Here is a 56631-nt window from a genome sequence, read left to right as displayed (position 1 = left end):
CGACGAGCGCGAGTGTGAACAGTCCAACGCCGACGTAGAGATACAACTCGCTCAACTGCGCCGCGCCAGCACACTCGAATGCCTGGCACCAATCTGCCCCCTCCATCTGCGGACTGCGTGTGTAGACCGCGCTTGCGGTCGCCCCCATCGAAACCATGTTGATGTATGTCACGGTCTACGAGTGCATAATGATTATGTCAGCGGCGTCTCTTGTCGGCGTGCTCAGCCGACACCGGTTCTGTCACTCTGTGTGATCAGTTAATCCCCACTCTTCTGCGCGGGCGGTGGCCTCTGCACGTGCCTGTTGCTGGATAGCCTCGATTTTCGCCTTGTCTGCGAGAAACGCCTCCACGGCACCCGGTTCGTCTGCTTCCTCCGACGACGCAGTGAGACGGGCCTGCGGCGCAGCGGCTCTCGTTCTCGCCGCGAGATCTGCGTCGCCTGCGAGACGCTCTGCGGGCATCCCCGGTGGGACGGTCAGCGCCTCGTTATCGTGGACGGCTGTAAGCGTCTCGCTGCTGAGCGAAAACAGCGAGACGCTGTAGGGGCCCCGGGACGGTGAGGTCGGCAAGCGCCGCCGGGCCGCCGCGGTCTGTCCCCTTGTGGTAGGCAAGCATTGGAATGCCTGCCTCGAAGGTCACCACGCCGCGGCAGTCCTCGTTGAGCAACAGCGAGTCCTGTGGGACGAGGACGGCGTAGCCGGTGAGTTCGCGGGAGAGCGCCGTCTCGAACGTGGCTCCAGGGCTTGGGACGACGCGCGATTTTTCGAGGGTGCCTCGGGGCAGTTTCATGGCGATTTTGGAATCACCGCACTGCGAAAGCGGTCTGCCACCGCGCCCGACTCGCCCGCCCGCACGTCGATGGTTGCTGCGGCGGTGCGGTAGGCGTCGGCCGCCGTTGACTCCGGCGCGTGGGCGAGCAGTGGTTTTCCGGCGCGTCGCGCGGCGCGGGCGTGTTCGCTCGCGGGGACGGTGGCGAGCGTCGGCCCGTCGAAGTAGCGTTCTGCCTGCTCGGTGATGCGGTCGATGCCCGCTTCGTCGCGCACCTTGTTGAACAGGACGCCTGCCGTGCCCGTGCTGTACGACCGAGCGTACTCTTGGACCTTGAGGGCGTCAGAGAGCGCCGGAATCGTCGGTTCGAGTACGACGATGATGCGGTCTGCGAGCACGATTGGCAGGACGGCGCTCTTGCTGTCGAGGGCAGCAGGTGAGTCGAGCAAGAGCACGTCCGTGTCAGCGGCGAGTTCCGCGACGGCGTGTCTGAGGCGGGCGGGGTCTGCGGCCTTGAAATCAGTGAGGCTCGTGCCACAGGGGACGACCTTCATCCCGAACTGTTCGTAGACGGCAGCAGAGACGGGCGCGGGGTCGTCGCTCAACAACACGTCGTGAAGCGTGGTGTCGACATCCGCGAGTCCGGCGTGGAACAAGAGATTCGCCATCCCCGTGTCTGCGGCAACAACCGTGACGTCGTACTCGGTGGCAAGCGCCATCCCGAGGGCCAACGTACTCGTCGTCTTTCCCATCCCGCCTTTTCCGCTTGCGATGGCAAACGCCATCCCGAGGGCCAACGTACTCGTCGTCTTTCCCGTCCCGCCTTTTCCGCTTGCGATGACAAACGCCTCGACCATTAGCCCTACTTGTGACGGTATGGTGAATAAAAGTTCACAGTTTGCGGACAGGTCGAGACAGCGTTCGACTGGCGTGGCGAGTTCGCGTGGCTCACCGAAGCAACTGTTTGAGCGGCGGAATTCCGCTTCGGTTGACCGCTTGGAAGCGTTCGCGCGCAGACGAGCGTGCTTCGCGGAGTTCGCGCGAGGACACCGCGCCACCTTTTGCGCGCGCGCGACACAGCGTGTAGAGTTCGTCTACGGCGCGTTGATAGTCGATGACGCGTTTGGCACAAGCGAAAGCAGCGCGCACGGCCTCGGGGTCGTGTGGCTGTGAAAGGACGGCACTGAACTCATCGCGTGGGGTGTCGTCGTTGGCAATTGCAATGAGCGGGATGTCCACTGTGGACGCAAACGCCGTGACACCCGGAATCGAAAGCGAGGCGAAAAACACGTCCGGGGCGGCCACGTTGCTGGCTGCATCGACCGACGAAACGCGGTGGACGGTGTGGTCAGCGAGTGCCTCGGCTACGGCATTACTGACCGAAGCTTCAGCAAGAATGACCACGTTCACAACACTACCACTCTCTGAAGTATCATAGATGTTTTGGGAATGATATTCGAGTTATAACAACGCAGTTATATTACTGAGATAAGCAAACTGCGAGGCGATTTTCGAGAGAGACACGTGGTGAAAGAACCTCCACAAAGCTCGAAAAAGTGGTGCGCACCTCGAACGGATAAACCACATAGTACGATAGTAAATACACCGTGATCTTCGCGTGGCACGCGGAAACGTCGGTTAGGACAGCTGACCAGAACATTTTTACAGCCAGACTATATGTATTAGTTATAGAACTTTTCTGAGGTGACAGACCACCGATGGGTTTTGCCCGTGACGCGAACGCTGGCAGCCCGCGCCAGAAAACGTGCTACCGGCCGCTCGACGGCCGAAATGGGTATTTGAAACCGCCTCCCATTCGCAACCACCACCCTCCTCTGCCAACCATGACGCATGATTCAGACCCTGGCCCACAGAAGAACCGCACGCACGCAACAGAACGCATTTCGACCGGCATAGAGCGCCTCGACCACATCCTCAACGGCGGGCTCATCACGGAGCGAAGCTATCTCGTTCGCGGTGACCCGGGAACGGGAAAAACAATCCTTGGCCTCCACTTCCTCACACAGGGCGTCGAAAACGATGAAACCACACTGTTCATCAATCTTGAGGAGACGACCGAAGACATCGCCCAGAACGCAGCCGGGCTTGGCTTCGATGTAGAGGGCATCAACTTTCTCGATTTAAGCCCGAACTCAAAGTTCTTCGCAGACGACCAAGGCTACGATATTTTCGAGTCGAACGAAGTCGAGCGTGACCCGATGGTCGAGGCGATAACAGACCGCGTCGAAGAACTCGAACCAGACCGTGTGTTCGTCGACCCGATTACCCAGCTTCGCTACCTCTCGACCGACGAGTACCAGTTCCGGAAACAGGCACTGTCGTTCATGCGCCTTCTCAGTGAGTACGGCGCAACCGTCCTGTTTACGACACAAGCGACGGAGAATGCACCCGACGAAGACCTCCAGTTCATGAGCGATGGAACCATCGAACTCGGCTACACCTCGACTGGACGCCGAATTAGCGTCCCGAAGTTTCGCGGGTCGTCCGTCAGAAATGGGAATCACTCGGTGCGACTGGATTCAGACGGACTCACCGTCTACCCCGAGATCAACCCGGAGAGCCACGACAAGTCGTTCGTCGATGAGAAGATTTCGGCGGGGATTCCCGAAGTGGACGAACTGCTCTACGGCGGGTTGAATCGCGGCACAGTCACCGTGATTAGCGGCCCGACGGGTGTCGGGAAAACAACGACGGGCACGCAGTTCATGAAAGAGGCCGCAGGCCGGGGCGAACGGTCGGTCATCTACCTCTTTGAAGAATCAGAAGCGACGTTCAAACAGCGCTCTGAAGCCATCAACACACCAGTCACGAAGATGTGTGAGCGGGGGTCGCTCAAAGTCGAAGAGATAGAGCCGCTCAAAGTCTCGCCACAGGAGTTCGCAGAACGAGTTCGTCACGAGGTCGAAGTCGAGGGCACGGATATCGTCATGATAGACGGGGTGGCTGGCTACAAACTCAGCCTTCAGGGCGAGGAAGACGAACTCATCACGCACCTGCACTCGCTCAACAAGTACCTGAAAAACATGGGCGTGACCGTCATCCTCATCGATGAGGTGGCGAGCGTGACCGGAGAGTTCCAGGCGACGAACGTCGGCATCAGCTATCTCGCAGATAACATCGTCTTCTTCCGACACCTCGAGTTCGAAGGGGAGATGCGGAAGGTCATCGGCGTGTTGAAGATGCGCACCAGTAACTTCGAGCGAACGCTTCGCGAATTCGAGATTACGAAGTACGGTATCACCGTTGGAGACCCGCTCACAGACTTGCGCGGCATCCTCAGCGGTTCTCCGGAATGGGACGTCAGACCGGAGCACCGGAGCAATGACTGAACAACGAGTGGCGTCTATAGCCAGCGACGTCATCTCGACGCCGACGCTGTTGTTGCTCGTAGAGAGCGACCGGAATCGAGAGCTCCTCGCAAACCAGTTTTCTGACGTTGCTATCCAAACGCACGCAGACGACCCATTTTCCGACCCGACGTTTGATCTCTGTCTGGTAGATCTGCGGTCGTTTCGACGGTATCGCGAGCAGCTCGAAGCACACAAGGAAGCGACTGAACCGACCTTTCTGCCGTACTTGCTGCTCACCGGTACGCACTCGCCAGACGACCTCTCCTCTGCAGTCACAGACGTTGTAGACGAGGTGATACAGCGCCCAGTGAGCAAAACCGCACTCACCGCTCGTGTCGAGAATCTCCTCGAACGGCGCGCGCTTTCGCTCGAACTCACGCGGCAGAAAAAACAGAGCGAACAGCGGTTCAAAACGTTGTTCCACGCCTCACCAGACCCCATTATCGTCGGGACGGCCGATGGAATCGTAACGGAGGTGAACAACGCGTTCACCACCACCTTCGACGTCGAGGCGTCAGCAGTCAGGGGCGCGCCAATCTCAGCGCTCCACCTCTCGCCTCCCGCGTCTGTCGAACGATTCCACCGACAGATGACTGGCGAGGAGTCAGATACGATGACGGTCGAGTGGGAACCCGAAAGCGGCGCGCGACTCGTGACGGAGGTGCGCACCGACAGCATCACCGACCTCGGCACGGAAACAGAGCGGATTGGTATCTTCAGAGATATCACGGAGCGAATCGAGAAACAGGAGAACCTCGAACGCCAGAACGAACGGCTCGAAACGTTCGCTGATACGATTGCCCACGACCTGCGAAACCCACTCGCCATCGCTATGGGACAGCTCTCGCTCGCCCGGGAGGTCGGCGGCGAGGAGCATCTCGATTCGGTCGAGAGTGCCCACCTGCGAATGAAGCAGTTGATAGACGAGTTGCTCACGCTTGCAAAACAGGGACGAACCGTGCTCGACCCGGACGAGGTCGCGCTTCGACGGGCGGTCGAAACGGCGTGGTCGCACGTCGAGTCACACGAGGCGACGCTGACCGTGGACGTAGACCACTTCACGACGCTGTTGGCTGATGAGGGTCGGCTGTACGAACTGTTCGAGAACCTCTTTCGAAACGCCATCGAACACGGCGGTGAGACGGTGGCAGTTCGCGTCGGCTCACTCGTAGACGAGGCCGGGTTTTACGTCGAAGACAACGGACCGGGAATCCCCCTAAATCGCAGAGACGAAGTGTTCGAAGCCGGGTACACCGACGGCGCTGACGGAACCGGACTCGGGTTGTCAATCGTACAGCAAATCGTTGAGGGGCACGACTGGGATATTTCGATTCGAGAGGGGGCGTCTGGGGGGGCGCGATTCGAAATCACGGGGATACAGTCTGCGTAATTTCATCGGCTGGTTCTCGCAGCATCGATTGAGACAGATAATTGGGGAAATATGTGTCAATGAAACACGTATTCGGCCATTAGGGATAAGAAGGGCTACGTGATACTGTGTAGTAATGCACGACCTGACTGGTTTCCAGCGTGACCTGTTGTACGTGATTGCAGGCAAAGACGAACCGCATGGCCTCGCCATCAAAGAAGAACTCGAATCCTACTACGAAAAGGAGATTCACCACGGGCGACTCTACCCGAATCTCGACACCCTCGTCGACAAGGGCCTCGTCGAAAAGGGCGAACTCGACCGCCGGACGAACTTCTACACGCTCACGCGTCGCGGTCGCCGCGAAATCGAAGCGCGCAAAGAGTGGGAAAAGCAGTACTTAGACGACGTCCTCAAGGCGACGGCGTAACACCACCACCTTCCTCCCGTTTTTCAGCCAACAGTACTACTGAGACACGTCTTTTTACATCTTGTCCAAGTCTTGATTAAACAACCAACATATAGAATAATATATAATAACGTGTGAGAACAGTAAGGTGTATGGTAAACAACTCTCGTCGTCGTTTTCTCAAAGCGAGTGGCCTTCTCGTGGGTGGGATTGCCGCCAGTCCAACCGTTTCCGCTACGGAGTCAGCCAACCGGTTTATCGTCGAAACAAAACACCTGCGCGACCAGCAGCTCGCCGCGTCGGCTGTAAGCGTCGTCCACGACCTAGGCGACCTTGACTACGCCGTTGTCTCGGGAACGAAGTCGGCGGTCGCTGCCCTCGGAGTCTCCTTTGCACCCGACCTCGTTTACGAACTCGACATTCCCGCGAGCGCGACCGAAACCGTAGACGAACCCGGCTACGCAATTCAGTGGGACAAGCACGTACAGAACATCCCCGCCGTCCACGACGTGACGCGCGGTGAGGGCACGCGCGTTGCGGTCATCGACTCTGGCGTCTCTGCAGACCACCCTGACCTCCAACATGCGGTCAACACCGACCTCTCGCGGAACTTCACTGGCGACGGCTACGGCGCAGGTCGCGCCATCGGTGGCGGTCACGGCACGCACGTCGCGGGCATCATCGCCGCGAACGACCAGAACGACGAAGGCGTGACCGGCAGCGCCCCAGCCACCGAAATCATCGACTGTCGCGTGTTCTCGACCGGCCCCTCCGCGAGTTTCGGCGACATCCTCGCCGCGCTCGTGTACGCGGGACAGATTGGCTGTGACGCGGCGAACATGAGCCTCGGCGCGTACCCAGTTTCTCGAAGCGCAAACGGCCAATTCTACGGCAAAGTGCTCAACCGAACCACCGCCTACGTGAGCAACCAACTCGGCACGCTCATCGTGGCGTCGTCGGGCAACGACGGCGCAGACCTCCAACACGACAGCAACGCCATCAGCCTGCCAAACGAGGCGGCAAACGTCATGAGCATCAGCGCGACCGGCCCCGTTGGCTACCTGTGGGGTGACGACGGCCTGCGAGAAGCGTTCGATTCGCCTGCGTTCTACACCAACTACGGTACGAACGCGGTCGACCTCGGCGCACCCGGCGGCGACGCGGACGTAGACGCCATCGACACCGGCGTCCCGTGGTTCTACGACCTCGTGTACAACACCTACGCCATCCCGACCTACGACGAAGCCACGGACTCCTTTAACATCCAAAACACCTACTCGTGGCTCGCCGGGACGAGCATGGCCGCCCCGCAGGTCGCTGCCGCCGCCGCACTCGTCAAAAGCGTGAATCCAGACTACTCTGCCGGTCAGGTTCGAAACGTCCTCGAACGCACCGCAAGCGTTCCAGAGGGCTACGGCAAGGAGTACTACGGCGCAGGGTTCGTCGACCCGCTCGCTGCGGTGTTGGACTGAACAAGAACTACTAACTGCGTTTTTGACCGTCCGTTGGGTGTGTCTCTCAACGATGTTGGTCTGTTCGTCGTCACTTTCGACCCGAGCGCGGAGTGTCTACTGGGAGGTGGCGAGAACAGGAATTCGCGCTCCCCGATTTGAACGAAGTGAGACGGTCTCGTTCGCTTCGCTCACGAGCTGCGACTCACAGGCACAAAATCGGTCGGGTGCACTTTTCACTGCTCACGTTGTTCGCAGGAAAGGTTCGCGCTCCCCGATTTGAAGCCAGTCGCTCCCTGCAGTCGCTCCTTTTTCAAATCGGGTCGAGAAGTCCCTCACATTCAACACCGATTCGCTGCGCTCACGGGTGTTGAAGTTCAGTCCGCTCTCCCCGATTTGAACGGGGGACCAGTCGATCTACAGTCGACTGCTCTACCAGGCTGAGCTAAGAGCGGATACAATACAACGTAGGACGATTGTGCGACTTAAGAATTATTATTCGCACCCGGCGTGCGGATGCCGGGCAGACGACAGTCGTCAGACTGGTAGGAAAGTTAATATGCGTGGGAGACAACCCGTAAGACGATTGCAGAGATGAGCAAAATCACGTTTCGGGCAGACGATGACCTCGTGCGACGCTTAGAGGAGTTCGACTCCTCGAAGAGCGAGGTCATGCGCGAGGCGCTCAGGCAGTACCTCGACGCGAGTCCGACGCCCGAACCCGAGGCGTCTGCCGACAGCCTCGACGCGCTCGTCGCAGAGCGCGTGGACGCGCTCATCTCAGAACGACTCGACACGCTCATTGACGCCCGCCTTGGCGCGCACGGTCAGCGTGCACAGGACGTAAACGTCACCATCTCGCTCGAAGGCGACGGGGTACGCGCTCGCGAGACGGTACGTAAGACATCGGAGTCAGCGCCCCGCGAACAGCCGGAGAACGCGTGTGTCCAATGTGGTGAATCGCTCAACGGCGACCACGTGTATTGTCCAAACTGCGGTGAAAAAGCGACCCATCGCGTGTTCTGTGAGTGCGGCGATGAGGTGCGTTCAGACTGGGCGTTCTGCCCGAGCTGTGGCCGTCGGACACCGGCAGCGGACGTACTTGACCGACCGTAAACGCCGGACGAAAGCAAATTTTTGGGCGAGTGTCTTACAATCGCCACAACATTTATAACCCTTCAATTAGTGCATACTTCTGCGTAAGACGGTTGTCTTACAGACCGCCAAAGTAGGGGTGGAACGGTGCGACCTCTCTCGGTTTTGGTGTGTAAGACAAGTATGCGGGTGACCTGCATACGTACATCTTACAAAGGGGATATACCATGGAGCGTGTGACACTACGGATTCCAAAGCAGCAGATCGAGGAAGTTGAGCGAATGGTCGAAACGGGAGAGTTCCCGAATCGCAGTGAGGCCATTCGGTCGGCAGTCCGCGAAATGCTCAACGAACAGACAGAGGGCCGCGAGCCCACGAGCAAAAAGCGCAACTGGGCGAGGGTCTAACAATGCAAGACATCGTTCAATCAGCGCTTGAAAACTCGGAAGCAGAACAGCGAAAGATGTCCGACGCCTCGTCCACTGGTGACGAGTTTGGCGACCCACGAATCGTCATCGTCGGCGCGGGTGGTGCCGGTAACAACACCATCAACCGTCTGTACAACATCGGTGTCGAGGGCGCAGACACAATCGCCATCAACACCGACAAACAACACCTCAAGATGATTGAGGCGGACACCAAGATTCTCGTCGGCAAGTCGCTGACCCAAGGGCTTGGTGCCGGTGGCGACCCATCGATGGGCGAACGCGCAACCGAGATGGCCCAGGGGACCATCAAGGAAGTGCTCGGCGAGGCAGACCTCGTGTTCGTCACGGCAGGGATGGGTGGCGGGACGGGGACCGGTGCGGCACCCGTCGTCGCCAAAATCGCAAAAGAGCAAGGCGCAATCGTCGTCGGCATGGTCTCGACACCGTTCAACGTCGAGCGTGCCCGCACGGTGAAAGCAGAAGAGGGCCTCGAAAAGCTCCGCAACGCCGCGGACTCCATCATCGTCCTCGACAACAACCGCCTGCTCGACTACGTCCCGAACCTCCCAATCGGCAAGGCGTTCTCGGTCATGGACCAGATCATCGCCGAAACCGTAAAGGGCATCTCGGAGACGATTACCCAGCCGTCGCTCATCAACCTTGACTACGCCGACATGACCGCCATCATGAACCAAGGCGGCGTCGCCGTGATGCTCGTTGGTGAGACCCAAGACAAGAACAAGACCGAAGAAGTGGTGCGCGACGCGATGAACCACCCGCTGCTCGACGTGGACTACCGCGGCGCATCGGGTGGCCTCGTCCACATCACTGGCGGCCCAGACCTCACACTCAAAGAGGCAGAGGGCATCGCCCAGAACATCACCGAACGGCTCGACGCCTCAGCGAACGTCATCTGGGGCGCGCGCATCCAAGAGGAGTACAAGGGCAAGGTTCGCGTCATGGCAATCATGACCGGCGTCCAGAGCGCCCAAATCCTCGGCCCATCGACGCAGAAACAGGCCAACCGCTCGCGCGCCAAACTCAACGAAGGTGGCGACGACAACGACGGCAACGGCATCAAGACGTTCGGTGCGCAGTCAGACGGCGGCCAGAACGAAGTCGAGAACAACAACGGCCTCGACGTCATCCGGTAAGACGTCGGACCCCATTCCAAGAACACCAGTTTTCATTTTTTTTTCGAACGACGAGCGACCCGCAATGTGACTCCGTTAGGAGTGCTCTCGTCGTGTCACCACAAACAGCATTGCGGTGACGACAGACACGGCGCTTCCGACCACGAGCGGCCAGAGCGGAATCGGCGGACCAGCACGAGGTGCCTCTCCGGGAACGAATGCGTCATTTCTGTACAGCGTAAGCCCCGGTGAAGCGACCGCAACGGAGAAATCCTCGTGGTCTGTGAGTGCGTCGTACCGTCGATAGTCCACCTCGTGAGCGAGAATTACGTACTCGACGCCGACCGCCGCGAGGCGTTCGCCAACGTCCTCGTCTGCGGGGTGTTCAAGGATGGCCGCCACCTCCCGGTGGGTTGGGTCGGTCGCCCGCGAGCGAACGTCACCGACTTCGAGATTCTCAGAGGCAACCACCGGTGTTTCGAAAAACAGGGGTGCGGGATTCGCGATACGACGGCCAGTCCACGAGAAGTCCATATACTGGTGCCACGGGAGAAAGAGCGTCCGCGAATCGTCGGACGCGCCGACGAGGTAGTCGTTGGTGATGTGCCACGACTCGGGGTACGTCGTAGTCTCGACTTGCCCCGAAAAGCCCCCGAACATCGGTGCGGCGTACGCGAGTGGCGCGACGAGCACCAAACAGATGCACACCGCACGAAGAACGCGGTGCCGAGACGGGAGCGTCGGACGTTGATAGGAGACTGTGTCGCTTCGCCTCCCACCTTGCGAGAGGAGGTGTGAGACCCCGCGACCCCCGAGGAACGCGTAGGCGAAACAGAGCAGCCCGACAAATTTTTGCGAATCGCGCATGCCGCGAAACAGCGGAAGCACGTCAGCGAGCGTGCGAAACAGGGGGTCAGACAGTGACGTGCTCACGCCGAGACTCAACACGAAGGCGACGACGCCACAGAGGGCGACTCCGCCCACGAGCGGATCATCACTGTCCGTGACCGTACCACGAACAGCGAGATACAGCAGCCCACAGAATAGGCCGAAAACCACCCACGACGGCAGTAGTGAAAACGCCGTCAGATAGCCGCCGCGCCAGAAGCCATACAGCATCGACACGGAGAGGGGAACGTTTCCGACGATCGTCCCCCCTGCGCTGAAAACGGTGAGGTCGACCTCCGAGATGGTCGTGAGGCGGGTTCCACCAGTCACCCCCGCGGCGAGCGCGGGAAAGAGCCAGTAGGCGTTTACGAGGAGTGCACCCGCAGCAAACGTCGTAATTCGACGGACGAGCAGTGGTCTGTGTTGGTGATGTCGGAGAACGTTCACTACGTGCGTGACGAACAGACAGCCGCCAGCCACGGCAACCAGAACGGTTGCGTGCGGGTCGAACACGCTCACGAGCGTCGTCCACCCAACGGCACCGAGGAGCGTCCGCCGTCTGCCGTCATCGAGATACTGGGAGAGCGAGACGACGGCGAGCGGGACGAATGCATAGCCGAGCAGGAAGTACCAGTGGCCCGCGAGCAGTCTGACGTACACGAACGGATTGAACGCGAAGAGCGTCCCCGCGAACAGCGCGGCCACACGGGGCTGGTTGGGACACGTCCGAACCATGCTCCACCCACCACACACCGGAAGCGAGACGAGTATTACCTTCTGGATGAGCCAGTCAGGTGCGACCAGCGCTGCGGCGTCGAGCACCGCGAGAAACGGCAATCGACCGTAGTACAGCGGCCCCTTGTTCAGCAGGCCGAACTTGAGGTAATCAGCCGTGGGCGCGAAAATCATATCCAGCGTGAGGAGGTAGCCGGCATCCAACAGCGGGTAGAACACGAGCAGGCTCAACAGGAGAAAATAGCCCACTGCGAAGGCGTCGTGGGACACGAGAGTCGCGAGTCGGACACGGATGCGTCGAGTGGGTGTCTCGTTCATAACCCTAATCGGTCTGGTTGTTCGCGCGAGCGCCACCGCTTTCTGAGCGCGTTCGAGACGAGCACGGACAACACAACGAGCCACGCACCCGCCCAGATGCGAACGACCCACGTTCTGAGTTCTCCACCAGTCCACCGAATCTCGTCGGGTTCGGCGTTCACGTAGCCGTTCGCCCAGCCGTAGGCGCGGAAGTGCTCTGCGTCCGCGGGACCGACCCACCGGTCGTCGTACGAGGTGGCCAACACCGTGACCGAGCGGTTGTCGAACGCGCCAAACCGCCAGTAGTCGAGGACGACGCCATCGGGATGGTCGTACGTGACGGCCGTTGCGCCATCTGGAACAACGGTTTCGAGGTCCTCCTCTGAGAGAAGGACGCCCGCGCCTTGACGATACGATTCGTTGTAAACGAGCGGTGCGTCGAGAACCGTCTCTGCGTCTCGGATGACCACATCCGCACCGACGGCGTCGGCTTCTGACTCGTTCAGGTTGACGGCGACGGCTGTGCCGAGCGTCTGATTGTCGTCGTAGCCGTCAACGACGACGCCGGGAATGTCGCCGCCGTTCGTCGTAAGCCCGGTTTGTCGCGGGTAACTCGCGCGTTCGAGCGAGACAGATTCGACGGTGACTTGTGGGGAGTCAGGTCGAATCCGCACCGAGAGCGTGTCACCCTGTGCGAGAACCGTCGTCGCCGATTCGTTGAGCAGGTGGCTCTCGCGGGCGACGAAGTTGTCCTGGGACTTACTCCCGTCGTACCAGTAGAGGAACACGGTCGCGTTCCCGGCCCCTTCGACCGTCAACTCATAGGGCTGGTCGGCTTCGACTGTAGTTGATTGGGCGAGTGGGTATGGGTCGCCCGACTCGGTCACCATCTCAACTGCGTGGTCACCCTCGTCAGTCTCGATGATGCGCGACTGGGTGCCGTTCTCCCCAGACCAGACCCACCAGCCGTCAAGGTCGTCGTCAAAGTCACCGTTCGCAATGCGGTTTTCGCCGTACGTTTCGACGGTGCCACGCGAGGTTGGGTAGTAGAGGCGGTGGAGGCCGTCGTACTCTTCGAAGCGCGACACGTCGCGTGCGCCGTCGACGCGGTAGACGGTGTAGTCGGCCGTCTCGAAGGCTATGTCGTAGCCGTCGCTTTCGGCGAGTCGCTCGCCGTAGTTCTCGCTACTTCCCCAGAGCCACGGCGCACCCCAGCGTTCGACGACGCGCGGCTGGCCGCGGTCGATGTCGCCGGGCGGGTCGGATTCGACAACGACGAACTTCACGCCCTGTTTGGCGAGTTGTGGTCGAACCGCTTCGGGGTCGCGGGCGAACTTTTCGAACAGCGTCGTGACGTACCCCGCGTTCTGAATCCCCTGTGCGATGCCGCCGCTTTTGAGGCCGACGTGGTCGGGGTAGGTGTGGCGCAGGCGGAGCTGTGAGGTGTAGCCGTAGGGCACCCACATCACGGTTCCATCGAGCTGGGCTGCGAGTTCGGCCTGCTCGTCGGGCACGTAGTAATCATCGCCGCGAACGTCCTGAAGGCCGAGTGCGCCCGCAGCGGGTGCGGCGTAGGCGACCAGCGAGAGCAAGACGACGCCGAGGACGACGGCGTTCGCCCGCGAAGGCGTCCCACCGTCAGTGAGCACGGGCCGCGTCGTTCGAGACGGTTGAGCGAGCGGGTGTGGCTCCGCGCGCGGGCCGACGAGCACCGTGTCCAAGCCAGCGCCGAACAGGAGGCTCATGCAGATGGTGAGTGGGTACTGGAGTTTCACCGGGTTTCTGAGCGACCACATCGGCGGGAACATCTCAAACAGCGGCGTCGTGAAGCCGTACTTCGTGAGCACCATGAACGAGACGATGAGCGACGCGATGGCGTAATACACCGTCAGTCGGCGCTGGCGGATGGCGAGCAGCGCGATGCCGGGGATGACCAGTCCGATCAACAATGCGGGGTCGTCGTTGTAGCCGAGTTGGTTCATCGCCATCACGCCGTGATTCCCCGCAAGTCGGACAACGGCGAGGACGCTCGCCTCGGTGTAGTTCCACATGAACGTGCTTTCGAGGACGCTCTGGCCGGAATCGAACCCGAGCGCCCGCTGGAGCATGTGGTGGACGCTGGGAAGTGAGAGAATCACGCCGAGGATGCCGGACACGCAGAGTTTGAGGATGGTGCGTGGCGACCATCGTGCGCGGTAGACGAGGTACGTCGCAAACGGCGCGACCATCCAGAAGCCGAGCCACGGACTGACCGTCGTCGCGCCGAACACCGCGCCCGCTTTGAGCGTCGCTTCCCACGAATCGCCGTCCACAATGGCGTACAGGTAGTGCAACAGCAACGGGAGAAACGCGAAGCCGATGAGCGCGGCGACCCCGCCGTTTACGAACTCGCCGATGGTGAGCGGGTTAATCGCGTAGACGAACGCGGCGAGGTGGAGAGCGGGAATTGATTCGACGAACCGTCGGCCGAAGACGAGGAAGGTGAGATAACCCACCGGGATGAACGCGAGAAACAGCAGGTTCTGTGCGAGGACGCCACCGACGGCAGTTATCGCCCCGAGGTAGGCGGGTAGGACGTGGTAGATGTACGAGTAGCCAAGCCCCTGATTGACCCAGACGGTGGTGAACTTCCTGAGTCCGTCCATACCGTAGAATGGGGCGAAATCCCCGAACGTGTACAGGTTCCCGAGGGTGATGCCACGGAGGAGTACGCCGTAGATGGCGAGGAAGCCGAGAAAGCACAGGCAGTGGCGCAGTCGGCTGTCATCGAGGCTTCGCGGGAGTGAAATCGGGCTATCGAGCGACATCTACAGGTATCCGAGGTCTTTGAGTTTCTGCTCTACGTGGGCGTCGTGTTCGACCACCCGTTCGACGTTGCGGTCGACCCGAACGTCTCTCCGTTGGGCGTTGTTCCCAAGCAAACCAGTGCTTTCTCCACGCATTCCCGTTGGAATGTCGATGCCGAAGCCGTCGAGAATCGTCGGAGCGATGTCGTAGAGTCGGGGGGAGTCAAACGACACGTCTTCGACGTCCGGCCCGCGCGCGGTGAGGATACCGTTCCGGCGGTGATGGGCCGTTTTGTGATGTCGCCAGTTGCCGTCGTACTCGAACAGCACGCCGGGTTTCACGATGTCGCTGATGCCGTAGTCGGTGTGCTTGATGACGAGGTCTGGCACGCGCACGTCCGCGTCGGGGTAGATGTTCTCGCCGTAGTACACCTCCTCGATGACGCGCTCGCCGTCTCTGTCAGTGACTTCGAGCAACTTACTGCGGATTTCGTCCGCAATCTGCTTGTTGCGTGTGTAGATGAGCGGTGCGAGAGCGACGGCGTCTGCCTCCCAGTCGATTTTGTCCTGTAAGCCCTCCAGCTTGCGGTTGCCGGGCATTTGCCGGGCGACTTTCCGCAGGAAGCTTTCGGGGAGCACATCGAGGACGAACCCGGAGAGGCGAAGCTTCTGCATGAGCGCTAGCGCGCGGTCGTAATCGAGTCCGACCACGCCAAAGAGGTCGCCGAGGTCGAACCCCGAGTCGTTGATGTGGATGTAGCCCTGTTCTTCGAGCCACGTGTTGAGGTAAAAGCGCCCCTTCGTGTAGCCAAACCCGTGGTCCGACATGAGCACCACATTCCACTCCTCGTCGAGTTGGTCGAGGAACCACGCGAGTTTTCCATCTACCTCTTCCCAGAACGCCTTTGCGACGGGCGAGTCCCACTCGGTGTGTTGCACCGTGTCGGTCAGGTACAGCGTCGTGTGGATGAAATCAGTTTTTTCGGTGAAGCCGAGCGCCGTCTGGAGCTTTTTCTCGACCGACGCGACCGCCCCGTCGATGTCGTCAGGGTCACGCGAGAGGTAGTACTCTGGGAGAATCGTGTACTCGTTGCGATTCAGCGTGCGTTCGAGGGTAGCGGGCCGGGTGTAGTCTTCCTGTTTCCCCGAAAAGGGGCCGCTTATCATCCAGCCGTCGATGTCCCGCGGCGGGTACGTCGTCGGCATGTTAATGATTGCGCTCTGGTGGCCGTGCTCACCGAGGTAATCCCAGAGTTCGCGCGTGGTGAACGACTCGTTCGTGACCGTCTTGAACTGCTGGTCTTCGAAGTCAGGTTCGACGAACGTGAACACGCCGAGGTCGCCCGGATTCATTCCCGTCGAGTACACCTTCCACGCGGGCATCGACAGCGGCGGGATACAGCTGTCGAGTTCCGTCCGCCGTTCGTCTGCGAACGACTTGATGGTCGGCAGGTCGTCGAGCCACGGGTCGAGGAGGTCCCACGTCGCGCCGTCAAGCCCGATGACGCAGACCTTCATGGTGTTACCTCGGCGATGGTGACTGCGCTTTCTTTCGATGCTGGGTCGGTGGTAATGGAGATGAGGTTCATTGGAATCAACTGCACTGGAGGGAAAGAGACAGCAACTGCTGCCTGCGCGGACGAAGAGAGGGAGGGTTGCGTGTGGAATGACACAGGCGCGGTTTCTCGGTGTTTTGTGTTACACATAACCGAGGTCCTCCAACCGCTGTTGGGCCATCCCCGAGACGCGAACGTCTGCGTGTTCGCCGTTTGGCCACGCGGGGAGCGCCTCGGTAAGCCGCCGTTCTACGACTTCGGGGAGGGTCGTCGGTTCCTCTGCGGGCAGGGCGAAGCCGACCGACTGGTCGTCGCCTTTCGAGACGGTGAGTTTCCAGCCGTCGAAGTAGGCAGCTTTCTTTTCGTGGCCGTATCGCGCGCTTTCGACGAGCGTGACGCGGTCTGTCGGGACGCCCGAGACGAGCGACGTGCCAGTCGTTTCGAGTGCCTCGTCTAACCCAGCACCGTCGAGCAAAGACGGTGTGAGGTCGATAAGCGAGGGCGTTCCGCCGTCAGGGAGTGCGAAATCGAAGCCATCGACCGCGAGCGGGACGCGCGTCAGCGATTCGTAGGGCGTTCCGCCGTGGTCGACGCAGTAGGCAGGCCGCGAGTCAGCGAAGTGGGCGGCGTCGAACGCCGTGTGCTCCCAGAACGCCTCGCCGTGGTCGCCAGTGACGACGAGCGCCACGTCGCCGTCAAGGCGTTCTTTCAGGTTGTAGAAAAGTCGGCCGAGTTCGTCATCGACGAAGGCGAGTGCCGCGCGGTAGAGCTGTTTTCGATTCGTTCTGTAGCGTCGTCCGTCGGGGCCAGCCTCGGCCGTCTCGGTGTAGTCCCACGTCTTGAGATTGGGAATCGACGCATCGACTTCGTACCGCCCCCAGTAGGGTGCGGGCGGGTCAACTGGCTCGTGAAGGTCTGCGAGATGAAGGTACGAAAACGTCTTCCCGGACTGTGCGTCCGCCCAGTCGAGATAGTCGTCTACGAGCGTGTCTGCCGGGGCGTCGTCGTAGAGTGCGTGGGTGGCAAATCGGCCGCCAAGAGCGAAAAACGGCATGTGAAACGCAAACCCGCCGTAGGTTTCGTAGCCCGCACTCCCGAACACGTCTGGCAGCGTTTCGCGGTCGTCAGGAAGTTTCGGCGGGATGACGAGGTCGGTCGCACCGGTGTCGGACTCGTCAGACTGTCGAATCGACCCATGTTCGTGGGGGTATTCGCCGGTCACGAGCGAGGTGACGGCGGGAAACGTCCACGGTGCGGGCGTGACGAGGTCGCCCCACAAGCGGTCTGCAAGAAATGGGCTGTCTTCTGCAGTCACGACATCTGCCCGAAGCGCATCAACCACGACGCAGACGACGTGGTCTGGCGCGTCCGCGCTGGGCGTGCGTTTGGGAAGCGACTGTTGGCGATTCCTGTACGCCCGATTTCCCTTCGCCGTCAGCACGCGGTTGTACGGGCCGACGAGTCGCCGCTTGAGGGCATCGGGCATCGATTCCAAGAGTTTCCGTTTGGCCGCATCCACGCCACTCGAAACGAGATGCGCGTCGTCGTCCGTCATTTTCCGTCTCCCCAGATGCACACCGCGGGGGTGGCGCAGTCGTCACAGACGACGGCGTCGTACCCCTTGTACGTCGACTGGTCGAGCGACCCGTCACACGTTGGCTCTGGACACGGTTCCGTTTCGAGTTCGGTGAGGACGTCTGTTTGTTCGAGGTGGGTTGTTTCGACCGACTGGGCGTCCACCACCGTCTGGTCAACGGTGAGTTCGGTCATGGCAGCACACGCTCCTCGATGATTTCGACCATCCGGTCTGCGGTATCACCGATGGTGTAGGCGTTTGCGGCCTCGGCGTTTTGCTGGGCCATCTCGTGGAGTCGGTCTGGGTCGTCCCACAGCGAACAGAGCTTCGCCGCCAGCGCCGAGGCGTCTCCGGGTGGGACGAACTCTGCGGCCCCGCCGGTTTCGACGGTTGAGGTGCGCATCCCGCCAACGTCGTAGCTCACGACTGGCGTGCCGTAGGTTTTTGCGAGTTGGAACACGCCGCTTACGCCCGTACAGGTGCGGTACGGCATGATGACGACCGAAGTTTGTTGCCAGACGTCGTCCATCTCGTCGTCCTCAACGTAGCCGTGGAAGTGAACGCCCGGCCGGTCGCCGTACGCTTTTTCGAGGTCTTGACGGTGGGTCGGAAAGCCGGGATGTGAGTCGCCCGCGATGTAGAGTTCCGCGTCCGGGATGGCTGCACGAACCTCAGAGAACGCCTCGACCACTGTCTCGATGTCCTTCGTCGGGCTGAGGTGGCCAAACACCATGATGCGGAACGGGTCGGGTATCTGTTGGACCCCGCCGTCCGCGCACGCGAACGTCCCGTGTGGGACGTGAAAGACGTCTTTCGAGTAGTAGCGGTCGGTGAGGATGTCGAGGTACTCTTCTGAGGTGACGGTCGAGGCGTCCCCGAGCAAGAGCAGTTGGGTCGCCGCTCGCGCACCGACCTGTTCTATGAGGCCGATGTTCTCGTCTATCATCTCCTCTTCGACGACTTCGAGTAGGTCGTGCATCGTCGTGATGACGTTCATGCCGTAGACGCGGCTGAGCAACGGCGGCAACACGAGGCCGATGAACCGGTGGACGTTCTCGTTGCCGAAGTAGGTCATGTGGATGTTGAAGTGAACCACGTCGTAGTCGCCTGCGACGAGTTCTTCGAGCAACGCGCTCGCGCCGTCGAACGAGTCACGGTCCCAAACCCGACGAACTTCGTAGCCACGGCGGAACTCGACGGGCGGTGCGGTGTCCGTCCGCCGAGCGAGCACCGTCACGTCGAGGTCGTCGCGCTGGCCGTAGGCTCGGGCCAACTCCTCGCCGTACTCCGCGAGGTGCCCGCGGTTTGGCGGGTGCGACGTGATGAGCGCGACAGACAGCTTGTCGTCGCGGTCGTGGGTGGGAATCGGCCCGCGAAGCGACCGGCGAATCCGGAACAGCGACCGGAGCATGTCGGGGGCGTCGCGGGTGGGCGAGACGCTGCTGTCGCCGGGGTCGTCCCACTCGATTGCGACCTCGCTCACCTCGTAGCCGTGGCGGTGGACGCGGGCGACGAACTCCGTGTCGAAGGCGAACCCCTCTTCGCTCATCCACGGCGAAACCTGTTCCCACACCTCTGCACGGAACGCCTTCGCGCCACACTGGAGGTCTTCGATTTGTACCCGCGTCATGCGGCGGGCGAGCGAACGGTAGCCCTTTGCGAGCCACTGTCGGGCCGGCGTCTGTGAGAGCCGACAGCTGCCTTCGAGGTCGCGCGAGCCGACCGTCACCGCGGCGGAGTGGGATTCGACCACCGAGTAGAGTCGGTCGAGTTCCGCGACGGGAATCGCCCGGTCTGCGTCCACGTAGCCGAGGATATCGCCCGCCGCGGCGTCGAGGCCGTCGCTGAGCGCGCCACCCTTTCCGCGTCGGGTGTCGCTCAGCGAGACGGTCGTTCGACCATCCTCTGCGAGCGTCGAGAGTCGCGCTTCGAGGTCGGGTGTCGAGTCGTCTGCACAGACGACGACTTCGTCCCACCCTGCGTCGTACAGGTCAGAGACGAGCGCGGACACCGTATCCGGCTGTTCGCCGTACACGGGCACGACGACCGACCGAGTTTGGTTTGCGGACGATGCTGGCTGAACAGGAGTGGAATCAGTTTTACTCATGAGTACACCTCAAACAGGCCGAGTGCGAACAGGCCTACATTCACGACAAAGAGAATTTGGACGAACTGGAGCAGCGAGCCGTGGAACGCCCACATCAGGGCGATTTCCAGGAACGAGCCAGCCGTAAACAGGTAGACAAATCGGTTCTGGTCGAGTGCGAGTTGGAAGTTCAGCGTCACACTCGACAGCGCAAACGCAAAGACCGCAATCCCATACCACGGGAGCACGGCGGCCGCATCGGCGTAGGGCATCCCGTAGAACGCAGTCAGCACGAAGTGGGGGAACAGCGCGAACAACGCGGCTCCGGCCCCCGCGATGACGGCCGTGTAGAACAGCGCCCGGGTGAGCAGGCTTCGGCGCTCGTCGGTCGTCCGGTGGCCCGACACTTTGGGAAACAGCGCCGTGCTGATGCCCATCGGGAGGAAGATGAGAATCTTTCCGAGCACCGAGGCTGCGGCGTATAAGCCGGCGGTATGGCTCGGGAAGAAGTGTTTGACGAGAATGACGTCGACCGTCGTCGGCACGGTCAGACAGAATCCGGCGAGCACGGCCGGGAGGGTGTATGTGTAGGCCCGGCTGTACTCGAACTCGAACGAGGTTCGCTCGTTGCCGAGGTTTCTGAAAACGTGCGCCGTAGAGAGCCCGAACAGGAGCACAGAGGAGATGACGAGCGCGCCGAACGCGCCGGACACGCCGTAGCCGAGGGTGACGAGGCCGACGCCGAAAGCGAGTTTGACCCCGGCGAGCAGCACCTTGTAGCCGCCGAGCGTCGGGAACCACTGGAGCCCTTGGAAGGTTCCGAAGTTCGCCGTGAGCGCGAGCCCGAACGGCGCGGTTCCCGCGATGGCGATGAGCAACAGCGGCGTCGAGACGCCAAGGAAGTCACCGAGGAGCGGTGTGCTCAGAGCGAGCACCACGAAAACGACGCAGCTGAACACCAGCGATTTGCGGAGAAAGCCGCGATGGAATGCGCTGAGTGCGGCTGTGTCTTCTGAGAGTTCGGCGCTAAAGCGCGTCGCGCTGAAGCGGATCCCCCGTCCGAGGACGTTCACGAGATAGAACAGCGCGAACAGCGCGCCGAACACGCCGTACTGTTCGGGGCCGAGTGCCCGCCCCATAAACACCTGATAGGCGTAGTTGAGCGCTCCACTCGCGGCGGTTGCGACGGCCATCACGCTACCGTGGTGGAGTAAGTCGTCGCTGAGGACGTACTGTCTGAGGGTGGCGACCGGCTCGGTGGCGAACTGTCGAGCTGTAAAACTGTTGTCTGGGGCCATGAGCTACGGGAGAATCACTCCGAACGAACCGAGGAGATTCGCAATCAGTCCCCGGAAGAAGTCCCCCATTACGGCTACCCACGAGCCAACGCCACCCAGCGGCTGGTCGTCGCTGTCTCGGCCCTTGTCTTTGTCTTTATCCTTGCCCTTGTTGCCGTCTTTCTCCTTGTCTTTGTCTCCGTCACCCGCGCCAACGGCGTCGTCTTCCTCACTCGGAATCGTTACGTCGAAGTCGAATACGTTCGACTCGTCGGCTTGTCCGCCGTCGGCGGAAACGGCGAGTTGACTCTCGTAAGAACCGTGCTTGAAGGCGTTTGCGTCGACGGAAATCGTGTACTCATACGCTGGCTCATTGTCGTAGCCATAGCCGTACCCATAGCCGTACCCGTAGCCAAAGTCCGGGTTGGGGCGCTTGATGGGCGTGATTTCGATTGTGTTTGCAATCCGTCGGACGTGGATGCGGTTGTCAACCGTCCCACGTTCTGGGGAGATGTCGAGGACGGTACCGTCTGGAGTGAACGTCACCGTGACCGTTTTCTCTGGATTCGCCGTCGGCCAAATCGTGTAGGTGAATTCGGTCGGTGAGAACTGGTCGCTCGGGCGGATATCGACTTCCGCCGTGACGGTGAACCGTTCGTTGGTATCAATCTCATCTGGGCCGTGAAGAACCGTGTTGAGGGCTCCTGCTGGCGTGGCCGCTACCACGAGCGAGCCGAGCAAGCCCGCGGTGATAACGAGCGCCAGCACTTCACGTCTGTTCGCAGACAATACCCGCGAGAGGAAGGCTATGCGCGACATACAGGACCCTCATTGCGCCGTCTCCACTGGCGAATCGGCTTGGCGTAGTGGTGAAACGTGCGTGTGCGCTGGAAGTTTGCGGACGGTGCGACCGAAAAAGTCGGGATGGGTGGCGCGGCTGGATTTAATTTCATAGCATGTAAGTTGTGATAGCATAAGTGTAGACATCCATATTATTATCTAGAGAAAATTTTTAAATTAAATGAATAGCGGTGCATAGAATGTACGGATATTCACGAAAAGAACAGCTGTTCACAAACTGAACGCGAGACGCAGAACGCAGGAATTATTCAGAGGAAATCGAGGGTTCGTGTGCCCGTCGCCGGTACGCTTCGTAGAGGTCAGTCCCCCACTCGATGACGTCTGGCTGGTCGTTCTGTACGACGCCGCGAAGCGAACCGTCTTCGTAAAAGACGAGACAGAGTTGGGCGGTCGGCTCGTCGATGAGGATAAGGCCGTACGGAAGCGTCTCGTCGGTCACAAACACGGTAAGACCCATCGAGAGCGCCTCTTTGAGTTGCTCAGGCCACGTTTCGGCGAGGTAGTCGAACACGTCAGGTGAGATGATGAGTTCTGCATCCAACGTCTCTTCGGTCACCTTCTCGTGAAAGAGCGAGACGTACCGGCCGACGACGACGGGAGAGAATCCGCGGATTTTGGTCGCGTCCTCGACGATAGATTCGATTTCGGCGATTGGTTTTTCCGGCGCGAACGGCACTGCCCTCGTAAACTTCGCGTCCTGAAACACACGTCCAGAGAGGTGAGAGGGGTCGTCGAGGGCGAGAATCAGGTCGCGATTTTCGTGAATGGTCTCCGTTTCTGCGATGTACGACTGGTACTGGTCGAAAAAAAGACTCCCGTAGCTCGTAAGCACGTACCCACGTGGAGTCTCTGTGACAACTTCGTGCTCAATCAGTTGCTTCAAACAGCGATGGACGGTCGGACGGGAAACTGAAACGGCATCCGTCAGCGTCCGAATATCGACTGGCCCGGCCCGTATTTGTGCGACCACATCGTCCCGCCGAAGAAGAAGGCGCAACAACTCCTTCATTTTAGTCATAGTATCTGATATTCATATCACCCAAAGTAGTTACCGGAAATAATTGATTTGTTATAATAAAATTCGAGAGTAGTTCAAAGGTTATCATAATATTGTGTGAAGTACCATATTTGATGATTTTGTCAGACGTGCGTGTGACGGTGCGTTCCTTACTGGTACCCAAACAGCTATACAGCTATAATTTTCGAGAGTATGAGTATGGAAAACAAGCGTGTGCTCGTGACGGGCGGGGCGGGGTTCATCGGGTCGAACCTCGCAAACTATCTTGCAACTGACAATGGCGTCATCGCCGTCGATGACTGTTATCTTGGGACGCCAGAAAACCTCGATGCAGAGGTAACGTTTATCGAAACAAGCGTCCTCGACGACGACCTCCCAACCGACGTGGACGTCGTGTTTCACCTTGCCGCGTTGTCGTCGTACACCATGCACGAAGACGACCCGGTAACCGGCGCTCGCGTCAACGTCGAAGGGTTCGTGAATACGGTGGATCAGGCACGTCTCGACGGGTGTGACACCGTTGTCTATGCTTCGACCTCTTCGATTTACGGCAACCGAACCGAACCCTCGCCCGAATCAATGAGTGTGGTTGCCCGAACCGGGTACGAAGCCTCGAAACTCGCTCGGGAACGCTACGGTGAGTACTTCTCACACCACTACGACATGCACATGGCTGGTATGCGGTTTTTCTCGGTGTACCAGGGGTACGGCGGCGCAGAAGCACACAAAGGCGAGTACGCAAACCTGATTGCCCAGTTCGCAGACGACCTCGCTCACGGCGACGCGCCGGTCATCTACGGCGACGGCACCCAAACCCGGGATTTCACCCACGTCTCGGACATCGTTCGGGGCCTCGAACTCGCTGCTGACCACGAACTCGACGGCATCTATAATCTTGGCACGGGCGAGAGCTACACCACCAACACGCTCGTCGAAAAGCTAAATGAAGCACTGGGTACGAGCGTCGAACCAGAGTACATCGAGAATCCCATCCCTGAGGACGTGTACGTCCACGACACGATGGCCGACAGCTCGAAAATGAAAACAGAAACTGGCTGGGAGCCAGAGATTTCGTTCGAGGAAGGCTTAGAACTCGTCTGCGCGCAATACCAGTAATCAGACCGCGTTTACGGCTTCGACGAGTTTGCACTTGCGACACACCTTTCGGGTCGTCGCCGCGCCACAGCGTTCGCACTCGACCAGCGACGTCTGCTCGTCGCCGTCGCCGTCTCCGCGATACTCCTTTGCGGCGATGGCGGCGAGTTCTTCGTAGCCCGCCATAATCGAATGGCGCGTGCCGGGATGGTTCGACTCTAAGTTGAGGAGGAGTTGTTGGATCTCACCGCGGAAGGCCTCAGAGGAGTGCGGGCACTCGGTGATGTGGGCGGGGAGATTTTTCACGTGGGCGTAGAGGGCGACTTCCTTTTCGGGGATGTCGCGCAGCGGCTTGGCTCGCGGGATGAAGTGCTCGGAGTCGCCACGTTCGTCGAAACTGCCAAGACTCGCGTCGAAGTGTTTTGCAACCTGTCGCACGTCGCCTTCTAAGATGTTCATCAGCGCGGTCTGGGCTTCGTCGTCCAGATTGTGCCCGGTCAGGAGTTTGGTCGCGCCGTATTCGTCTGCGTACTTAGAGAGGAGGTCGCGGCGGAACACCCCACAGTAGGCACACGCGGCCATGTTCTCGGGGTCTTTTTTCACCACGTCGTCCATCTTGAGGTCGAACTCGTCTTCGTAGGTGACGACTTCGTGGCGCAAGTCGAGGTCTTCTGCGAGTTCCACACAAGCGTCGAGGCTGGCGTCGCGGTAGCCCTCGATGCCCTCATGAATCGTGAGCGCAATCATCTCGATGCGCGGGTCGTTTTTGAACGTCTCGTCGAGAATCGAGGTGAGCACGACGCTGTCTTTCCCACCGGAGAGACCAATCACCCACGTCTCAGGGTCCTCTGGCGTGGCCGAGCGCGGGACGAGCGAGTCCTCCCGAATCCGACGGCGCACCCGCTTTTCGACCGACTGGCAGAAGTGGTCTTCACAGAGGTGGCCGCCGGAGTACGCCGCGTGCATGACGGCATCACGGTCGCACTTGTCGCATTCCATTGGGCGAGGATTACGGAGCGGCGCGTATCACCGTTTCGTCTCGAACGGGCTTCAGGCCTCCACAGTCGCCCCGAGCGGAAGCGTGATACAGAACAGCGCGCCCGTCGGTTTACGGTCTTTGACGACGACCGACCCGCCGTACTGCGAGACCATGGTATCGATGAAAAACAGGCCAAAGCCCGTGCCAGAGGTCTTTGCGTGGCCCGTCACACCACGCCGGAAGATGCTCTCTTTTTGTGCATCCGGCACGCCAGAACCGTTGTCACCGATGTGGACGGTTACCTCGTCGTTTGCCGGGTCTGGCGCTACGAACACCTCGACGAGCGGAGTGTCGTTGGCGTTGTGCTCGATGGCGTTCGTGATGACATTGCCGAACACTTCTGAGAGAAATTGGTTCGCTTCGACGGTCACATCAGCCGGGATGTCGACCGAGAACGTCACGTCGGGATACGTCATGCGGATGCGGTCGAGTTCGGCTTCAAGCACCGCAGAGAGATTCACGTCCGTGCGGGTTTCGAGACCGTCGCCGGTCAGGGCGTTCAACACGCCTCGAACGTGGATTACGAGGTCGGTGATGTCGGTACACCACTGCACAATCGTCTTGGCGTAGCGTTGGTGGTCACCAGCAAGCTCCGCTGCGAGCGTTTCAGCGCGACTGTTGATGACCATCATCCCGTTTAAGATATCGTGGCGCAACAGGCTGTTCAAGAACTCGAGTTGGTCGTTTTTGAGGGTGAGTGCGTGTTCACGGTCTGCGCGTTCGAGGGCGACTTCGGTGTTCGCGGCGAGCAAGCGTGCAACGCTCTCGTCGATCTCATCGAACGCGTGCGTGCACATCGAACCGATGTTGAGCACGCCGTAGGTTCCAAGCGGGACAATCATCTCGCTTTGAATCCGTGTGTCCGGATTGGAACGCGAATCCTCTGTCACAATGTTGTCGATGACGCGAAGCTCTTGGCGCTTGAACGCGTCCCACGAAAGGCTTGGCTCGTCCGCGCTGTAGGTGGGAAGGTCGCCAATGAGGAGTCCGGAAACGTCGGTTTTTTCGATGGGTTCGAGTTGCTCTGTCGAGTCGTCGTACAGCCACACCGCGGCGAGTGGCATCGAGAGCACGTTGTGTGCCGCATCGACTGCCATTTTACACACCTCCTCGGTCGTCTCTGCTTGCACCATCTCGCGGGTGACTTCGTGGAGTTCTTCGACGATGTGTTCGTAGCGGAGGTGGTCTGAGACGTCGCGGATAGCGGCGATATATCTGCCATCAGCGAGTCGGTTAAGTGCGACTTCCTGTGGGAACACCGTTCCGTCTGCTCGCTGTGCGGACACCGTCCCGAACCACGTCCCCGACTGTTCGACCGTCGGCAAGACTTCGTCGTAGATGTATTGTTCTGTCTCGTCGTCGTAGAGCATCGTCCAGTGCTCGGAGATGAGTTCGGCTTCTTCATAGCCGAGGATGTCGGTGTACGAAGGGTTCACGAAAAGGTAGTTGCCGTCTTCGTCGAGCAGTGAAATGCCATCCATCACCGAGTCGATGATGCGGGCTGCGAGGTCGGCTTCTTCGCGTCTGGCGCGACCGGTAACGTTGTAGTAGCCCACGACACAGCCGGCAAACCCACCGAACGACGCGCTTGCGACCAACAGAAAGCCCGCGCTATTGGCGTCGAGGCCAGCCGTGATGACGAGATAGTACGCCCACAGTCCGAGCAGGCCAAGAAAACTCATCGACCCGACACACCACAGAACGATGGTGGTCTGATAGCGCGATTCGAGGTCGCTTTGAGTGAGCCACCCACCAAAGAGCATCAATCCACCCGAAAGCAAAAGCGGCATCACGTACGACGAGAGGTCTGAGACGGTTGGCCCGAGCGGCGTGTAGATACTAGAGAGTGTGAGAGCGGCAAAGAGACAGCCAATGAGGATAATGAGTAGCGGCTGCCAGTGGCGACGGGAGGCGGGAACAGACATTCGACTAGAGGAAAGCATATCGGACCGGAAGTGTGATTAATCTATTGTCGCTGATATGTCTGGATGTTTGAACTGCCTCGGAGCACGAGTTCGAGCAGTCACAGAGAAGGAGTTAGGCGGTCGAGGAGACGGTGGCGAGCGGAAACGTGAGGTGGAACACAGCACCGGTCGGGTCGTTGTCTTCGACGTGGATGGAACCACCGTACTGCGAGACCATGGCATCGACGAAAAACAGGCCAAAGCCCGTGCCAGAGGTCTTTGCGTGGCCCGTCTCATCGCGCCGGAAGATGGCTTCTTTCTGTGCCTGTGGAACGCCGGGGCCGTTGTCGGCCACGCGAACCGTCGCCGTCTCGTCGTCTGTGGTGACTGAGATGTCGATAGACGGGTCGTCGCTACTGTTGTGTTCGACGGCGTTCGAGACGACGTTCCCGAGGACTTCCGAAAGCAGGTCGTTTGCCCTGACGGTAACGTCGTCTGGGACGGAGACAGAAAACTCGATATCGGGGTACGTAGACTGAACGCGGTCTACTTCGTTCAGCAACACCCGCGAGAGATTGATTGGGTGCAACTCGACGGGGGTAGACCCCGCGAACACGTCGAGCATCGCTCGGACGTGCCGGACGAGGTCGATGATGGTGACACACCAGCGGTCGATGGTCTCTGCGTGCCGTTGTTCGTCACCCGAAAGCCGGTCTGCGAGCAGTTGGGCACGCGATTGAATCACGACCATCCCGTTTAAGATGTCGTGGCGCAGCAGGCTGTTCAGGAATTCGAGGCGGTCGTTTTGGCGTTCGAGGTCGGCTTCGTGTTTGGCCCGGCCAAGAGCAGTTTCGGTGTTCGCCGCGAGGATGTGGGCGAGCGACACGTCGGTCTCGTCGAAGGCGTTTGGCTGGACCGAACCGATATTGACGACGCCGTACTCACCAAGCGGGATGATGAGTTCGCTTCGCATTTTGGTGTCTGGATTGAACCGACCGTCGACGGAACTCACGTCGTCGAACGCATACGAGGTGCCGGTCGCAAATGCCTGCCACGAGAGGCTCTCTCCTTGCGTAAACGTCGGATACTCGGTGAACACGTTTTCTGCCTCTGTGGTACACGCAGCCGGTTCTAGTTTCGTTTCAGTCTCGTCTACGAGCCAAATCCCGGAAATAGGGAAACCAAGGACGTCTCTCGCCGTCATCATCGCAATCTCAGCGATTCGCTGTTCGTCGGTGGTTTTCACCATCGTTCGCATCTCAGTCTGGAGGTCTTCGATTGCCTGTTCGCGCGAAAGTCGGTCGAACGCCGTTCGAAGGCTCCGCGTGAGAATATCGACAAGATACTGGTTCGTCTGTGAGAGCTGTTTCTTCTCTCTCGACGCAATCGCGATAAGTCCGTAGTTGCCAATTGGGGCGTACAGGACGCTTCCAAGCGGGAGTGGGAAGCGTTGCGCTGTGGGCACTGACTGGTAGTTTTCGAGGAGTTTGGTCTCGCCGCTTTTGAACACCCTGAGCTGTTCCATCCCCGCGCAGACGACGGCATCGTCGAGGGAGAGTCCGCTTTCGTCGAGCATTTCGAGCGTGGAATCAGAGGCGTGCGTTGGAACCAGCTTGTCTGCGTCCTCGTCGTACGACCAAAAGATTGCCATCGGATAGTCGATAATCGACTGGCTTACGTCCATCGCTGACTCAATGATGACGTCCATATCGTGTTCTGTCCCGAACGAGAGTGTCGCTTCCTGAAGCAACTTCACCCGGGATTCTGCGTCCTTCCGGTCTGTAATTTCTCGCACGACTACAGCCGTGTCTCCCGTATCCGCCTGGTTGAAAGTCACTTCCACCGGAAACACCGTACCGTCTCTCCGTTTCACTTCGAGTTCACCGTGCCACGTGCCTCTATTGAGGATTATCTCGCGAACGTGGGTGTCGTACAGCGCATCGCCCGCTGTGAGTCCCATAGATTGCCACTCTTCGCCGAGCAATTCCGCTTTATCGTCAAAGCCAAAGAGGTCGAGAAACGCGTTGTTGACCGATATGAAGCGGCCGTCGCTATCGAACACCGCAACCCCGTCCATGGTTGCATCAACGGCCTGTTGGACGCGAGCGGCCAGTTCGCGTTGTTCCTCTCTGCGCACGTCGAAAAACCCGACCGCTGCACCAGAGATACCTCCGAGTGTGAGGTGGACAAGTCCCTGTTCCAGTGCTTCGGTGAGTGGGATGCCGTCAGTGACACTGTGGTACGTTGTCCAGACACTCATCAACGCGAGTAGTCCCGTTCCTGCGACCGTCCAAGCTGCGACCCACGAAGCTCTTGACGGGGATAAGCGGAAGCGAGCGAGCCACACGCCAAAGCCGACGAGCGAAAAGGCGAGAAGCAGCGGGAGTAAGAATTCAACAGGTCGTGCATTCGTGTCCCCAAACGCCAGTAGACCGACCGACAGGAGGACGAACAGCAGTCCAACGAGTGAAACGGCCCACTGTTTGACCCCTCGTTGAACGCTAGACGCAATCATACTCACATATTGGTAAGTATTGGTAAGAAACTATACCTCGAACAGAGGCAATCGTTTTCCACCCCCGCCTGCAAGACGAGAGCATGGAATTAGACCGCGCGACGGCGGTCGACCGGGTCGAACGCCTCGTCGAAACGGTCGAATCGGAGACGATGCCGGTTCCCGTGCGCGAAATCTGGGTGTACGGCGACCTCGCACTCGGGCTCGACCCCGTCTCCCGCCTCGATATCTATCTGAGAAAAGACCTCCTGTTTCACGGCGACGGCAGCCGCGAAGCCGAGTTCCGACGCGAATACGGCGTCAAAGGTGTTGGCCAAACCGTGCGCCTCGACTGGGCAGAGCAGTACCCAGAACACATCCGCGCGAACGATAACGGCCACGTCGCCCCCGAAAAGTGCCTCGCTTCCCACCTCGTCTCCCCAGACGAGCCGATACACCTCGAAGTGTGCAACGCCGGGTTCGAGAACAACGTCACCCAGCGGCTGCGCGGGGCGATGGCCCGCGAGGCGTACGAACAGATTTTAGACCCACGCGGCGCGGCGCTGTGGATTGACGGCACCCGGTCGGCCGAGGCTTTCGACAAACTGCGAAACGGCGAGTACGTCTTCCCCACGCTCGCTGGCGCGCTCGAAATGCTCGGCATGGACGATCAAGAGGCAGCGACCGCCGCAGACGTCGTGCGGGAATATCGCGCGAGCCAAGACGGTGCATCGGTACGCGGTGACGTGGTCTGACGGCCGCAACACGTTTTAGGTTCGTCTCCCGTGTTCTTTCACAATGACTGACTTGACTCGTCGCAGATTGGTACAGCTCACGGGAGCTGGCCTTGCCCTCTCACTTGCGGGCTGTACGTCCGGCGGAAACGGAAACGACGAGACGACCACGAGCACGACTACGCAATCCGGTGAGGAGACGACCACGGAAAAAACCACGACCAGCGAGCCAACGCCGAAAGACCCGACCGAGCCACAGTCGAGTGCGACCGTCGAGATGTGGACCAAAGGCGACTCGACCGGCTTCCGGCCGGATATCGCTTGGGTCGAACAGGGTGCAATCGTGACGTGGAAACAGGTGAGCGGCGTCCACTCGACGACCGCCTACCACTTAGAGTACGACCAGCCAACCCGCATCCCCGACGAGGCAGAGCCATGGGACAGCGAAGTGCTCGTAGACGAAGGCATGGAGTTCGAACACACCTTCGACGTCGAGGGAGTCTACGACTATTTCTGTACGCCCCACGAGAAAGTGGGCATGCTCGGAACCGTCATCGTTGGCAACCCGTCGCCCGAGGGCCAACCTGCGCTCGAACCGCCACAGGACATGCTCCCCGAGGCGGCAATCGAGAAGATACAAGAACTGAACAAGCGCACCAAAGCGATTCTCGACGGCTGAATCAGACGCGACCCACAGTGACGTAAAACGGCACCGTCTCGCTCTTTTCGTAGGTTTCTGTCTGCATCTGTGTTATTGCGTCGCGACCCATCTCGCGCCACGCCTCACGCAGGGCTTCGAACGCGTCGGTTGTGAGACCACCTGCAAGCATTTCCTCGCGATTTTTCGAGAGCCCCGAGCCGAGGGCCTTGCGCTTTGCATTTTCTAACTCGTGGGGGTCGTAGGGTGGGGACACCGTCCGGACGTGGTCGTAGCGGACCGTCGAAACGTCGGAGAAACCAGCCTCGCGAAACAGGTCGGCTGCGGCCGCGCCGAGGGTGACGTCCGTGTTTACGCCCGTCAGATAGTGTTTACGCGCGGTCGTGGCCAGTCGCGCCTCCGAGTCGACGGTTGACTCGATGGTCACCGCCCCGTTGTCCGGTTCGATGGCGGCGACGAGGTCGCGCGACACCCGACCGAACTCGTGGACGGCCGCGGCCGGGTCGGGGAGGTTGATGAGCAGCGCCTGACAGACCACGAGGTCGAACGTGTCGTCTGCAAACGGCAGGGCCAGCGCATCGCCGCGGACGGCCGGGCCAGTGAGGTGGGCGAGGAGGTCGGGGTCGCGGTCGACGCCGACGACTTCGGCGGGCGATGCTGCGTCGAGGACGCTCGTCAACTCGCCCGTGCCACAGCCCACGTCTAAGACGCGTCTGCGATTCGGGAGATCGAGTCCTGCAAGCGCCGTCGTGTCCTCCCACATTCCCCGTCGCGTCTCACGCAGGTACTCAGCCCCGAAACGACGCATCTAGTTGCGGAGTTCTTTGACGCGCTCTATGTTCCACGCGAAGCCTTTGCCGTCTTCGGTCGGGGTTTCGAGGACGAGTGGAACGTCTTCGAGGTCGGGGTGGTTGATGAACGCACGCATGCCTTCTTCGCCAATCAGCCCCTCACCGATGAGAGCGTGTTCGTCCTTGTTCGTCCCGCAGGCGTGCTTCGAGTCGTTCAGGTGGACGCACTTCAGGTGCTCTAAGCCCACAACCTCGTCGAGTTCGGCGATGGTTTCGTAGACGCCATCTTCGGTCGAGAGGTCGTACCCCGCCGCAAAGGCGTGGGCCGTGTCGAGGCAGATATCGAGGTTCTGGTCTGAGTTCTCAAGAACGTAGGCGAGGTGTTCGAAGTCGCCGCCGAGTTTCGTCCCGCTGCCCGCGTCGCTCTCTAAGAGGACGGTGACGCTCTCTGGAATGTCGAGTTCCGAGAGCGCGGAGACGGCGTTTTCGAGGCCGCCTTCGACGCCCGCGCCGGTGTGCGCGCCGAGGTGGACGTTCACGTACTCGATGTCGAGTTGCGCGGCCGCATCGACTTCCTCTTGCATGCTGTCTACGGATTTCTGGCGAAGCCCGTCTTTTGGCGTACAGAGGTTCACGAGGTACGACGAGTGGATGACCCACGGGCCAGCCAGTTCGGACGCCGTCTTCGATTTGAACAGGTCGGCCTCCTCGTCGCTTATCTCCGGGCTCTGCCAGACCTGTGGGGAGTGGGTGAAAATCTGTCCGCAGTTGCCGCCAAAGGCGACCTGTCTGAAAACGGCGTTCGCAATGTTGTCGTGTGGGGGTTTTTCCGGGTCACTCGACACTTTCGAACTCGACATAGAAACGTGTGCTCCGACTCGCATACCCGTCGTTTCTCGTAGAGGAGCAAAGGGGCTTCGAACCCCGTGACGACCCAAGTATATACATACACACAGACCTATCAGAATTCATGAATGGAGAACGAGGGCTTTCTGTGGAAACTCAGGCGCCCGATTTCACCGCACCGCTGGTCACCGCGGACGGCTCAACCGAACCGACCGCACTCGCTTCGTTACTCGAAGACCGTCCTGTCTTACTCGCGTTTTACACCAACGACTTCACGCCCGACTGTATCAGTGAGTGGTGTGCCTTCCGCGACTACGACTGGTTCGCAAGCGGCGAGCAAGTACAGGTCGTCGGCGTGAGCAAATCGCGACCAGCGACCCACCGGCGGTTCATCGACAAACTCGGGCTGTCGTTTCCGCTGTACACCGATGCAAACCTCTCGATTGCAGACGCCTACGACGTGAAATACCGCACTTTCAAGGTGATTCCACGCGCCCACCGGTCGTGTTTCCTCGTAGACCAAGACGGTATCATCCGCTATCGGTGGATTGCGGAGAACGCTATCGACCCGACGCTCGACACGCCACCGCTCGCAGAACTCCACGAAGCGGTCGCAGAACACGTTGGCGAACTCGAAAGCGAGACGTTTGGCTTCTAGTTCGAAAGAGGGTTCGTGCGATTTTTGTTCCACGCCTCCGAGGCGAACTTCTCGTCTGCGCGCTCGCGTGCGCGGTTGATTTCATCTTGTGTCCACGTTCCTTCGTCAGCCGTTGTCCACGCGCCGAGGGCGTCTTCGAGTGCGGTGACGGCGTCCGCACGCGAGATTCCAGTTAGTTCGTGAATCGACGTGATGCGGTTTTCCACGTCGTCAGTGGTCAAATTGGGGTCTGCAAACACCGCGAGGTGCGTGTCTGCGTCGAGGTCGTACTTGAGCGAGCCGTGTTGGATGATGGCGTCGCGGCGACGGTACTGTGCATTCCCACTAATCTTTCGTCCCGCTGCCACCACGTCGTGGGCGGGGTGTAAGTCGCGCAGGTAACACGAGGGTTTGTAGAGCGAGGGCTGGGGTTCGTCTGCGAAGTGTGCGGGGACGCCCATCTCTTCGAAGGCGGAGAACACCGGCGTACAGAGCAGTTCGTAGGTCTCCATCAGGTCGCCCGGGAGTTCTGCGGCCGGAGCGGTAATCGAATAGGAGATGTCGGTGTGCTCGCCGTGATAGATGCCGCCGCCGCCGGTTGGGCGTCGGGTGACGGAGATGCCGTGTTCTGCACAGAACTCCCAATCAACCGAGTCTGGTTCCTGGCGGTAGCCAAGCGAGAGCGTACTTGGTTTCCACTGATAGACGCGTACCGTTCGTGGCCCGCCCGCGGCTGCCGTTTCTGCGGCGATTTCGTCGAGTGCCATGTTCATCGGGCCGTCCCACGCTTCTTCCCGGATGAGCCGCCACTCCCGGTCTGCGAGGTCAGTCATAGTCGAAATGGGAAGGCCGGAGAGAAAGGCGTTGCGTCGCTCGCGAACGGAGAAGGTAATGGCTGAAAGCCGTGTGGCGGAGGCTTTCATTCGGGCCCGAAAAACCCACCGTCGCAGGCGGCCCGTAGCCAACCCATGTGTGTCACCGAGTAACAACTGCTGCATGAATGTTCAGGGTGTATTTACACGGAGTCCCGAGCGGTGGCTGCGAGTGTGGCCCGCCACCTTCGATTTCATATCTCATTATACGATTTATCAGCTCGTTTCGGTCACTCGCCGAACTTTTAGCCACCGACCCGCTAGCACCCGCTAATGGTCAGAAACGTCGCGCCAGAGATGGCGAACCTCGAACCCGAGGACTTCTATCTCCTCTCGGGGATCGAACACGGAATGCGTTTTAGCAAGTGGGTCAACCGGGAGAAGCTCCCCGAGTTTGCGAACCTCACCGAAAAGGAGGTGGACTACCGAATCGACCGGTGTCACGACCGCGAACTCATCGAGCGAAAGACCCAGCAGTACGAAGGCTACCGTCTGACGTTCGAAGGCTACGATGCGCTCGCGCTTCGCACCTTCTCAGAGCGCGATACCATCCGTGGCTTTGGCGCACCCCTCGGGGTTGGGAAGGAAAGCGACGTCTACGAGGTGCAGTCGTACAAGCCACTCGCGCTCAAGTATCACCGTGAGGGGTTTACGAACTTCCGTGAGGTGCAAAAAGAGCGCGACTACACCGCCGATAACCAGCACGTCTCGTGGCAGTACACCGCACGGAAGGCCGCAGAACGCGAGTACGAGGTGCTCGAAACCCTGTATCCAGACGTGCACGTTCCTCGGCCCATCGACCACAACCGCCACGCCATCATCATGGACAAAATCGACGGGGTCGAACTCTCGCGGGCCGCCCTCGAACCAGACCAAGTGGTTCCCGTCCTCGACCTCATCGTCGGAGAGATGCAAGGCGCCTACGCCCGGGGGTACGTCCACTCGGACATGAGCGCGTACAACGTGTTCGTCGGCAAAGACGGAGTCACGATTTTCGACTGGCCACAGGCGGTGGCAACCGACCACGAAAACGCCCCCGAATTGCTCGCACGCGACTTGAAGAACATCGTCCAGCACTTCCAGCAGAAGTATCCCCAGCAAGTGCGCCGCGAGCTGGACGTGCAGGCAATTGTCGATGCAGTGGTCGCCGGTGAGTTCGAGACAATCGAAGCGGCAGCCTGAGCGCGGAAATTTTTCCGAAAGTCTCGAATTGTTGCCCCACAGACGGTGAGCGGCGCGAATTGTCGTGGCCGCCACCAAACGGATAAACCATATTCTACGATAGGAAATCTACGAGGGCTTGCAAGTGCAGGCAGAAGCCTCGTTTAACGCGCCTCGAAACAGCGAAGCGGGGATGGGGAGCGGGTCCCACAGCAGGCGACGCACTTGTCTGGCGAGACGGGTCAGTGCACTTTGAGAGGGGCACGAAACAAAGGGGTACGTTCCTCTCGCCGTTTTCAGGATATCAATCGACGAGTGACATCGAGGCTGTCCAACAGTTCTGAGCAGCGCAGCTCGGCAAGGAGCGTCGAAAAATCAAAACGGCCGTCACAGGATGAGCGCGATGATGGCGAGAATGATGAAAATCGCAATGAAGATTTTTGCGATTTCCATCGTTATCCCCGCGATACCGCGTGCACCTACGACGGACGCGATGATCGCCAACACGAAGAACAACAGGGCATACTGGAGGAACTGGCCGGAGAACGCCTGCAACGGCGTGAATAACTCCAACATGTTAGTTCACCTCAGCGTGACCGAGTTGGTGTGCGGGCAAGTCGCCATCTGCGCCGAGTAGTTCTGGCACCATGGCATCACCGTCTCTGCTGGCGATGGCCTTTGTTAAGCGGGAGCAAAGCACCCCAAAAAACTGACCTTACGTACGACGTAAGGCATGAAATGGTCTGCAACGAACGGCCAAGTCGAAGGCCTTAAACGCCATAAGAGCCGAACTCGCAAACGAACTCGCTGGACGACACGGGCACCAGCGGGCACCTGTGAACACAGGTCGGAATGTGGCCGCCGAGACACACAGTCTCGATTCGCACGGCGTCGCGCCGTCGAGATGGCTGAACCACCCAACGCCCGTGGTGATAACCATGGCAAAAAGCTTCTACTCTCACATCCGAGACGCATGGAAGACCCCTGGGGACGGCAAACTCGCCGACCTCCAGTGGGAACGAAAGCAAGACTGGCGCAAACAGGGCGCAATCGAGCGCGTCGAACGCCCAACCCGCCTCGACAAGGCCCGCAACCTCGGCTACAAGGCAAAGCAGGGCATTGTCGTCGTGCGCATCAGCGTCCGCAAGGGCAGCGCCCGCAAACAGCGCCACAAAGCGGGTCGCCGCTCGAAGCGCCAGGGCGTAAACCGCATCACGCGCAAGAAGTCCATCCAGCGCATCGCAGAGGAGCGCGCATCCACGAAGTACCGCAACATGCGCGTGCTCAACTCCTACTGGGTCGGGGAAGACGGCCGCCAGAAATGGTTCGAAGCAATCCTCGTTGACCCGGCACACCCAGCCATCCAGAACGACGACGATCTCAACTGGATCTGCGACGAGACCCACAAAGGACGTGCCTACCGCGGGCTCACCGGCGCAGGCAAATCCAACCGTGGTCTCGGCAAGCGCGGCAAAGGGACTGAACACACGCGTCCGTCCATTCGCGCCGGTCAGAAGCGCGAGTAACCAAACGCAACGACTTTTCGATTTTTCACTCTTCGATAACTGGCGAGACCGTCGAATGGGACGCATCTCTGCCGAACTCGGGGTGCGTCTCGCGCATCCAAAAGAGGGCCACACCACCGGAGAGGAACATCGCACCGGCAACCATCACGAACGCCGCCTGCAAGCTGAACGCGTCTGCAGTGACGCCAATGAGGATGGCACCGAAGCCGTAGCCTGCGTCGCGCCACATACGGTAGACGCCGAGTCCCGTGGCACGCCACGTCGGATGGGCAGCGTCACCAGCGACAGTGATGAGGGTAGGGTAGAGCAGCGCCATCCCAACCCCGGTCACGCCTGCGGTGGCAATCCACGGCCCGTACCCCGAGACGAACACCGTGGCGAGGACGCCAGCCCCCGCGACGAACATGCCGACGATAACCGGCGGACGCCGACCGATGTCGTCTGCGAGTTTGCCAGTGTACAGTTGGAGAACGCCCCAGACACCGCCGTAGACCCCGACGACGACGCCCACCTGTGCGACGGTGAGGCCGTTGGCGGTGAGATACAGAGGATACGCAATCCAGACAAGCGCGTCTACGAACTTCTCGACGCTCCCGGCTTGGGCGGCCGCAAAGAGCGTCCGGTCTCCCCACGTCGCGCGTTTTAACACCGCTCTGAACGGAAGCTGTTCGCCCGCGTCGCTCGCGTCGGCTTCTGCGTGGGCGTACGGTAAGGTCTCCTCGACGAAGAGAATCGACACGATGAGCGCGAGAACGATGACACCCGCGAGAAAGTAAAACGGCGCGGGTTGCAGGCCGTACTCGGCGGCGATGACGCCAGTAATCCACGCGCCGAGGGCGACCCCTGTGTAGCCAAACGCCTCGTCTAAGCCAACGGCGGTGCCGCGGGCTTGCGCGCCCGCGAGGTCGATTTTTGCGTTCACGCTCATACTCCACGCGAGCCCCTGATTGACGCCGAGGAGGACGTTTCCGAGCGTAATCCACCACCAGCTCGGGGCGTAGATGAGGATGAACGGGATGGGGAGGGCGACCACCCATCCGGCGATGAGAATCGGGCGACGGCCGTAGGTCTCAGACCACTTCCCACCGTAGAGGTTGAGGAGTGCTTTGACGAAGCCGAAGCTGACGACGAACGAGCCGATGATGGCGAGCGATTCGACCCCGAACACGTCACGGCCGATGAGGGGAACGACGTTCCGTTCTGCGCCAATCGTGAGGCCAACGGCGAACACCGTCAGCAACTGGAGGGCGAACTGTCCTCGATTTTCTCGGATTCCGTGGACGAGCGCCATTTAGTTCGACGCGCAGTTGTTCGGGCCGAGTTCTAAGTCTGCGGCTTGCTGGGTGAGCGGCTCTTTGCCCGTGTTGATGGCCTTAATCTGGTTGTAGTTGTTCGGCGTGTCGGGCAGGTCTGCGAGGATGGTCTCGACGAAGTCGGATTTGTCCGCGACACCGAACAGATCGTTTCGCGCGCGAATCGCGGCGATGGTGTCTGCGACGGGGCGGATGGTCTCGTTGCTGAAGTGCCCCGGATACACCATCGTGTCGTCGGAGAGCGAGTCGAGTCGGTCGAGGCTGTCGAACAGGAGGTTCGCCCCTTCTGTTGCCTCGGCTGTGCCGCCTTCTAAGTCGGGGCGGCCAACGCTCCGGACGAAGAGGGTGTCGCCTGCGAGGATGGCCCCGTCAAGGCGGAGCACGACGCTGCCGCGGGTGTGGCCCGGCGTCTCCCAAACTTCGAGGTCGGTACTGCCAACGGCGATGGTGTCGCCTTCTTCGACGGGGGTGTATCCCGAAAGGTCGTGGGCGTCCGTCGCAGAGAGGTAGTAGGGTACGTCGAGATACTCGCTGAAACGGGGGCCACTGCTGATGTGGTCTGCGTGGGCGTGAGTGTCGAGGACGCCGACGATGTCGAGGTTGTTGTTGTCTGCGAACTGCTGGTAAATCTCGGCGTGCAGCGCGGGGTCTACGACGAGCGCCTCGCCGTCGTCCGCAAACACGTAGGAGAGACAACCCGTCCCCGGGCGGACGATTTGGGTGAGTCCGGTAACGCCGGTGTCGTAGGGTTCGTACACGGTTCCCCAGCCACGCATGCCGCCCTCCATCGACTTCGCGTCGTAACCCTCATCGCGCAAGACTGCAGCAGCCTTCTGGGAGACGATACCAGCGATACAGACGGTCGCGATTTCTGCGTCGTCGGGTATCTCGTTCAAGCGAGTTCGCAGTGCTTGGGTTTGCCCGGCGCTCAGCGAGTTGTACACGGGGATGTTATGGCTCCCTTCGATGTGCCACTCTTCGTACTCGTCACGGTTTCGAATGTCGAGGACGTGGAGGCTGCCGTCCCCGTCGCGGAGTCGTGCGCTGACTTCCGAGGGCGCAATATTGGACATGTTATACACAACTACTCTGCCGACGCCCAATAACGTGTTGGGTGGCCCAGAGCACTGGTATCTATTGCCATGCGAGACAAACTGGTGGTGATGGCGGACTATCCGTTGAAACAACGCTTCGTGCTCGACACGTCTACGTTCATCACCGAGGAGATACGCGACGACGACGAAGATGTAGAACAGGCGGTCGACCGCCTGTTAGACCTCATTGCCGAAGCGAAGCTCAAACTCCACATCTCGTGTTACATCCCACCGTCTGTCTACGAGGAACTCTCGCGGATGCTCAAAGACAGAGGGGTCTCAGAGGAGGTGCTCTCGAAGCTCAACACGTGGCTCATCAAGAAAAATCCCGACCGGTATACGGTGATGATTCCCGCAGAAATCGTCTACGAGTTCATCGAAGAGATGAGCAATCGTGTAGACAGAGGGCTGCGCGTTTCTGAAAAAGCCGTGCGAAAAGCCGAGGAGTCGCGGGATTCTGACACTGGAGATCAGCTCAGTGAAGTCGACAAAGTCATCTCAGACCTTCGTTCAGAGTACCGTTCGACGCTGCGCCGGGGCATCCTCGATTCGCGCGAGGACTTCGACTTGCTCATCCTCGCCCGAGAACTCGAAGCAGGTGTCGTAACCGAAGATACGGGCATCATCCACTGGGCAGAAGGGTTTGGACTCAGGTATCTGAAAGGGCGGGATTTTCCGTCGTTGCTGACCGAGTATTTAGCAGCGAGCGAAACGTGAGTGTGGATTCCAGAGATAAAACTCAAGGGGAGAGATAGCAACCGAGAGCCGCAATTAGGACCCGAACGGGAAACGTTTTCCATACCCCTCTACGGCTCTTCTGGTTTCCCAGTTTCACGAATGATGCTTACGCCCCATCCGTTACATGGCCTTCACAACGCGCCTTCCGGAAGGCAACGTTTGTGGGTTATTTCGGTTCTCCTTCGGAGCGTTGACTTCGTTCTCCTTTCACAGAGACTCAGTTGTTGCCCCTAACCTCTTCCGTACTTTCTGAAATCAGATTTTCTGGAACAGATCGTTCGGTGTATCCTTGCGGTTCCCGATACAACATATGGTACGCCACATCATACCATAAATCTGCGTGCGTTTGCTCAGACACGTTTGATCAGCAGAAAAAGACAGTGAGAGTTTTAGACGAGAGTTAGGCGTCCGGCCAGCGCTCGATGAAGATGGTCTTGTCCGTGTAGAACTGAATCATGTCCTCGCCCTGTGCGTGGAGGTCGCCAAATGCGGAGGCCTTGCGGCCACCGAAGTGGAAGAAGGCCATCGGCGCGCTCGTTCCGACGTTCACGCCAAGGTTACCCGCTTGCGCTTCGTTGCGGAAGCGCCGGGCGTCTGCGCCCTCGCGGGTGAACAGGCTCGCGGCGTTCCCGAACTCGCTCTGGTTGAGTATGTCGATGGCTTCGGTCATGTCGCTCACGCGGACGAGCCCGAACACGGGGCCGAAAATCTCCTCGCGCGCGATGGTCATGTCGGGGGTCACGTCACCGAAGATGGTCGGGCCGATGAACTCGCCGTCGTAGCCCTCGACTTCGACGTCGCGGCCGTCGCGCAGGAGCGTCGCGCCTTCGTCGACGCCGCTCTGGATGTGGCCGCGGACGCGCTCTGCGTGGGGTGCAGAAATCATCGCGCCGATGTCCGTGCCTTCGTCCAGCCCGTAGCCGACCACCTGCTGGTCTGCGAGTTCGACGACGAGGTCTGCGAACTCGTCGTACACCGACTCGTGGACGAGCACCACGTCGTTTGCGAGACAGCGCTCGCCTGCACACGCACACGCAGAGGAGACTGTCTGCTCTGCGGCGTGGCGGAGGTCTGCGGATTCGGCGACGATGATGTGGTTTTTCGCCCCGCCCTGCGCCTGGACGCGCTTTCCGGTGGCGGCCGATTCTTTGTACACGTGGCGTGCGACCGGCGTGCTGCCGACGAAGGAGACGCCCGCGATGCCCTCGTGCTGGATGAGCGCGTTCACGGTGTCTTTCCCACCGTTCACGAGCTGGACAACGCCGTCGGGGAAGCCCGCTTCGTCGATCAGTTCGAAGATGCGCTGGGCGACGAGTGGGTCCTGTTCGGACGGCTTGAGGATGAACGAGTTGCCCGTCGCGACTGCGTACGGCAGGAACCAGAGTGGAATCATGCCGGGGAAGTTAAACGGCGTGATGGCGGTGAAGACGCCGAGTGGCTGGCGGACGGCGGCTTCGTCGATGCCGGGGGCCGCGTTTTCGAGGAAGCCCGCCTGCATCATCGTCGGGATGCCACAGGAGACCTCGACGTTCTCGATGCCGCGGCGCAGTTCGCCCATCGCTTCGTTGAACGTCTTGCCGTGTTCCTGGACGAGAATTTCTGCGAGTTCTTCTTGGTGTTCGTCGAGCAGCGCCTTCAGCCGAAAGAGGGGCTGAATCCGCTCGACAACCGGGGTGTTTCGCCACGTCTCGAACGCTTCCTGTCCGGTGGCGATTGCTTCGTCTAGTTGGTCGGTTCCGGTAAACGGCACGTAGGCGAGTTCTTCTCCCGTCGCGGGGTTGATGACGGCCTGCCCGTCATCGCTCTCGACTGCGGTCCAGTTCCCACCGACGTAGTTGCGTACCTCTCCCGTCTGTGAGAGGGCGTCAAGTGAAACCATGTGCGTGAACGGTTCTCAGCCACAACCATAAATCTTGGTCGGTCATATGTCTAGTTGAATCTCTATTTCTTCGAACGTTGTTCAATTGTTTTGGCAAACTACACGAAACAGTTGTCTGATTCGACTGATGAGCAAAAGATTAACCACACATGAGAGTCGATGTCAAGCCACATGACGAGCGACGAGGCTGAAACTGGGATGAACGAACTCGAACAACTGGACAAAAAACACGTCTTCGGCACGTGGTCGTATCAGTCAGAAGTCAAGCCGACACAGGTCGTCGGCGCGTCTGGCAACCGCATCGAGACGGCGGACGGGAAGTCGTACCTCGACCTTTCTGGCCAACTCATGTGCTCGAACCTCGGCCACTCGGCGGACGCCGTTGCAGAGGCAATGGCAGAGCAGGCGAAGACCGCGGCGTACGTCGCGCCGGGCTACACCACCGAAGCCCGCGCGAAACTCGGCGAGAAGTTAGCGGAGGTCACCCCCGGGAACCTCTCTAAGACGTTCTTCTCTACGAGCGGCACCGAAGCCATCGAAGCGGCCATCAAAATCGCCCGCTTCGTCACGGGCAAGCAGAAAATCGTCTCGCGTTACCGGTCGTACCACGGCTCGACCTACGGCTCAATTAGCGTCACGGGCGACCCACGGCGGCTGATGGCAGAACCCGGTATCCCCGGCACCATCAAAGCGCCCGACCCCTACGCCTATGGCTCGACGCTCGAACCGATGGAGAGCCTCGAATACATCGACGAGATGCTGATGCTCGAAGGCGACACCGTCGCCGCGATTCTGGTCGAACCAATCGTTGGCTCGAACGGGATTCTCGTCCCGCCAGACGAGTATCTGCCGCGCCTGAAAGAAATCGCCCACGACCACGGCGCGCTGCTCATCGTGGACGAAGTGATGGCCGGGTTTGGCCGCACCGGCGAGTGGTTCGGCTGTGACCTGTTCGACGTGACGCCGGACATCATGACGATGGCGAAAGGGCTGACTGGCGCGTACGCACCGCTCGGGGCGACTATCGTCACCGACGAAATCGCCGCCCACTTCGAGGACAACATGTTCTGCCACGGCCACACCTACTCGGGCCACCCGGTCGCCGTGGCCGCGGGCCTCGCCGCCGTCGAAACCTACCAGCGCGACGGCCTCATCGAGCAGGCCAAAGAACGCGGTGAGTACCTCGGCGCGAAACTCGACGAACTCGCTGAGAAACACCCGAGTGTGGGCGAATCACGCGGCGTCGGCCTGTTCCGCGGCCTCGAACTCACCAAGAGTACGGAAGGTCGCGTGCCGTTTGGCCAGCGTGTCGACAAGATTTCGACCGGGAAGACGGTCGTTGACGAAGTCTCTGGGGCCGCGAGCGAACAAGGCGTCTACGTCGCAAACATGATTAACACGCTCATCATCGCGCCGCCGCTCACCATCACCGAAGACGAAATCGACGAGGCGGTCGCCGCCCTCGACACTGCCCTCGAAGTCTCGGACGCGGCGATGGAGGAGTGATGGAAGGCGTCGCCGTGACGCTCGACGAGACCGACTTCGCGTTGCTCTCTGCGGTCGAGCGTGACTTCGACGTGAGCTTAGAGACGCTCGCAGACGAACTCGGCCTGTCGAAATCCGCCGTCCACTACCGGCTCTCGAAGCTCAAAGAAAAGGGCGTGATTTCGGGTGTCACCGCGGACATCGACCCCCACGCGCTCGGGCTTTCGACGGTGATGATCACCGAGGTGTCGGTGACCCACGAGCGCGGCTACGCAGACGAGATTGGCTCACGGCTCACCGAAATTGGCGGCGTCCAGCACGTCTACTACACCATGGGCGACGTAGATTTCATCGTCATCGCCCGCGTCGCTTCGCGCGAGCAGATGAACGACCTCGTAGACGACATCGTCGCCGTAGACGGCGTCGATGAGACATCCTCACACTACGTGATGAAAGAACTCCCCGTTACAGGCAGTCGCCTGCTCAACCTCTCTGAGGCGCAGGCAGACGCGTTGCTCTCCGTAGACAATGACTGACGAACTCACCGAACTCATCCAAGACCTCGTTCGCATCGAAACCGAGAATCCACCCGGAAACGAAGCCGCCGCCGCCGAGTACATCCACGACTGGTTCTCGGAGCAGGGTATCGACTCGTGGCTGGTCGAAGAGCCGTACCCAGACCGCCCACAGGTCGCCGCCCGCGTCGGGGACGGCGACCCAACCATCGTCTTGAACGGGCACATCGACGTGGTGCCTGCAGGCGACCCAGCCCAGTGGGACTACGACGCCTACGGCGCTGAAATCGACGACGGGAACCTCTACGGCCGCGGCAGCGTGGACATGAAAGCGCAGGTCGCCATCGGCATGCTGCTCGCGCGCGACCTCGCCCCCGAGTTCGAATCCGGCGACCTGCCCGGGTCGGTCGTCGTCCACGCCGCGATTGGCGAGGAGACGGGCGAACCCGGCACGAAAGCCCTGCTCGAAGCAGGCTACGACGGCGACTACGGCGTCGTCCTCGAACCCACGAAGATGCGCACCGCGACGAGCGAGAAGGGCCTCGCGTGGTACGAGATCGCCGTCGAAGGCGCACCCTCACACGCCAGTCGGCCAGACCAAGGGTCGAACGCGATTATGCACGCACGCCCCCTGCTCGACGCCATCGAGGCGTACGACGCAGAACTCCGCACCCGAACCGACCCGCTCGTCGAAAAAGCCTACGCGACGGTGACGAAGTTCGAAGCTGGAACCAAAGAGAACGTCGTCCCCGAACGCGCCGTCATCACAATCGACCGCCGCATCCTGCCGGGCGAAGCGGTCGAAGGCGTGGACGCAGAAGTCGACGACATTGTGACCGCGTTCGCCAAAGAGTACGACCTTGATGTGTCGTGGGAACGGATTCGTACCTACGAGGCCGCGGAAATCGACGTGGACAGCCCACTCGCAGAGGTGTTCCGCAAGCACTCTCAAAACGTGGGCGGCGTCGCCCCCGAACCGTGGGGGATTCAGGCTTCGACCGACGTGCGAAACTTCGTCAACGACGCAGAAATGGAGGCGATCACGTGGGGGCCGGGCGACCTCTCGCGGGCCCACTCGTTCAACGAGTACATCAAACTCGCAGAAATCGAGGCGGGCTACGACGTATTAGACCGCGCGGTGCGCGAGTTACTCACGAGCGAATCATAGACCCGCGGGTGGGTTGAGTCGGCCCGCACCGTTAACTAACCGTGGGCCATCTGGCGGGGCATGGTAGACCTCGCCGGACACGTCGGCTTTGCGCTTGCTCTCTCCGTGCCCGTCTGGCTCAAATTCGGTCGAAAAGAGAGTCTGCTCTTTCTCGCGCTCGCGGCTCCGACCGCGTTGCTGCCCGATTCTGACCTCTTTCTCAGAGCCGTGTTTCCGGTCGAACACCACGGCATCACCCACACCGTCGCGTTCGCGGCGACGCTCGCGCTGGTGTTGGGCGCGCTAGCGGCGACCGTCGTCGCTCCCCGCCTGCGGACACGCATCGACCGCTACCTTGGCGGGCAACCAGCGACCGGACAGGTGTTTACCTTCTCGGCGCTCGCGTTCTTCACCGGAGCGTCAAGCCACCTCGTCGCGGACATCTTCTCTGCGCCGGACATCGCCCCGCCCGTGAAACCGTTTCTCCCGTTCACCGACACGCCAGTCATCGTCGATGCCATCTACTACGACGCCGTCATCTGGAACTTCGGCCTGCTGGGGGTGGTGTTGCTCATCCACGGTACCATCTTCTGGTATGCGGGCAGAGCCGTCCGTGCGAACGGAGTTTAGGGCAGCCGAAAAATAGGAACGTTTTTACTCATTTAGGCACGCCTAAACTCCATGGACGACAGGCGTGGTCGCAGCCGTGGCGGTCACGCCTCACTGAACGCGGGGGTCGGTAGTTGGGGTCGAAACTCGATTTCGACCCAGAAGGTGTCGCCAGCGCCGCAGACGCTGCCAGCCCCGCCATCCTACATTTCGACTCATGAAAAGCGAGAATCCGACACAACCGAACCGGGCAAGTAGCAACCGAGAGAGCCGCGTCGGGTGGGTCACGAGCGAACTGCTCATCGTCATGCTCGGGAGTACGGCCATCGTCGTCGCCGCCGGGCTGATTCAGATGAGCTTCGGGTCGTACTCGATGACCGTCACCCAGACGTGGGATGCGTTTTTCGACCCGCTCGTCTGGACGAACCCGCAGGTGCTCTTCCAGTTCCTCCTCGGTGAAGACCTGATGAAAACCGTCCTCGGTACGCTCGGACTGTCGACCGCGCCAATCGACCTCTCGAACGAGACGATTATCGTCTGGAACATCCGCCTCCCGCGCGTGCTCGTCGCCGCCTTCGTCGGGATGAACCTCGCCGTCTCGGGAGCCATCTTCCAAGCCGTGACGCGAAACGAGCTTGCGAGCCCCTTCATCCTCGGCGTGAGTTCCGGGGCGGGCCTCTCGATTCTGCTGACGCTCGTCGTGTTCTCGGGGCTGTCTGCGTTCTTGCCGCTCATCGCCTCCGTGGGTGGCGCAGTAGCGTTCTTCATCGTCTACGCGATTGCGTGGAAAAACGGAACGAGTCCGGTGCGCCTCGTGCTCGCGGGCGTCATCGTCTCGACGATTTTCGGCTCGCTCCAGACGGCGCTCTTTTTCTTCGCAGACGACATCGGCGTCGTCCAGACGGCCATCGCGTGGACGACGGGGTCGCTCACGGGCGTTGACTGGGAACAAGTCCGAATGATACTCCCGTGGACGATTGTCTCGATGGGCCTTGCGTTCATCGCCTCCCGGCAGTTGAACGTGCTGTTGCTCGGTGAGAAAACCGCAAAGTCACTCGGCATGTCCGTCGAGAAGGTTCGCTTTGCCCTCTCGGGGATTGCAATTCTCGCGGCGTCTGCGAGCATCGCGGCGGCCGGAATCGTCGGCTTCGTTGGCCTCATCGTCCCGCACATGGTGCGCAACCTCGTCGGGAGCGATTACAAACGGCTCATCGTTGGCTGCATCTTCATCGGCCCGGCGCTGATGGTGAGCGCCGACATCGGCGCGCGCCTCGCGCTCAATCCCGTGCAGATTCCGGTCGGCATCGTCACCGGCCTCGTCGGTGGGCCGTACTTCCTCTACCTGATGCGCAAAAAGCAACAACTGGGTGAAATCTGATGGCGAACGAACACGCGAACACAGACGGTGGCGTGGTGTACGAAGAAAGCGAGGAGGCGACGACGCCCGCGAGCGACCTCGTGGGCGAAGCCCTCGCCATTGGCTACCCGACGACGAAACACCCAATTGTCGAGTGCGAAAAAGTCGTCATCCCCGCAGGCGAGGTGACGGCGCTCGTCGGCCCGAACGGCTCCGGAAAGAGCACGCTGTTGAAGGGGATGGCAAAACAGCTCTCGCTCGACCGCGGCCACATCCTCATAGACGGCGCGGACGTTCACTCACTCGGCTCGAAGGAACTGGCCAAAAAGCTCGGCTTGCTCTCGCAAGAACACGATTCGCCCGGCAGCCTGACCGTCGAAGACCTCGTGTATCACGGCCGGTATCCGCATCGGGGCTTTTTCGAGACCGTCACTGAAATCGACCACGAGGCGGTCGAACGCGCCATCGACCTCGCGGGCGTCACGGAGATTCGAGACGAGGAGTTGGGGAGTCTGAGCGGCGGGCAAAAACAGCTCGCGTGGATTGCCATGGTGCTCGCCCAAGACACGGACGTATTGTTGTTAGACGAGCCGACGACGTACCTCGACTTACACCACCAGTTGCGCGTGATGGAGGTCATCCGGACGCTCAAAGCCGAACGCGACGTGACCATCGCCGTCGTGCTCCACGACATCGGGATGGCTGCACGCTTTGCGGACAACCTGATTGCGATGAAAGACGGCGCGCTCTACGACTGGGGACCGCCCCGCGAAGTCGTGACCAACGAACTGCTCGCAGACGTGTTTCACGTCGATGCGGACGTCGATGCGGCGAGCGAAACCGGCCCGCACATCGCGCCCCATCGGGCGCTCGAAAAGTAGTTACGCGACGAGGCTCGCAACGAGTTCGCGGACGGCGTCGATTTCGTCTTCGTTTACGGTGTGACCCATGCTTCTGTAGATGCGTTCGTCTACCTCTGCGCCGAGGTCGGTGAGGATTTTCGTCGTCTCTTCGACGCGGTCGAGTGGGATGTGTGGGTCTGAGTCGCTGCACCCGAGGAACACGGGCGTGCCTTCGAGGTCACCTTCGTAGTCCCACGGCGTGCCGCGTGGCCCAATGAGGCCCGCGCTCAGGCCAGCCAGTCCGCCGTAGCGTTTGGGGTTGCGAGCCATGTATTCACAGGCGAGACACCCCCCCTGTGAGAAACCAATGAGCATCGTTTTCTCCGGTGGGATGCCAGCGTCTGCAATCTCTGTGAGCAACTCATCGACGAGTTGGAGCGCAGAGGTGAGGTGTGGCTCGTTGGTCGAGATGTGGTTCATGAACGAATAGGGATACCACGTGTTGTTCGCGGCCTGTGGCGCGAGATAGGCCACGTTATCGATGGCGAGTTGGCCGCCGAGTTCGAGGATGCCTGTCGCCATGGCTCCGCGGCCGTGGAGTAAGATGACGGCGGCGTCTGCCTCTTCGAGTGGTGTTCCTGCAGTCGATACTGGCTGGCCTTGGTGTGGGTGGGTGTCAGTTTCGCTCATTGGTCTGCCTCCATCGTTGCCGGACGGGAGATGTCGAGGGGGGTGAGTTTCGACTCGATTTCGCTGCGGCGGCCTTCGAGCCACTCGGGGAGGACGAGGTGCGTGCCGAGGGCCGCAAGTTCTTCGTCTACGGTGTAGCCGGGGTTTTCGGTCGCAATCTCGAACAGGACGCCGCCGGGTTCGCGGAAGTAAATCGAGTGGAACCACTTGCGGTCGATAACGTCCGTGACGTTGAGATTGCGCGCGATGAGTGCCTGTCGCCACTGTTCGTGGGTGTCGTCGTCAGGGACGCGAAAGGCGACGTGGTGGACGGTGCCCGCGCCGGGGGCGCCACGGCCGCGTTCTTCATTTGCGATGATGTCAACGACGAAACCGAGGTCGCCGTCTGCCCGGAATCGCGTGCGCGCTGCGTCGATGTCGCCTACGCGCGCATAGCCCATCGCTTCGAGTAAGTCGGCCGTCGGCCCGGCGGTGTGGAGCGCGAGCGTCACGCCGAAAAAGCCACGAATCTGGTGGGCGTCGGGAACCGGGCTGTGTTCCCACGGGTTGCCCGCTGGCGCGTCGGGGTGGGCGACGAGTTCGAGTTGCAGGCCGTCGGGGTCGCGAAGCGGAATGACCGTCTCGTCGCCGCGTGTTTCGGGGGCTGCGTAATCGACGCCGAGGGCCGAAAAGCGCTCGACCCAGAACTCGACTGCGTCTGGGTCGATGAGGAACGCCACCGTCTGCACTTGGCCACTTCCAACGCGCCCCTGTCGGGCGTGTTCGATAGGGAAGAAGGTCATTGAGGTACCAGTAGAGCCGATGCCATCACCGTAGAACAGGTGATAAGTGTGAACTTCGTCTTGATTCACACTCTGCTTTACGAGACGCAGCCCAAGCGTCTCGGTATAGAAGTCGACGTTTCGCTGCGGGTCGCTCGCGAGAGCCGTGACGTGGTGAATGCCTCCCGTCGGTTCGAAATCTGAGGTCACGTTGCTACCATCTACGAAATGGGTACGAAAATACCTTCGCAGACGGCGGAGCCACTCGGTGATCCCAACGTCACTCGCCCACGCACGCTCACTCGGTCGATTCGATGGTTTCGAGCCGAGGATTCTCCCCGGGGAATGGGTGCGGGCCGAAACCCTCGATTCCCGACGAGACTCCAAAGGAGTTGTCGAGCGTGAACGCCGGCAACGCCACCCGCTCTGTGAGGAGGGTGCGCGTGGCCGACTCGTACAGGTCGCGGCGCGTTTCGTCGTCCGTCGTGCGGCGGGCGTCGCGCAGGACGTTCATCACGTCCTCGTTCTGGTAGAACGTCCCGTTGGTTCGCCCCTCTGCGTTCTCGTGGAACAGCGGGTAGAGGTAGGTGTCCGGATCCGGGCCGCCCGCCCACGCGTCCACGAAGATGTTGTACTCACTGGGACTCCCCGAGACGATTTTCTCGCGGAACTGCTTCCACGGGTACTTCTCGGTGCGAGCGCGGTAAAACCCGATTTCGGCAAGGCCGTGGGCGAGTTCTTCGGCGATTTTCTCCCGCAACAGGTCGTGTTTCGGTACGGCAATCGTCGGTGCCCAGTTGCCCACGTCTGCCTCCTTCAACAGCTGTTTTGCCTTCTCCTTGTTCTTCGCGCGCGGAATCGACTGCCACTCCTCGACCGGCAGGTCCCACTCGGCGGCCAGTTGCGGTGGGAGCAGGCCGTACTGACGACGGCCGACCGGGCCGACGAAGGTCTCGGTCACCGTGTCGAGGTCCACGAGGGAGTCGATTGCCTTGCGAACCTTCGGGTCAGCCGTCGGCCCCTCGTTGCAGTTGAAGCCGATGTAGTGGGCGAGGTAGCCTTCCTGTAGAACCGTGTCCGCGTTCGAGAGGTTTTGTGTCACGCTCCAGAGCCGCGGATTGACGCGCTCTACGATGTCGTTTTGCCCCGTCTTCAGACTCGTCGTCCGGGCGAGGTCCGAGTGGTTCTGGACGAATCGCGCGTGTTCAAGTGACGGGTTTGTCTCGCCCCAATACTCCGTCCAGTGGGTGAGCGAGACGTGCTCGCCGGGTTTGGCCGTCTCCACCTCGTAGGGGCCGGAGCCAACCGGTTTCTCGTGCGCGAACTTTTCGGGGTTCGACTCGCGCACCGCCTTGGGCACGATTCCACGAGTCAGAGCGTGGTCCATCGCCGGGTAGGGGTTCTTGAGGTGGAACGCCACCGTCTGCTCGTCGCGGACCTCGATGTGGTCGATGGGCCGCACCTGCCACATACCGGGGCGCTCCTCCTCGCGGACGGCGCGATACGAGTAGGCCACGTCCTCGGCGGTGACCGCGGTGCCGTCCTGGAATGTCGCCCCGTCGGTGAGTTTCACAACGTGGATCTTATCCTCCCCTTCGACCATTGGCGTCCCCGCCGCGAGTTCCGGGACGAGGTTCATGTCGTGGTCGTAGCGATACAAGCCCTCGAACACGTTCGTCGCCACGGACGCAGACCACGGGTCTGCAAGCCGAACCGGGTCGAGTGACTTCGGTGCGAGCGCCTGTGCATACCGGATGGACGCGTTTGCGTCAGTTCCGAGCACGCTCGAACAGCCTGCGAGCGCCGAAACGCCCGCGAGGCTGCCGACTCCTTTGAGGACGGTACGTCTGCTGAGAACACTGTTTTCAGACATGATTACTCACCCGACAGCCACGGCAGCACGTCTTCGATTGGTTCTCGCTCGAAGTACAGCAGTTCGACGCCGATGACCGCCACCCCGATGAGGAGGACGGTGACGAACATCCCCGGACTGTTGAGATAGAGGTCGTAGAGCAACAGCGGGAAGAACGCCACTGTGCCCACGAGTCCAACTATGGGTATCGGCGTGAGGAGGTCTAGCTGGTCGCGCTTGGCGAACGCAAGGTAGCTCATCCCGCCGAACACCGCGATGAAGGCCAGCGAGGCGAAGGAGGTGATGGACTTGAGACTTCCCATCACGGCGAACCCGGCCGACAGCACGCCGAGGATGACCACGATGCGCTTTGGAATCTCACCGTCGCCACTCCCGCCTATCTTCTCGGGCAAGAGGCCCCGGTCGATGAGATTCCGGGAGAACAGCGCGCTCGAAAACAGGGTGGCGTTGACCGCACTCGCCGTCGAGAACAGCGCGGAGATGCCGATGATGAGCGCACCGATGGTCCCCATGAACTGGAGGCCGGCGTACAGCAGCGATACCTCGGGCGAGACGGCGATGGTCGAAATTTTGAGCAGGCTCACCGTCGTCAGCGCGACGAGGATATAGAGCGCCGTCGCCACGGGAATCGAGATGTAGATGGCCTTCTTGATGTTCGCTTTTGGCTTCTCGAACTTGTCCTGGTCGTACAGGAGGAGTTGCCACCCTTGGAACGCAACGAACGACATCGCCGCGCCGAGGATGGGGTCTCGAATCGACATCGAGGAGAGACCGAAGGTGAGTTTCTGGACGTGAAAGGCGTGGTACACCCCCCAGAGGCCGAAGATGCCGATGACGACCACCTTGATGAAGGTGAGAACGTCCTCTGCTTTCCCCGTCTCGGACGCGCCGATGAGGTTGAGGCCGACGAACACGCCAATGAGGAGCACCGAGACGGCGTTCGCCACGGGAATCCCAGACAGGTGGAGTCGGCCGATAAGTTCCGAGAAAAACGAGGAGAAGGCGTAGGCGTAGAGCGCCATCGACCCGACGTACCCGAACAGGAGGGTCCACCCGGTCATGCCGGCGAGCGTCGAGTTGCCCACCAGCTCCTCGATGTAGGTCGGTGCGCCCCCGTGGTCGTCCACGAGGCCGTTCAGTTTGACGTAGCTGTACCCTGCGCACATGGCGACGATACCCGCGGTGAGCCACGCGAGCCACGCCACGTCTCCGGAGATGGCGACGACGATACCGAACGCTGAGTAAATTCCGCCGCCGATCATCCCGCCGAGCGCCATCGCGACCGCTTCTTTGAGTGAAAGCTGTCCCATTTTCTGTGTTCGTCTGCAACCGCTCATCGGTCGTCAACCGATTCCCCACCGTCCGTGTGTCGGGCAGGACGATTGGGACTCCATTAATGGCTATGGCCAACGCTTCAGGTGACGCCGCCCTGTCGCGGTTTGAACCTTGCATATGCAACGTCGTCTACGATTTCCGCGAGCACGTCCACGACGTGCCACACGTCTTCGAACGTCGAATAGAGCGGGGCCGGACACACCCTGACGACGTTCGGCGGCCTGAAATCGACGATGACGCCGCGCGCTTTGAGCGCGAGCGAAATACGGTAAGCCTCGTCGTGTTCGAGCGCGATGTGCCCGCCGCGGCGGGCGTGGTCGCGGGGCGTGCCGACCGTAAATCCACGCGACACCAGTTCCGCGTCGGCCAGCGCAACGAGGAAGTCAGTGAGTGCGAGCGATTTTTCTCTGACCGCCTCGATTGTGGTTTCCTCGAAAATGTCGAGCGCGCCAGAGAGCGGGGCAGCAGAAAGAATCGGGATGGTGCCGATTTGCCACGCACCCGCCGAAGCTGCGGGCGTAAACTCGTGGCGCATCTCGAACTGCGTTGCCTTGTCGTGGCCCCACCAGCCGGCGAGCGCGGGCGTCGTGCCAAAGTGCCGAGCGTTAACGTAGAGGCCCGCGATAGCCCCCGGTCCGGCGTTCAGGTACTTGTAGGAACACCAGACAGCGAAGTCCACGTCCCATTTCGATAGGTCGTGGGTGAGTGCGCCGACCGAGTGGGCGAGGTCGAATCCGGCGAGCGCGTCGTGGTCGTGGGCCGCCTGCGTGATGCGTTCTACGTCGAGCAACTGGCCGCTGCGATACAGGACCGAGGGCATGAACACGATGGCTGTGTCGTCGTCGATGGCCGCCTCGATGTCGGCTTCGTCGATGGTGCGCCCGTCGCGGCTTTCGACCACCCTGAGCTGGTCGTCGGGGTCGAGTCCGTGCGCGCGGAGTTGTGACTGGATGGCGTAGTGGTCGGTCGGGAAGTCGAGGTCGTTTACGACGACGGTGCCCTGATTGTCTGCAAGAAAGGTGCCGATAAGCGTGTGGATGTTGACCGTCGTGGAATTGGCGACGACGACTTCGTCGGGCGATGCGCCGACGAGCGAGGCGAGGCGTGCGCCCAACTGCTCGCCGTAGTGAAACCAGTCTGGGTCTGCGTCCGTCCAGCCGCGGATGGCGAGGTCACGCCACTCATCGACTGCCATAGAGAGGGTGCGTTCTGCGTCAGTGGAGGCGAGGCCGAGTGAATTGCCGTCCATGTACCACTCGTCTTCGCGCGTGTGAAACCGCTCGCGCAGGTGGGCGAGGTCGTCGGCCGCATCGCGTTCGCGGGCGGCAGAAAGCGAGGTGTCCATACGCGACCCACGGCCTGCTGTGAGAAAGCGTTTGATTACCCAGCGTCGGGGCCTCTCCGTCCCGTCACGTCCGCGATTCTGAGCACGGCCCGACGAATCGTCGTCACCTCGTCGCTCTCCGGAAACAGACTGGGGTACCACGCGTTGTCGTCCATGAGCGCGTCCATGTCGCCGTACTCGCCGTCTTCGACGTGGTCGAGCGGCCCGGTTGCGATGACGCTTTGCCACCGCTCTGGTGAGTCAATGGCGAAGGTGACGAAACACGCCTCCTCGGTGGCGTCTGCGAAGGTGAGTTTCTTGCTCGCGTCACCGAACTGGATGAGTTCGAAAAACAGGCGGTCGGTGCCGTCGAACGCGAATGAGACGGGAATGGCGTAGGCACGCCCGCCAGTGGCAAACGAGAGGGTCCCGACGCCCTGGGCGTAGAGGAACTCGACGATCTCCGGGCGGGTCATGTGAAGCCCCTGGCCAATGTCGGGAAGTGCATCGCTCATGATTTGTCACAGAGACGTAGGCGGTGAGCAACGATAACCGTCACCCAGTTAGAGACACTCGTTTACGAAGCCGGTTGCCAGCCACGATTCGGCGCGCTGGAGGCGATACTGCAGGGTCGATTGGGGCACGTCGATTTCGTCTGCGAGTTCTGAGAGTGTCGTCTTGCGAGGAGTTTCGTAGTAGCCGTTTGCGACGGCGAGTTCGAGCACTTGGCGCTGTTCGAACGGGAGTTCGCAGGCGGTGATGGCCTCATCAGTCCAGTGAGTCGGATTCGAGAGGTGTGAGAGGTTCACGTTGACGCCATCAGAGAGTTCGGCTTGCACGGCGTCGTACAGTTCGCCGACACTCCCGTCAGAGCGCATGAGGATGCGCCACTCGTAGGAGTCGCCGCGGCGTTGGGTTTCGTAGAGCAGGCCCGGGCCGAGGTGTTCGTGGGCGAGCGTCGGCAGGGTGCGACACTCTTCTATCCCTTGGCGGTAGGTGTAGATGGTGGCGCTCGTCGTGTCGGCGGCGAGCAGTTCGTGTTCGCGGTAGGAATCACACGTCGGGTCGTTCAGACACTCGTTGCACCGAGAGGCGTCGGTGAGCAAGTCGGTGAGTTTCGACACCGCCGCTTCCGGCCCGGTGATGCGGTCGAGTCGCCACATGTTGTTTCCGGCAACCGCACAGTCGAGGGATTTTGCGAGGGCGGCCGGATACTCCATAAACACGTCAGCGACGGGGTCGGCCCCCGGTTCGTAGGTGAGGCTGAAGACGAACTCTCTCATTGACTATCTTTGGTACACACCAACCTAAGAGCGTATCGGTGCCGGAATCATCGTACGTTCGCATATCACGCGAATTTCGGCTGTAGTTGCCGTAGAAACGCAGAATTTGAAATGGTAGTCACGTCACGGTAAGCAGGTGTCATCGATGTTATTTGGTGTATACCAAGCGAGGATATAACCCGAAACAGTCCTGAGCAATGCATGTATTGACACGCCCACCAACCTCCAATCCCTCATTCCCGTGCAACAAGTAACCTCATACAATCAGTCAGAACAGACGAAGCGCACGCCACCTCGCAGTACGGAAACAGAGGTGACCTGTCCCGAGTGTGGAAGTCTGCTCAAGACTGACCACGAACACGGCGAACGCCACTGTGAGTCGTGTGGTCTCGTCGTCGAGGAAGCGGAACTCGACCGCGGCCCGGAGTGGCGCGCGTTCGACTCGGCAGAGCGCAACCAGAAGTCCCGCGTCGGTGCGCCGATGACGAAGATGATGCACGACAAGGGGCTTTCGACCACCATCGATTGGCAAGACCGTGACGCCCGCGGGAACACGCTGAGCGCGCGAAAGCGAAAGCAGCTCGGCCGCCTGCGGATGTGGGACCGCCGGACGAAAACCCGCAACGCCCGCGACCGCAACCTCCGGCAAGCCCTCGGTGAAATCGACCGCATGGCGAGTGCGCTTGGCCTCCCGAAAGCCATCCGCGAGACGGCGTCGGTCATCTATCGACGCGCCCTCGAAGAAGACCTGCTCCCCGGTCGGTCCATCGAAGGCATGGCGACCGGGTCGCTCCACGCCGCCGCCCGACAGGCGGGCAATCCACGAACCGTAGACGAAGTGGCCGCCGTCACGCGCGTCGATGAGATGGAGTTCCAGCGCGCCTACCGCTACATCGTCCGCGAACTCGACTTGCAGATTGCGCCGCCAGACCCCGTCAGCTACGTCGGCCGCTTTGCCTCCGGCTTAGACGTGAGCGACGAAACCGAACGGCGCGCCCGCCAACTGCTCGAAACCGCAAAGCATGAAGGGATTCTGAGCGGCAAGTCGCCGGTCGGCCTCGCCGCGGCGTCGATTTACGCCGCTGGCCTGCTCACGAACGCCGAGATTACGCAGGCAGAAGTGAGCGAGGTCGCAGACATCAGCGAAGTCACCATCCGCAACCGCTACCGCGAACTTCTGAAAATAGACCAGGACGCCGCGACAGCCTAATCGCGGCGCAACCAGCCGAACGCATTCAGTTTCATTTTGCAACCTGGTTCTAATCCGAATCTCTATAGTGGTTGGGTGCACAGAACAGCGTAGAGACCGACATGCAAAGTCACGACGCAGACGAAGAGAAGTATTCGGAGGACGCGTGTGTCGTCATCGACTCCCTCCAACAGATTGGCTCCCAGTGGCGACTCATCGTGCTCCACGACCTCCAAGAGGGCGAAAAGCGGTTCAACGAACTCAAACGCTCGACCGATGCGAGTTCGCGCACCCTCTCTCGTGTCTTAGATGACCTCCAAGAGACCGGCTTCGT

At 60.5% G+C, this 56631-nt stretch carries 51 protein-coding genes, 1 tRNA gene and 1 pseudogene (2 of these 53 only partly in view); 22 read left to right on the top strand and 31 right to left on the bottom strand.

Annotation, left to right across the window (positions count from 1 at the left end; translation table 11 throughout):
* From V5N13_RS11740 to V5N13_RS11720, 4 genes and pseudogenes are all read right to left on the bottom strand, one after another.
* A protein-coding gene (locus tag V5N13_RS11740; RefSeq protein WP_336360904.1) for a DUF7260 family protein crosses the window boundary here: on the bottom strand, positions 1-157 show its 5' end (the start). It extends 764 nt beyond the left edge of the window; the window shows 157 of its 921 coding nt (coding positions 1-157); the start codon lies at positions 155-157; the stop codon falls past the left edge of the window.
* An 84-nt stretch (positions 158-241) separates the two neighbouring features.
* Positions 242-791 (bottom strand): annotated as a pseudogene (locus V5N13_RS17180) (hypothetical protein).
* The gene (locus V5N13_RS11725) at positions 788-1555 is read right to left on the bottom strand and encodes a nucleotide-binding protein (RefSeq protein ID WP_336361433.1); all 768 of its coding nucleotides are present in this window, start codon (positions 1553-1555) and stop codon (positions 788-790) included. The pseudogene V5N13_RS17180 and the gene V5N13_RS11725 overlap by 4 nt, the downstream one beginning before the upstream one ends.
* Before the next feature lie 163 nt (positions 1556-1718).
* On the bottom strand, positions 1719-2180 hold the full coding sequence (locus tag V5N13_RS11720) for a hypothetical protein (RefSeq protein ID WP_336360901.1): 462 nt from the start codon (positions 2178-2180) through the stop codon (positions 1719-1721).
* A gap of 434 nt (positions 2181-2614) precedes the next feature.
* Here V5N13_RS11720 and V5N13_RS11715 point away from each other — a divergent pair, with 434 nt between their 5' ends.
* From V5N13_RS11715 to V5N13_RS11700, 4 genes are all read left to right on the top strand, one after another.
* Entirely contained in the window at positions 2615-4120 is a 1506-nt protein-coding gene (locus V5N13_RS11715) for an ATPase domain-containing protein (protein ID WP_336360900.1), read from the top strand.
* A complete protein-coding gene (locus tag V5N13_RS11710; RefSeq protein WP_336360899.1) occupies positions 4113-5531 on the top strand; it encodes a sensor histidine kinase in 1419 nt (472 codons plus the stop codon). The genes V5N13_RS11715 and V5N13_RS11710 overlap by 8 nt, the downstream gene beginning before the upstream one ends.
* A 115-nt stretch (positions 5532-5646) precedes the next feature.
* A complete protein-coding gene (locus tag V5N13_RS11705; RefSeq protein WP_332898095.1) occupies positions 5647-5940 on the top strand; it encodes a PadR family transcriptional regulator in 294 nt (97 codons plus the stop codon).
* A gap of 131 nt (positions 5941-6071) precedes the next feature.
* Complete coding sequence (locus V5N13_RS11700) at positions 6072-7391, top strand: S8 family peptidase (protein WP_336360898.1); 1320 nt, start codon at positions 6072-6074, stop codon at positions 7389-7391.
* Between the two features lie 360 nt (positions 7392-7751).
* Here V5N13_RS11700 and V5N13_RS11695 read toward each other — a convergent pair.
* A tRNA-Tyr gene (locus V5N13_RS11695) sits at positions 7752-7825 on the bottom strand.
* 139 nt (positions 7826-7964) lie between these two features.
* On the opposite strand from V5N13_RS11695, the gene V5N13_RS11690 reads away from it, so the two are divergent.
* The 3 genes from V5N13_RS11690 (at position 7965) to ftsZ (ending at position 10047) form a co-directional block, all read left to right on the top strand.
* On the top strand, positions 7965-8486 hold the full coding sequence (locus tag V5N13_RS11690; RefSeq protein WP_332898093.1) for a double zinc ribbon domain-containing protein: 522 nt from the start codon (positions 7965-7967) through the stop codon (positions 8484-8486).
* 206 nt (positions 8487-8692) lie between these two features.
* Positions 8693-8872: a ribbon-helix-helix domain-containing protein gene (locus V5N13_RS11685; protein ID WP_332898092.1), complete on the top strand. Its 180-nt coding sequence runs from the start codon at positions 8693-8695 to the stop codon at positions 8870-8872.
* 2 nt (positions 8873-8874) lie between these two features.
* Positions 8875-10047, top strand: a complete 1173-nt coding sequence (ftsZ, locus tag V5N13_RS11680; RefSeq protein WP_332898091.1) for a cell division protein FtsZ — start codon at positions 8875-8877, stop codon at positions 10045-10047.
* A gap of 75 nt (positions 10048-10122) precedes the next feature.
* Here the strand turns inward: ftsZ and V5N13_RS11675 are convergent, their stop codons facing one another.
* The 9 genes from V5N13_RS11675 to V5N13_RS11635 form a co-directional block, all read right to left on the bottom strand.
* A complete protein-coding gene (locus V5N13_RS11675) occupies positions 10123-11967 on the bottom strand; it encodes an alpha-(1->3)-arabinofuranosyltransferase domain-containing protein (protein WP_336360897.1) in 1845 nt (614 codons plus the stop codon).
* On the bottom strand, positions 11964-14753 hold the full coding sequence (locus V5N13_RS11670; protein ID WP_336360896.1) for a hypothetical protein: 2790 nt from the start codon (positions 14751-14753) through the stop codon (positions 11964-11966). The genes V5N13_RS11675 and V5N13_RS11670 overlap by 4 nt, the downstream gene beginning before the upstream one ends.
* Positions 14754-16250 carry an alkaline phosphatase family protein gene (locus V5N13_RS11665; protein ID WP_336360895.1) on the bottom strand — a complete coding sequence of 499 codons (1497 nt, stop codon included), beginning with the start codon at positions 16248-16250 and terminating at the stop codon, positions 14754-14756.
* 180 nt (positions 16251-16430) lie between these two features.
* A complete protein-coding gene (locus V5N13_RS11660; RefSeq protein ID WP_336360894.1) occupies positions 16431-17843 on the bottom strand; it encodes a sulfatase-like hydrolase/transferase in 1413 nt (470 codons plus the stop codon).
* A complete protein-coding gene (locus V5N13_RS11655; protein WP_336360893.1) occupies positions 17840-18058 on the bottom strand; it encodes a hypothetical protein in 219 nt (72 codons plus the stop codon). Before V5N13_RS11655 ends, V5N13_RS11660 begins: the two co-directional genes overlap by 4 nt.
* Positions 18055-19971, bottom strand: coding sequence for a glycosyltransferase (locus tag V5N13_RS11650; RefSeq protein WP_336360892.1), 1917 nt, complete (start codon positions 19969-19971; stop codon positions 18055-18057). The genes V5N13_RS11655 and V5N13_RS11650 overlap by 4 nt, the downstream gene beginning before the upstream one ends.
* Positions 19968-21248, bottom strand: a complete 1281-nt coding sequence (locus tag V5N13_RS11645; RefSeq protein ID WP_336360891.1) for a hypothetical protein — start codon at positions 21246-21248, stop codon at positions 19968-19970. The genes V5N13_RS11650 and V5N13_RS11645 overlap by 4 nt, the downstream gene beginning before the upstream one ends.
* A 3-nt stretch (positions 21249-21251) precedes the next feature.
* Positions 21252-22046 carry a hypothetical protein gene (locus V5N13_RS11640; RefSeq protein ID WP_336360890.1) on the bottom strand — a complete coding sequence of 265 codons (795 nt, stop codon included), beginning with the start codon at positions 22044-22046 and terminating at the stop codon, positions 21252-21254.
* Positions 22047-22332: 286 nt separating this feature from the next.
* Positions 22333-23097, bottom strand: coding sequence for a helix-turn-helix transcriptional regulator (locus V5N13_RS11635; RefSeq protein ID WP_442904956.1), 765 nt, complete (start codon positions 23095-23097; stop codon positions 22333-22335).
* A gap of 207 nt (positions 23098-23304) precedes the next feature.
* On the opposite strand from V5N13_RS11635, the gene V5N13_RS11630 reads away from it, so the two are divergent.
* Positions 23305-24222 carry an NAD-dependent epimerase/dehydratase family protein gene (locus V5N13_RS11630; RefSeq protein ID WP_336360889.1) on the top strand — a complete coding sequence of 306 codons (918 nt, stop codon included), beginning with the start codon at positions 23305-23307 and terminating at the stop codon, positions 24220-24222.
* Here the strand turns inward: V5N13_RS11630 and ncsA are convergent, their stop codons facing one another.
* From ncsA to V5N13_RS11615, 3 genes are all read right to left on the bottom strand, one after another.
* The gene (gene ncsA / locus V5N13_RS11625) at positions 24223-25200 is read right to left on the bottom strand and encodes a tRNA 2-thiolation protein NcsA (RefSeq protein ID WP_332898080.1); all 978 of its coding nucleotides are present in this window, start codon (positions 25198-25200) and stop codon (positions 24223-24225) included.
* A 51-nt stretch (positions 25201-25251) separates the two neighbouring features.
* Complete coding sequence (locus tag V5N13_RS11620; protein WP_336360888.1) at positions 25252-27183, bottom strand: ATP-binding protein; 1932 nt, start codon at positions 27181-27183, stop codon at positions 25252-25254.
* 94 nt (positions 27184-27277) lie between these two features.
* Complete coding sequence (locus V5N13_RS11615; protein WP_336360887.1) at positions 27278-29659, bottom strand: GAF domain-containing protein; 2382 nt, start codon at positions 29657-29659, stop codon at positions 27278-27280.
* Positions 29660-29742: 83 nt separating this feature from the next.
* Between V5N13_RS11615 and V5N13_RS11610 the strand changes: the two genes are divergently transcribed.
* A complete protein-coding gene (locus V5N13_RS11610; protein WP_336360886.1) occupies positions 29743-30393 on the top strand; it encodes a DUF7095 family protein in 651 nt (216 codons plus the stop codon).
* A 43-nt stretch (positions 30394-30436) separates the two neighbouring features.
* Positions 30437-31051, top strand: a complete 615-nt coding sequence (locus tag V5N13_RS11605) for a plastocyanin/azurin family copper-binding protein (protein ID WP_336360885.1) — start codon at positions 30437-30439, stop codon at positions 31049-31051.
* A gap of 1 nt (position 31052) precedes the next feature.
* Here V5N13_RS11605 and V5N13_RS11600 read toward each other — a convergent pair whose 3' ends face one another.
* On the bottom strand, positions 31053-31838 hold the full coding sequence (locus V5N13_RS11600) for a class I SAM-dependent methyltransferase (protein WP_336360884.1): 786 nt from the start codon (positions 31836-31838) through the stop codon (positions 31053-31055).
* Positions 31839-32705 carry a deoxyribonuclease IV gene (locus V5N13_RS11595; protein ID WP_442905071.1) on the bottom strand — a complete coding sequence of 289 codons (867 nt, stop codon included), beginning with the start codon at positions 32703-32705 and terminating at the stop codon, positions 31839-31841. It lies immediately after the preceding gene.
* Positions 32706-32791: 86 nt separating this feature from the next.
* Between V5N13_RS11595 and V5N13_RS11590 the strand changes: the two genes are divergently transcribed.
* Complete coding sequence (locus tag V5N13_RS11590; protein WP_336360883.1) at positions 32792-33325, top strand: peroxiredoxin; 534 nt, start codon at positions 32792-32794, stop codon at positions 33323-33325.
* Here the strand turns inward: V5N13_RS11590 and V5N13_RS11585 are convergent.
* Positions 33322-34137: a lipoate--protein ligase family protein gene (locus V5N13_RS11585; RefSeq protein ID WP_336360882.1), complete on the bottom strand. Its 816-nt coding sequence runs from the start codon at positions 34135-34137 to the stop codon at positions 33322-33324. The genes V5N13_RS11590 and V5N13_RS11585 overlap by 4 nt on opposite strands.
* Before the next feature lie 312 nt (positions 34138-34449).
* Here V5N13_RS11585 and V5N13_RS11580 point away from each other — a divergent pair, with 312 nt between their 5' ends.
* Entirely contained in the window at positions 34450-35358 is a 909-nt protein-coding gene (locus V5N13_RS11580) for a serine/threonine-protein kinase RIO2 (RefSeq protein WP_336360881.1), read from the top strand.
* Positions 35359-35724: 366 nt separating this feature from the next.
* On the opposite strand, the gene V5N13_RS11575 is transcribed toward V5N13_RS11580, so the two are convergent.
* Entirely contained in the window at positions 35725-35913 is a 189-nt protein-coding gene (locus V5N13_RS11575; RefSeq protein ID WP_332898071.1) for a DUF1328 family protein, read from the bottom strand.
* Between the two features lie 362 nt (positions 35914-36275).
* Here V5N13_RS11575 and V5N13_RS11570 point away from each other — a divergent pair, with 362 nt between their 5' ends.
* The gene (locus V5N13_RS11570; protein ID WP_332898070.1) at positions 36276-36863 is read left to right on the top strand and encodes a 50S ribosomal protein L15e; all 588 of its coding nucleotides are present in this window, start codon (positions 36276-36278) and stop codon (positions 36861-36863) included.
* 25 nt (positions 36864-36888) lie between these two features.
* On the opposite strand, the gene V5N13_RS11565 is transcribed toward V5N13_RS11570, so the two are convergent.
* Positions 36889-38154 (bottom strand): MFS transporter, encoded by a 1266-nt coding sequence (locus V5N13_RS11565; RefSeq protein WP_332898069.1) that lies wholly within the window; start codon positions 38152-38154, stop codon positions 36889-36891.
* On the bottom strand, positions 38155-39249 hold the full coding sequence (locus V5N13_RS11560) for an MBL fold metallo-hydrolase (RefSeq protein WP_336360880.1): 1095 nt from the start codon (positions 39247-39249) through the stop codon (positions 38155-38157).
* A gap of 90 nt (positions 39250-39339) precedes the next feature.
* Here V5N13_RS11560 and V5N13_RS11555 point away from each other — a divergent pair, with 90 nt between their 5' ends.
* Positions 39340-39987: an RNA ligase partner protein gene (locus V5N13_RS11555; protein WP_336361431.1), complete on the top strand. Its 648-nt coding sequence runs from the start codon at positions 39340-39342 to the stop codon at positions 39985-39987.
* 421 nt (positions 39988-40408) lie between these two features.
* On the opposite strand, the gene V5N13_RS11550 is transcribed toward V5N13_RS11555, so the two are convergent.
* Positions 40409-41887 carry a CoA-acylating methylmalonate-semialdehyde dehydrogenase gene (locus tag V5N13_RS11550; RefSeq protein WP_332898067.1) on the bottom strand — a complete coding sequence of 493 codons (1479 nt, stop codon included), beginning with the start codon at positions 41885-41887 and terminating at the stop codon, positions 40409-40411.
* Positions 41888-42058: 171 nt separating this feature from the next.
* On the opposite strand from V5N13_RS11550, the gene V5N13_RS11545 reads away from it, so the two are divergent.
* The 6 genes from V5N13_RS11545 to V5N13_RS11520 all read left to right on the top strand — a co-directional run bounded on the left by V5N13_RS11545 (position 42059) and on the right by V5N13_RS11520 (position 47881).
* On the top strand, positions 42059-43393 hold the full coding sequence (locus V5N13_RS11545) for an aminotransferase family protein (protein ID WP_332898066.1): 1335 nt from the start codon (positions 42059-42061) through the stop codon (positions 43391-43393).
* Complete coding sequence (locus tag V5N13_RS11540) at positions 43393-43908, top strand: Lrp/AsnC family transcriptional regulator (RefSeq protein WP_332898065.1); 516 nt, start codon at positions 43393-43395, stop codon at positions 43906-43908. Before V5N13_RS11545 ends, V5N13_RS11540 begins: the two co-directional genes overlap by 1 nt.
* Positions 43901-45055, top strand: a complete 1155-nt coding sequence (locus V5N13_RS11535; RefSeq protein WP_336360879.1) for a M20 family metallopeptidase — start codon at positions 43901-43903, stop codon at positions 45053-45055. Before V5N13_RS11540 ends, V5N13_RS11535 begins: the two co-directional genes overlap by 8 nt.
* 60 nt (positions 45056-45115) lie before the next feature.
* Positions 45116-45664: a metal-dependent hydrolase gene (locus tag V5N13_RS11530; protein ID WP_336360878.1), complete on the top strand. Its 549-nt coding sequence runs from the start codon at positions 45116-45118 to the stop codon at positions 45662-45664.
* A gap of 196 nt (positions 45665-45860) precedes the next feature.
* Entirely contained in the window at positions 45861-47021 is a 1161-nt protein-coding gene (locus V5N13_RS11525) for a FecCD family ABC transporter permease (RefSeq protein WP_336360877.1), read from the top strand.
* Positions 47021-47881 carry an ABC transporter ATP-binding protein gene (locus V5N13_RS11520; protein ID WP_336360876.1) on the top strand — a complete coding sequence of 287 codons (861 nt, stop codon included), beginning with the start codon at positions 47021-47023 and terminating at the stop codon, positions 47879-47881. The genes V5N13_RS11525 and V5N13_RS11520 overlap by 1 nt, the downstream gene beginning before the upstream one ends.
* Here the strand turns inward: V5N13_RS11520 and V5N13_RS11515 are convergent, their stop codons facing one another.
* From V5N13_RS11515 to V5N13_RS11485, 7 genes are all read right to left on the bottom strand, one after another.
* On the bottom strand, positions 47882-48532 hold the full coding sequence (locus tag V5N13_RS11515; protein WP_336360875.1) for an alpha/beta hydrolase: 651 nt from the start codon (positions 48530-48532) through the stop codon (positions 47882-47884).
* Complete coding sequence (locus V5N13_RS11510; protein WP_336360874.1) at positions 48529-49503, bottom strand: ring-cleaving dioxygenase; 975 nt, start codon at positions 49501-49503, stop codon at positions 48529-48531. Before V5N13_RS11510 ends, V5N13_RS11515 begins: the two co-directional genes overlap by 4 nt.
* Positions 49504-49591: 88 nt before the next feature.
* Positions 49592-51166 carry an ABC transporter substrate-binding protein gene (locus V5N13_RS11505; RefSeq protein WP_336360873.1) on the bottom strand — a complete coding sequence of 525 codons (1575 nt, stop codon included), beginning with the start codon at positions 51164-51166 and terminating at the stop codon, positions 49592-49594.
* A 2-nt stretch (positions 51167-51168) separates the two neighbouring features.
* Complete coding sequence (locus tag V5N13_RS11500) at positions 51169-52476, bottom strand: APC family permease (protein WP_336360872.1); 1308 nt, start codon at positions 52474-52476, stop codon at positions 51169-51171.
* Positions 52477-52580: 104 nt separating this feature from the next.
* On the bottom strand, positions 52581-53846 hold the full coding sequence (kynU, locus tag V5N13_RS11495) for a kynureninase (protein ID WP_336360871.1): 1266 nt from the start codon (positions 53844-53846) through the stop codon (positions 52581-52583).
* 35 nt (positions 53847-53881) lie between these two features.
* On the bottom strand, positions 53882-54340 hold the full coding sequence (locus tag V5N13_RS11490; protein WP_336360870.1) for a pyridoxamine 5'-phosphate oxidase family protein: 459 nt from the start codon (positions 54338-54340) through the stop codon (positions 53882-53884).
* Positions 54341-54388: 48 nt separating this feature from the next.
* Positions 54389-55108, bottom strand: coding sequence for a helix-turn-helix domain-containing protein (locus V5N13_RS11485; RefSeq protein WP_336360869.1), 720 nt, complete (start codon positions 55106-55108; stop codon positions 54389-54391).
* Between the two features lie 241 nt (positions 55109-55349).
* On the opposite strand from V5N13_RS11485, the gene V5N13_RS11480 reads away from it, so the two are divergent.
* Together V5N13_RS11480 and V5N13_RS11475 are read left to right on the top strand one after the other, a co-directional pair.
* Positions 55350-56318, top strand: a complete 969-nt coding sequence (locus tag V5N13_RS11480) for a transcription initiation factor IIB (RefSeq protein WP_332898053.1) — start codon at positions 55350-55352, stop codon at positions 56316-56318.
* 101 nt (positions 56319-56419) lie between these two features.
* Positions 56420-56631, top strand: partial view of a winged helix-turn-helix transcriptional regulator gene (locus tag V5N13_RS11475; RefSeq protein WP_336360868.1) — the 5' portion only. It continues 148 nt past the right edge of the window; 212 of the gene's 360 nt are visible here — the first part of the coding sequence; its start codon is at positions 56420-56422; its stop codon lies off the right edge, out of view.

The organism is Haladaptatus sp. ZSTT2, assembly GCF_037081775.1.
Lineage (GTDB): Archaea > Halobacteriota > Halobacteria > Halobacteriales > Halococcaceae > QDMS2.
This window is presented reverse-complemented; position numbering and strand designations above follow the sequence as displayed.

Excerpts from the sequence above, each read along its gene's own strand:
- V5N13_RS11610 (WP_336360886.1), top strand. The coding sequence starts at position 29,743 with ATGGAATTAGACCGCGCGACGGCGGTCGACCGGGTCGAACGCCTCGTC.
- V5N13_RS11635 (WP_442904956.1), bottom strand. The coding sequence starts at position 23,097 with ATGAAGGAGTTGTTGCGCCTTCTTCTTCGGCGGGACGATGTGGTCGCA.
- V5N13_RS11665 (WP_336360895.1), bottom strand. The coding sequence starts at position 16,250 with ATGAAGGTCTGCGTCATCGGGCTTGACGGCGCGACGTGGGACCTCCTC.
- V5N13_RS11715 (WP_336360900.1), top strand. The coding sequence starts at position 2,615 with ATGACGCATGATTCAGACCCTGGCCCACAGAAGAACCGCACGCACGCA.
- V5N13_RS11555 (WP_336361431.1), top strand. The coding sequence starts at position 39,340 with ATGGCGGACTATCCGTTGAAACAACGCTTCGTGCTCGACACGTCTACG.
- V5N13_RS11655 (WP_336360893.1), bottom strand. The coding sequence starts at position 18,058 with ATGACCGAACTCACCGTTGACCAGACGGTGGTGGACGCCCAGTCGGTC.
- V5N13_RS11565 (WP_332898069.1), bottom strand. The coding sequence starts at position 38,154 with ATGGCGCTCGTCCACGGAATCCGAGAAAATCGAGGACAGTTCGCCCTC.
- ftsZ (WP_332898091.1), top strand. The coding sequence starts at position 8,875 with ATGCAAGACATCGTTCAATCAGCGCTTGAAAACTCGGAAGCAGAACAG.
- V5N13_RS11605 (WP_336360885.1), top strand. The coding sequence starts at position 30,437 with ATGACTGACTTGACTCGTCGCAGATTGGTACAGCTCACGGGAGCTGGC.
- V5N13_RS11670 (WP_336360896.1), bottom strand. The coding sequence starts at position 14,753 with ATGTCGCTCGATAGCCCGATTTCACTCCCGCGAAGCCTCGATGACAGC.
- V5N13_RS11525 (WP_336360877.1), top strand. The coding sequence starts at position 45,861 with ATGAAAAGCGAGAATCCGACACAACCGAACCGGGCAAGTAGCAACCGA.
- V5N13_RS11620 (WP_336360888.1), bottom strand. The coding sequence starts at position 27,183 with ATGCTTTCCTCTAGTCGAATGTCTGTTCCCGCCTCCCGTCGCCACTGG.
- V5N13_RS11725 (WP_336361433.1), bottom strand. The coding sequence starts at position 1,555 with ATGGCGTTTGCCATCGCAAGCGGAAAAGGCGGGATGGGAAAGACGACG.
- V5N13_RS11700 (WP_336360898.1), top strand. The coding sequence starts at position 6,072 with ATGGTAAACAACTCTCGTCGTCGTTTTCTCAAAGCGAGTGGCCTTCTC.
- V5N13_RS11550 (WP_332898067.1), bottom strand. The coding sequence starts at position 41,887 with ATGGTTTCACTTGACGCCCTCTCACAGACGGGAGAGGTACGCAACTAC.
- V5N13_RS11675 (WP_336360897.1), bottom strand. The coding sequence starts at position 11,967 with ATGAACGAGACACCCACTCGACGCATCCGTGTCCGACTCGCGACTCTC.
- V5N13_RS11545 (WP_332898066.1), top strand. The coding sequence starts at position 42,059 with ATGACGAGCGACGAGGCTGAAACTGGGATGAACGAACTCGAACAACTG.
- V5N13_RS11490 (WP_336360870.1), bottom strand. The coding sequence starts at position 54,340 with ATGAGCGATGCACTTCCCGACATTGGCCAGGGGCTTCACATGACCCGC.
- V5N13_RS11645 (WP_336360891.1), bottom strand. The coding sequence starts at position 21,248 with ATGGCCCCAGACAACAGTTTTACAGCTCGACAGTTCGCCACCGAGCCG.
- V5N13_RS11500 (WP_336360872.1), bottom strand. The coding sequence starts at position 52,476 with ATGGGACAGCTTTCACTCAAAGAAGCGGTCGCGATGGCGCTCGGCGGG.
- V5N13_RS11595 (WP_442905071.1), bottom strand. The coding sequence starts at position 32,705 with ATGCGAGTCGGAGCACACGTTTCTATGTCGAGTTCGAAAGTGTCGAGT.
- V5N13_RS11650 (WP_336360892.1), bottom strand. The coding sequence starts at position 19,971 with ATGAGTAAAACTGATTCCACTCCTGTTCAGCCAGCATCGTCCGCAAAC.
- V5N13_RS11685 (WP_332898092.1), top strand. The coding sequence starts at position 8,693 with ATGGAGCGTGTGACACTACGGATTCCAAAGCAGCAGATCGAGGAAGTT.
- V5N13_RS11515 (WP_336360875.1), bottom strand. The coding sequence starts at position 48,532 with ATGAGCGAAACTGACACCCACCCACACCAAGGCCAGCCAGTATCGACT.
- V5N13_RS11630 (WP_336360889.1), top strand. The coding sequence starts at position 23,305 with ATGGAAAACAAGCGTGTGCTCGTGACGGGCGGGGCGGGGTTCATCGGG.
- V5N13_RS11580 (WP_336360881.1), top strand. The coding sequence starts at position 34,450 with ATGGTCAGAAACGTCGCGCCAGAGATGGCGAACCTCGAACCCGAGGAC.
- V5N13_RS11530 (WP_336360878.1), top strand. The coding sequence starts at position 45,116 with ATGGTAGACCTCGCCGGACACGTCGGCTTTGCGCTTGCTCTCTCCGTG.
- V5N13_RS11705 (WP_332898095.1), top strand. The coding sequence starts at position 5,647 with ATGCACGACCTGACTGGTTTCCAGCGTGACCTGTTGTACGTGATTGCA.
- V5N13_RS11540 (WP_332898065.1), top strand. The coding sequence starts at position 43,393 with ATGGAAGGCGTCGCCGTGACGCTCGACGAGACCGACTTCGCGTTGCTC.
- V5N13_RS11600 (WP_336360884.1), bottom strand. The coding sequence starts at position 31,838 with ATGCGTCGTTTCGGGGCTGAGTACCTGCGTGAGACGCGACGGGGAATG.
- V5N13_RS11690 (WP_332898093.1), top strand. The coding sequence starts at position 7,965 with ATGAGCAAAATCACGTTTCGGGCAGACGATGACCTCGTGCGACGCTTA.
- V5N13_RS11485 (WP_336360869.1), bottom strand. The coding sequence starts at position 55,108 with ATGAGAGAGTTCGTCTTCAGCCTCACCTACGAACCGGGGGCCGACCCC.
- V5N13_RS11615 (WP_336360887.1), bottom strand. The coding sequence starts at position 29,659 with ATGATTGCGTCTAGCGTTCAACGAGGGGTCAAACAGTGGGCCGTTTCA.
- V5N13_RS11585 (WP_336360882.1), bottom strand. The coding sequence starts at position 34,137 with ATGACTGACCTCGCAGACCGGGAGTGGCGGCTCATCCGGGAAGAAGCG.
- V5N13_RS11535 (WP_336360879.1), top strand. The coding sequence starts at position 43,901 with ATGACTGACGAACTCACCGAACTCATCCAAGACCTCGTTCGCATCGAA.
- V5N13_RS11660 (WP_336360894.1), bottom strand. The coding sequence starts at position 17,843 with ATGACGGACGACGACGCGCATCTCGTTTCGAGTGGCGTGGATGCGGCC.
- ncsA (WP_332898080.1), bottom strand. The coding sequence starts at position 25,200 with ATGGAATGCGACAAGTGCGACCGTGATGCCGTCATGCACGCGGCGTAC.
- V5N13_RS11575 (WP_332898071.1), bottom strand. The coding sequence starts at position 35,913 with ATGTTGGAGTTATTCACGCCGTTGCAGGCGTTCTCCGGCCAGTTCCTC.
- V5N13_RS11590 (WP_336360883.1), top strand. The coding sequence starts at position 32,792 with ATGAATGGAGAACGAGGGCTTTCTGTGGAAACTCAGGCGCCCGATTTC.
- V5N13_RS11520 (WP_336360876.1), top strand. The coding sequence starts at position 47,021 with ATGGCGAACGAACACGCGAACACAGACGGTGGCGTGGTGTACGAAGAA.
- kynU (WP_336360871.1), bottom strand. The coding sequence starts at position 53,846 with ATGGACACCTCGCTTTCTGCCGCCCGCGAACGCGATGCGGCCGACGAC.
- V5N13_RS11710 (WP_336360899.1), top strand. The coding sequence starts at position 4,113 with ATGACTGAACAACGAGTGGCGTCTATAGCCAGCGACGTCATCTCGACG.
- V5N13_RS11570 (WP_332898070.1), top strand. The coding sequence starts at position 36,276 with ATGGCAAAAAGCTTCTACTCTCACATCCGAGACGCATGGAAGACCCCT.
- V5N13_RS11560 (WP_336360880.1), bottom strand. The coding sequence starts at position 39,249 with ATGTCCAATATTGCGCCCTCGGAAGTCAGCGCACGACTCCGCGACGGG.
- V5N13_RS11505 (WP_336360873.1), bottom strand. The coding sequence starts at position 51,166 with ATGTCTGAAAACAGTGTTCTCAGCAGACGTACCGTCCTCAAAGGAGTC.
- V5N13_RS11640 (WP_336360890.1), bottom strand. The coding sequence starts at position 22,046 with ATGTCGCGCATAGCCTTCCTCTCGCGGGTATTGTCTGCGAACAGACGT.